Below are 56,827 nucleotides of genomic sequence, written 5' to 3'. Positions count from 1 at the left end.
CCGTCCTCGGCATCGGTCAGCACGATCTCGAAGTCCCAGTTACCGCCCGGGTCGATCCGGTTGTGGATGTCGCCGGCCAGCCGGTCCGGGGTGGAGGTGATCTCAACCGAGCGGAAGTGCGGCATGTGGTCGCCGAACTGGACCAGGTAGGTTCGCTCGGCGGTGTCCGGCTCGGCCGTACCGACGCCGGGGCCGGTGATCGTGGTCTCGATCGGTCCGCCCTGCCACACGATCCGGACCACGCCCGCCGCCAGGTCGACGTCCACCGAGAGGTGCGCGTACCCGAACTCGGTCAGCTCGGCGTGGACCACCATGGCGATCTCGTCGGCGGTGTGCGGGGCGGGGATCGTCAGCTCACGCTCGGTGGCGTAGGCGAACGCGCCGGGGATGGCGACGGTGTAGTGCTCCGGCTCGGCCGGCGCGGTGGTCGGGGTACTCTGCGGGTGCATCGGGACTCCTCGTTTTGTCCGTTGCGTGGGGCCCCTGCCGTGGCTGCGGCGGGGGCTCTGTCGTGTCAGGGGCGGGGCGGGCCGGGCTGGATCGGCGCGGGCACGTGCGGCCCCGGGTGCGGCGACGTGGGCTGGGTCATGACGGACTCCTCAGTGGGTTGGGTGGGGTCAGGCCGCGTGCTGCTGGGCGGCTTCGCGCCGCCAGATGGCGACCTGGATTTCGGCGAGGACCTCGGAGAGCGCCTCGGCGGCGGCTCGGCCGCCGGGGCTGTCCGGGTCGATCGGTGCGACCTTCGGCACCCGGGGGCCGGATGGCGGGGTCGGGGTGTGCGGGCCGGAGGGCGGGTGCGTCATGAGGTCACCTCGAACAGCTCGTCGACGGTGGTGCCGCACACGGCGGCCATCCGCATCGCCACGTCGAGGGTCGGCGTGACGCGCCCCCGGCGGATGCGCCAGAGGGTGGCGCGGTCCATGCCGAGCAGCTGCGCTCGGTCCTGCTCGGTCTCCGCGAGGGAGGCGAGGAGCTGGTCGAAGCGGTCGGTCCGCAGCCGGATCGGCGACGGTGTTGCACTGTCGCATCGGGTCGGTGCTGCACTCATGCAACAGACCGTACGCCGCCCGGGGGTGATGTTGCAAGCGTGCAACACATCGGCCGTTCGGCTGATTTGAGAAGGGCCCGTTCGACACCTAACGTTGCACGCATGCAACGTGGAGAAAGTGACGTCCGTCTACTCCGGCGGCGGCGGCAACGACTGCGGCACGAACGCCACACCACCCACCCAGACCCCCCGCGACCTGCGGATATCCACGGCGGATTGCTCTACGGTGTGCACGTGGGCACCAATCCAGCACCCCAACGCGGCGCATGGGCCGCATACGTGCGGGCAACTCGCGAGCACGTCGGGATGAACAAGGCCGAGCTGGCCCGCCGCCTCGGAGTAGACCGCGGCACCATCGGCCGCTGGGAGGCCGGCGAAAGCCGCCCCGAGAAAGCCCCCGTCGTCGAGGCGTTCGCGGAGCTGTTCGGGCTCAACGCTGATGAGGCGCTCGTCGCGGCCGGGCTACGCACCAGCACTACGACACCGACCCGCTCTGCGCGCGACGTGCCCCTAGACCCCGACCTGAAAATCATCATGCGGCGCCTCACCAACCCCGACGTCAGCGAGGCCGAGAAGGCCAGCATCCGGGCCACACTGCGATACCTCGCCCAGGTGGCCGAGCAGCAGGAGCGCGCCGCCAGCTGATGGCCCGCCGCCGCGCCCTCGCCGCCGTACCCGACCGCCCCACCCGGGTGGTCCTGTACGTCAGGGTCAGCTCCCTCATGGGACGCGGCGGCGAGGACTTCCACTCGCCCGACGTCCAGACGGCAGCGATGCGCCGCGCCACCCACGGCATGACCGAGGTCGCCGTGATCGACGACATCGACGTCTCCGGCACCCACTTCTCCCGCGACGGCATCGACCGTGTTCGGACGCTCGCCCGCTCCGGCCAGCTCGACGCACTCGCCGTCTACGACGTCTCCCGCTTCGGCCGTGACGTGCTGGAGAGCCTGCTCTTCCTCCGTGAACTAGCGGACGCTGGCGTACGGATCATCTCCGCCACCGAGCACATCGACACGTCCACGCCGGCCGGCGAGATGATGCTGATCAACATGCTGAACGTGGCGCAGTACCGCGCCCGGGAGATCGGCCGGGGCTGGTCGGCCGCCATTGCCCGCCGGGCCGAACTGGGCCACCACCACGGCCGACCGCTCGGCTATATCAAGCAGGGCAAGCAGCTCGTCCCGGACCCGACGATCGGCCCGGCCGTGACCGAGGCGTTCCGCCGATACGCGGCCGGCGAACCGGCCGGTGAGGTCACCGCCTACCTGGCCGGGGTGCGCGGCATCGCCATGCACACCCCGAACGTCAAGGCACTGTTGCGCCGGCCCGTGTACCTCGGGCTCGTCGTCACCGATGACCAGGTCCTGCCCGGCGAGCACGACGCCCTAACCGATCCCGACACCTGGATACGAGTGCAGCGTCGGCTCGCCAGTGAGGCGGGCACCCCACCGCGAGCCCTGGCGCACACCTGGGCGCTCGTCGGCCTCGTTGATTGCCCCCAGGGCCACCGCCTCCAGCGGCAGGGCGACCGGCTCGTCTGCGGGCTTGGTCGAGGGGATGTGAAGGGCGGCGACTGCCCAGGTGTCGGCCGGCCGCTGCTCGCCCGGGTAGAGGACGAGGTGCTCACCCAGGTTGCCGACTACGCGCGGAAGCTGCGCACCGACGCCGGAGCACGGGCGGCCCGCAAGGCACGGGCGACTGCCGGCCGGGCGGACCGGGGCCGGCTGGAGCGCGAGTTGGCCGAGACCCGGGCCGCCATGGTCAAGCTCGCCACCCGCAACGCGCTCGACCAACTACCCGACGTCGTCTACCAGGAAGCACTGGCGGGGCTACGGCGCACCGAGCAGACTGCCGCCGCCGAGCTGGCCCGGCTGGCCCCGGCGGTGGAGGTGCCTGACCTGGAGCAGGAAGCGGCGACGGTGGAGACCCTGCTCGGTTTGTGGCCACGCATGACGATGGACGAGCGCGGCAGGGCGTTACGCGTGGTAGTTGACCGTGTGGAGGTGCGACCGGCTGAGCGGTGGCGGCAGCCTGAAAGCGACCGCGTGACGGTGCATTTCCGCTGGTAGGCGTCTTCACACTTTGTGATGCCCCACGATTGTCGGCAACGTGCTGACCGCGCCGGAGTGGCGTCGTACGGCACAGAGCAACACCCTGGTCGCCAACTTCAAGGTGGCCTCGACCGCCCGCCGCCTCAACCGCGACAGCGGCCGGTGGGTGGACGGCAACAGTCTGCGCGTCCGGGTCAACTGCTGGCGCAAGCTGGCCGAGGGGGTGGCCGCGTCGGTCATGGTCGGCGACCCGGTGGTGGTCGCGGGACGGCTCTACACCCGCGACTGGACCGACGACGCCGGCAACCACCGGGTGCTCTACGAGTTGGAGGCGGTCGCGGTCGGGCACGACCTGTCCCGGGGCCGGTCCCGGTTCCAACGCAACCGGCCGAGCATGGCCACCAGCACCGTGGAGGACACGGCGACCGCCCAGCGGGTGCACGGCGAGCCGACCGAGCCGGTGCCGGCCGACCAGGTCCCCGCCGGGCCGGACGACCGCCCGCTCGACGACGACTTCGACCTGTCCGGCTTCGGTCTCCCGCGCGCCGGCCACGACCTGTCCGGCAGCGGGTACGTCCCGCCGGCCGACCCGTTCGACGACGAACCCGACGACCTGCCCCCGCTGCCCGACGACGAACCGGCGGCGCAGTCGGGCGGTGGGGCGCAGTCGGGCGGCGGAGACCGGTCGGGCGACGAGGGCGGTCCGGGCGGCGGGAACCGGCCGGAGGAGAAGAACGGCGGGGGCGGCGACGGGCCGGCCGGTGCGGAGGGGGCGGTCGTCCCGACTCCGGGCGAGGTGGCGCTCGGTCCGGCGGGCCGGGGGCGGCGTGGCCGGGGGCGGGTACCGGTGCCGGCCTGAGATCGCCCGACGGCTGCCCGAGCCGGGTGTGAGCGCGCTCCGGAACCCGTGCCGGGGAAGGGACACGGGTGCCGGTTCGTACGGACGGGGGCGGGGTGGCGACGACGACGTGGTCACCCCGCCGTACGACTAGGCTGGCCGGCCGGAGGTGGTGACGGGTGGGGCGACGCACAGCGACGGCGGACACGGTCGGGCTGCTGGCCGGGTACGCGCTGGACAGCCTGCTCGGCGATCCTCGGCGCTGGCATCCGGTGGCCGGCTTCGGCCGGGCCGCCGGTGCCCTGGAACGGCGGGTCTACCGCGCCGACCGCCGGGCGGGAACGGTCTTCACCGCCGTCGCGGTGGGCGGGCCGGTGCTGCTCGGGGTGGCGGTCAGCCGGGCCACCCGGCGACACCCGGTGGCCCGGGCCCTGGCCGTGGCCGCCGGCACCTGGACGGTGCTCGGCGGGCGGACCCTGCGCCACGAGGCGACCGTGATGGGCGCGGCGCTGCGCGCCGGTGACCTGCCGGCGGCCCGGCACCGCCTCGGGCACCTCTGCGGTCGGGACCCGTCCCGACTCGACGAGGGCGAGTTGGCCCGCGCCACAGTCGAGTCGGTGGCCGAGAACACCTCCGACGCGGTCGTCGCGCCGCTGGTCTGGGGTGCTCTCGCCGGGCTGCCCGGCCTGCTCGGCTACCGGGCGGCCAACACCCTCGACGCGATGGTCGGCCACCGCTCACCGCGCTACGCCCGGTTCGGCACCCCGGCCGCCCGGCTCGACGACCTGCTCAACCTGCTGCCGGCCCGACTGACCGGGCTGCTCACCGTGGCCGCCGCGCCCACCGTGCACGGCGACCGGGCACGGGCCTGGCAGGTCTGGCGTCGGGACCGCAACGACCATCCCAGCCCCAACGCCGGGCAGTGCGAGGCGGCCATGGCCGGTGCGCTGGGCGTGCGGCTCGGCGGCCGGAACGTCTACTTCGGGCGGTCGGAGGTGCGGCCGTTCCTCGGCGACGGCCCACGCCCCGAGGCGCGGCACCTCAAGCGGGCCGCCCGGCTCTCCGGCACGGTCGGCCTGGCCGCCCTCGCGCTGGCCGCGGCCTGGCCGACGACCGGGGGTCGGCTGGTCGCCGCCGCCGGTAACGCGCTGTGGGGTCGCCCGCTGCGGCGGCTCACCGGTTGGTCGGCAGGGGTGGCCGGGCGCGGTCGAGCCGCCGGGGTGCGGCGGCCCGCGCGGGCGTCCGAACCCGCCGGGGCCGTCCAGGTACCGGCTGTGGCCGGGGCCGGTGACCGGGGGCGGGGTCGGTGAGCGGCGGGCTGCTCGTCGCGGGCACCACCTCCGACGCGGGCAAGAGCGTGCTCACCGCCGGCATCTGCCGTTGGCTGCACCGGGCCGGCGTCGCCGTGGCCCCGTTCAAGGCGCAGAACATGTCCAACAACTCCGCCGTCGTGGTCGGCCCGGACGGGCGGGGCGGCGAGATCGGGCGGGCCCAGGCGATGCAGGCCGCCGCCTGCGGGCTCGTCCCCGACCTGCGGTTCAACCCGGTGCTGCTCAAGCCCGGCAGCGATCTGGCCAGTCAGGTGGTGCTGCTCGGCGAGGCCGTCGACACGGTCACCGCCGGCAATTTCCGGGCCCTGCGTCCGAAGCTCGCCGAGACGGCGTACGCGGCCCTGGCCGAGCTGCGGGCGACGTACGACGTGGTGATCTGCGAGGGCGCGGGCAGCCCCGCCGAGATCAACCTGCGGGCCGGCGACTACGTCAACATGGGACTCGCCCGGCACTCCGGTCTCCCCACGATCGTGGTCGGCGACATCGACAGGGGTGGCGTGTTCGCCTCCATGTTCGGCACGGTGGCACTGCTCGACCCCGCCGACCAGGCGCTGATCGCCGGCTTCGTGATCAACAAGTTCCGGGGTGATCTCGGGCTGCTCCGCCCCGGGCTCGACATGCTGCACCGGGTGACCGGCCGGCCCACCTACGGAGTGCTGCCCTGGCACCTCGACCTGTGGCTCGACGCGGAGGACTCGCTCGCCTACGGCCGGGTGCTCGGCTGGCCCGCCGCCCCGCACGGCACCGACTGGCTCGACATCGCCGTGGTCCGGCTGCCCCGGATCAGCAACGCCACCGACGTGGAGGCCCTCGCCACCGAACCGGGGGTCCGGGTCCGGCTCACCGTCGAGCCCGCCGAACTGGCCGCCGCCGACCTGGTCGTCCTGCCCGGCTCGAAGTCCACCGTCGCCGACCTGGCCTGGCTGCGGGAGACCGGGCTCGCCGAGGCCGTCACCGCGCACGCCGCCGCCGGCCGGCCGCTGCTGGGCATCTGCGGCGGCTTCCAGATGCTGGCCACGGCCATCCACGATCCGGTGGAGAGCCGCCGGGGCAGCGTCCCCGGCCTGGGGCTGCTTCCCATCGAGATCACCTTCGATCCGGTCAAGACCGTCCGCCACGCCGTCGGCACCGCCGCGCCCGACGTCCCGGTACGCGGCTACGAGATCCACCACGGGTACGTCTCCACCGCCGACGCGGACCTGCCGCCGCTGCTGCACCACGCCGACGGCCGGCCGGAGGGCGCGCGGCTCGGCGCGGTGTACGGCACCCACTGGCACGGCGCGTTCGAGTCCGACGAGTTCCGCCGCCGGTTCCTGACCGAGGTGGCCCGGTCGGCCGGTCGGCACGGCTTCACCGTCGCGCCGGGCACCAGTTTCGACGCCGTCCGCGAACGCTCCCTCGATCTGCTCGGCGACCTGGTCGAGGAACACCTCGACACCGCCGCGCTGTGGCGGCTCATCGAGACCGGCACCCCCGCCGACCTGCCGTTCATCCCGCCCGGCGCACCGCCCACGACCTGACCACCCTGCCCGCCCGGGGTCGGGCGGTCGGGCCGTCGACGTGCCGGTCGTCAGCGGCGCACGTCGGCGGGCTGGTCGGACAGCGGCAACCCGGCCTCCAGCCACCCCTGCACGCCGCCGGTCATGTCGGTGGCGTTGCGCAGGCCCAACGCCTGCAGGCTCGCCGCCGCCAGACTGGAGCTGTAACCGTGCCGGCAGGCCACCACGATCTCCCGGTCGTAGCCGGTCGCCTCGGGGATACGCCACTCGCTGGCCGGGTCCAGCCGCCACTCCAGCACCGTCCGGTCGATGACGATCGCGCCGGGCAGTTCCCCCTGCTCCCGGCGTTGCCCCTCGGTACGCGTGTCGACCAGCAGCGCACCCGCCCGTACCGCCTCGACCGTCTGGTGAGGACTCAACCGTCGCAGCCCGGCCCGGGCCTGTTCCAGCAGGGCGTCCACGCCGGGACTCATCACGTCATTGAGCACGTCCAGATCATGCCCCGGCACCCACGGCCCCGCCCGACGAACCGCACTCCCCACGGCGGAACCAGGCTCACGGGGGACACCCACTAGCGTCACCGGTGTGACGGTGGCCCTGGTCGAGGCGTACGCGACGCTGGCCCGGCGGGTGCTCGCCGGGCCGGCGCGGTTGGGGCGTACCCGACTGGTGGCCGTCGACGGGCCCAGCGGCGCGGGCAAGAGCGTCTTCACCGCGCGCCTCGCGGACGCCCTGGCCGGCCTGCCCGACGGCGGAAGGCCACCGGTGGTGCACACCGACGACCTGCTCGACGGCTGGGACGACCAGTTCACCTTCTGGACCCGGCTGGAGGAACGGGTGCTCACCCCGCTGCGGGCCGGGCGACCGGGGTCCTACCGGCGGTACAGCTGGGTGCGCCGGGCGTTCCTGCCCCGCGAGGTGCCGGTGCCGGTCGCGCCGGTGCTGCTGCTGGAGGGGGTGAGCGCGGCGCGGGCGGCGATCCGCCCGGAGCTGACCCTGTCGGTGCAGGTCACCGCCCCGGACCCGGTGCGGTTGCGCCGCGCGCTGGACCGCGACGGTGCGCACCTGCTGGCGGAACTGCGGCGCTGGCACGCGGGTGAGGCGGCCCACTTCGCCACCGACCGGACCGCCGACGCGGTCGACCTGGTGGTCGACGGGGCGCCCACCCTGCCGCACGACCCGGACCACTACTACGTCCGCCGTCCGCCGCCCCGGCCTGACACCGGACCGGCCGCTGGAGCCGGTGGCGTTCCCGGTGCCGGTCACGGCTCGCCGGGTGGCTCGCGGTAAGGCCGGCATACGATGCCGGTCATGACCTCACCGATCATGTCCGAGTCCGAGGTACGGGCCGCCGTCGCGCGGGAACTGCCCGGGGTCCGTGCCGACCTGGAACGTCTCGTCCGCATCCCCGGTATCGCGTTCGAGGGGTTCGACCACTCGCACGTCGAGCGCTCCGCCGAGGCGGTCGCCGAGTTGCTGCGCGGCTGCGGCCTCGACGTGCGGATCGTGCGGTCGGGCGGTCAGCCCGCCGTGATCGGGACGAAGGCCGCCCCGCCCGGCGCGCCCACCGTGCTCATGTACGCCCACCACGACGTCCAGCCCGTCGGCGACCTGTCGCTGTGGGAGTCCGAGCCGTTCGAGCCGGTCGAGCGGGGCGGCCGTCTCTACGGGCGCGGCGCGGCCGACGACAAGGCCGGCATCATGGCGCACGTCGCCGCCCTGCGCGCCTTCGGCGACCGGCTCCCGGTCGGCGTGGTGCTGTTCATCGAGGGCGAGGAGGAGTACGGCTCGGACTCGCTGGAGCGGCTGCTCACCGAGCACCGGGAGGAGATCGCCTCGGACGTCATCGTGATCGCCGACTCCACCAACTGGGACGTGGGCGTGCCGGCCCTGACCACCTCGCTGCGCGGCGTGGTCAACCTGTTCGTCGAACTGCGCACCCTGGACCACGCGGTGCACAGCGGCATGTTCGGCGGTGCCGTGCCGGACGCGTTGACCGCGCTGGTCCGCCTGCTGGCGACCCTGCACGACGACGCCGGGGACGTGGCCGTCGAGGGCCTGACCGGCCGGGCTGGGGCCGCCGTCGACTACCCGGAGGACCGGTTCCGGGCCGAGGCCGGGCTGGTCGAGGGGGTCGCGCTGATCGGCACCGGCCGGATCACCGAGCGGCTCTGGACCCGACCGGCGGTGGCGGTGCTCGGCATCGACGCCCCGGCCACCGGCGAGGCGCCCAACGCGCTGGTCCCGGCGGCGAAGGCCAAGCTGAGCGTACGGCTGGCGCCGGGCGACGACCCCGGGCGGGCGTACGACGCGGTGCGTACCCACCTGGAGCGACACGCGCCGTGGGGTGCCCGGGTGACGGTGACCCTGGAGCACGACGGCGCCCCCTGTGTCATCGACGCGTCGGGGCCGGTGTTCGACGCCGCCCGCGCCGCCTTCCGGGCCGCCTGGGACGGCACCGAGCCGGTGGACGTCGGCGTCGGGGGGTCGATCCCGTTCATCGCCACCTTCCAGGAGATGTTCCCGCAGGCGGCGATCCTGGTGACCGGGGTGGAGGACCCGCACGCGCGGGCGCACGGCCCCAACGAGAGCCTGCACCTCGGCGAGTTCGCCCGGGTCTGCCTGGCCGAGGCGTTGCTGCTGGCGAACGTGGCCGGGCAGGGTCGACGCGACGGTTAGGTCGCGGAACCATAACGGCGGGGTCGCCGGCGGGGTTTGCGGCGTGTCGGACGGGTTCCTGGTATAGCCTTCGAACATGCGTACGAACGACGTGATGACGCGGCTGGAAGCCGCCGTGAGCGCTCTGGGGGACGTCGACGTCTCCGCGTGGCCCGAGGACACGCTCAAGGAACAGCTCGGCGAGCTCTCGGCCGTGCTGGTCGCCCTGGACGGCGTGCTGTCCCGGGTCGCCGACGGCGTCCGCGCCCGTGGGCTGCGCATCGAGGAGCCCGTCTCGGTCTGAGCCGTGGTCCGGGTGGTCACACCCGGCGCCGCCGGGGAGGACGGCCGGATCGGGACGGCCCGGGTACGGCAATACCCGGGTGATGTCGGGGGTGGCTGGCAGGATGAGGTGCGTGCGGTTCCTCGACCTGGCAGCCACCTCCGCGGCCGTCGCGGCCACCACCGGCCGGCGGGCCAAGGTGGAGTTGCTGGCCGACGCGCTGCGGGCGCTCGACGCGTCCGAGGTGTCGGTCGGCTCCGGCTACCTCGCCGGTGAGCTGCGCCAGCGGCAGACCGGCGTGGGCTGGGCCAGCCTGCGTGACCTGCCGCCGCCGGCCGCCGAGCCGACCCTGACCGTGACCGCCGTCGACGCGGCGATCGACGAGATCGCCGCCGTGCACGGGCCGGGTTCCCAGGCCCGCCGCCGGCACCTGCTCGCCGCCCTCTTCGGTGCCGCCACCGCCGACGAGCAGCGGCTGCTGGTCGACCTCTTCCGGGGCGAACTGCGCCAGGGCGCCCAGGCGGGCCTGCTCGCCGACGCCGTCGCCAAGGCCGCCGAGGTCCCGGTGACGGCGGTACGCCGCGCCCTGCTGCTCGCCGGTGACCTACGGGCCGTCGCGCTGGCCGCCCGCACCGGCGGGGCCGCCGCGCTGGCCGGGTTCGGGCTCCAGGTGGGCCGCCCGCTCGCGCCGATGCTGGCCCAGAGCGCGCCCTCGGTCGACGCCGCGCTCCAGGCCACCGGGGTCCCGGCCGTGGTCGACGTCAAACTCGACGGCATCCGCATCCAGGTGCACCGCTCCGGCGACGACGTCGCCGTCTTCACCCGCAGCCTCGACGAGATCACCGCCCGGCTGCCCGGGGTGGTCGCCGCCGTACGTGCCCTGCCGGTCCGCGACGTGGTGCTCGACGGCGAGGCGATCGGGCTGGACACCGCCGGCCGTCCGCTGCCGTTCCCGCAGACCTCCAGCCGGGCGGCCCGGCGGGCCAGCGCCGCCGCGACCGGGGTCACCTCCGCCGTCGGTGCGACCGCCGCGGCCGACGTGGCACCGCTGGCCGAGGCGACCGCGCTCACGCCGTACTTCTTCGACCTGCTGCACCTCGACGGCGACGACCTGATCGATCTGCCGGGCCGGGAGCGGTGGGCCCGGCTCGCCGACGTCGTCGACGGGTCGCTGCTGGTCGGCCGGGCCGAGGTGGAGGACCCCGAGCAGGCCGGTGCGGTGTTCGCCGCCGCGATCGACGCCGGCCAGGAGGGGGTGGTGGTCAAGTCGCCTGACGCACCCTACGACGCCGGTCGACGGGGCACCGCCTGGGTCAAGGTCAAGCCCCGACACACCCTCGACCTGGTCGTGCTGGCGGTCGAGTGGGGCAGCGGCCGGCGGGAGGGATGGCTGTCCAACCTCCACCTCGGCGCCCGGGACCCGCGTACCGGCGAGTTCGTCATGCTCGGCAAGACCTTCAAGGGCCTCACCGACGACCTGCTGCGCTGGCAGACCGAACGCTTCCTCGGGCTGGCCGTGGAGCGCGGCGACTGGGTGGTGCGGGTCCGCCCCGAGCAGGTGGTCGAGATCGCCTTCGACGGGGTGCTCGCCAGCACCCGCTACCCGGGCGGCGTGGCGCTCCGGTTCGCCCGGGTGCTGCGCTACCGCGACGACAAGTCGGCCGCCGAGGCGGACACCATCGACACCGTCCGGGCGCTGCACGCCGGGCGGCCCACCGACTGAGCCGTACCCGGCGGGACGTCCGGTCAGACCGTGGACAGCGACCGGGCGTAGTTGACCTGGTTGTTGATCTGCTGCACCTGCCCCTGGTCGACGACCGGGATACGGGCCACGTACTGGTGGCCGCCGCTGGTCACCGTCACCTGCACCGTGCCGTGGTACCGGGTCTCCTTGATCAGCAGGAAGAGCAGGCTGAAGATGGTGAGGCAGAAGAAGCCGAGGATGGCGCAGACGATCGCCCAACTGGCGATCTTCTCCTCCCGCTGCCAGTGGTCGGTCACGTACCAGGTGGCGCCGGCCAGGGGCATCACCCCGGCCGGGGTACGGATCACCGGCGGACTCACCATGATCTCGCCGATCTGCACCGCCGCCGGCTGCTGACCACCCGCAGCCCCCGGAAGCTGCGGGGTGAACTGCGGCGGGTACGGCCCCGGCTGGCCCACCGGCGCGGCGTACGGGTCGACCCCGGTCGGTGCCGGGAAGGGTGCCGGCGGTGCGGAGAACTGGGCCGGCGGTGCGGAGAACTGCGCGGGCGGTGCGGAGAACTGGGCCGGTGGGGCCGAGTACGGGGCTGTGGGAGGCGTCTGCTGCGCCGGGGCCGCCGGGAAGGCCGGCCCGGGCGCGGGGAACGCCGCCGGGGCCTGGGGCACGTCCGGTGACGGTGCCCACGGGTCGGAGGCGGGGCTCGCCTGCGTGGGCGGATCGGACGGGCCGGGCGGATCGGATGGGCCGGGCGGATCGGATGGGGTGGGCGGATCGGACGGGTACGACGGGGCGGGGTCGGAGGTCACCGCGACACCTCACGCGCGTTGGACATCCTGCGGACCATACAGCGTCGGCCGTCGTCCCGCGTCCCGGCGTGGTTCCGACCCGGGGCACGGCGGCCCGGCGAGGTGGCGGTCAGGCGGACGTGGCCGGTTCGGCGGCCCGGTCGACGGGGGGCTTCGGCGCGTCCAGGCCGGCGGCCCGTCGGGCCTCCCGCCGGGCCACCCAGCCGTAGCCGAAGAGCGTCATCGCGGCGAACAACCACCACTGGACGACGTAGCCGAAGTTCTGCCAGTTGTTCGTGTGCCCGATCGGCACCGCCCGGAACGCCGGGTCGTTCGCCGGGGTCTGCTCGTCGAGCAGCAGGTATGCCCCGTGCAGCGGGTACGGAAGTTCCCGGGCCAGCTTGTCCACGGTGACCCGACGGGTCTCCAACCGGCCGTCGCGCCGGTCCACGCCGTTGCCGCCGCCCTCGGTGGGGTGCACCCGGCCGACGACGGTCACCTGACCGGTCGGCAGCGCCGGCACCTCGGGCATGGCCAGCGCGCCGCCGGGCGCCGGTGGGATCCATCCCCGGTCGACCAGCACGGCCGTCCCGTCGTCGAGCACCAGCGGGGCGAGCACCTCGAAGCCGACCCGGCTCTCCACCGTCCGGCCCCGGATCAGGATGATGTTCGTGGCGTCGTACCGGCCGGTGGCGGTGACCCGGCTCCACTCGGCCTGTGCGGCGGGGGCCGCGCCTACGGTGCCCGCGCCCCCGGTGGGGGCCGGCAGCGTCGACCGCAGCGGCGCGGGGGTGCCGGCGGTGCCGGCGTCGATGCGCTCGTTGACGGCGGTGCGTCCCCGGTAGCGGTCCAGCTGCCAGTTGCCGAGCAGCACCATGACGGCGGCGGCGACCAGGGTCAGCGCGAGGATGCCCAGCCAGCGTGGGGTCAGCAGGAACCGGTACACAGCATGAGGCTACCCGTATGACCGACGCCACCCTGCGCGACGGCCCGGGCACCGGCCCGTACGGCGTCGGATCGGCGGTCTCCGCCTGTCGCCGGGGGCGGGTATGGTCACGCCTGCGGATCACCGCCGGTGTTCCTCCCGGCCGTCCGCGAGCCACCGCCCGTCGCCACCGAGGAGTCGATGATGACCGCCGTGCCGCGCCTCGTGTTCAGCGCGCCGTCCTCCGGTCACGGCACCAACGCGCTGTCGGTCGGTCTGCTCGCCGCCCTCGCCGACCGGGGTCTCGACGTCGCCGGTTTCAAGGTCGGCCCGGACCACGTCGACGCCGCCTACCTCGGCCTGGCCGCAGGCCGTCCCGGCCGCACCCTCGACCCCCGGCTGATCGGCGGCGACCGGCTCGGGCCCCTCTTCGCGTACGGCGCGCAGGGTGCCGCGTTGGCCCTGGTCCAGGGCACCATGGGGCTGTACGACTCGGTCGCGGGCCGCCCCGAGGCGGAGTCCACTGCCGCCGTGGCGACCGCGCTGCGCAGCCCCGTCGTGCTGGTGATCGACGTGGCGGCGATGGGGCAGTCGGTGGCCGCCCTGGTGCACGGCTTCCGGTCGTACGACGAGCAGCTCTGGTTGGGTGGGGTGATCCTCACCCAGGTCGCCTCCGGCCGGCACGAGGCCATGCTCCGGGAGGCCCTCGACGACGTCGGGATGCCGATCTACGGCGCGCTGCGCCGGCACGAGCTGCCCCCGGTGCTGCCCGCCCGCCGGCACGGTGTGGTGCCGGTCCTCGGCCGCGACGCCGAGGCGTCCCGCGCGGTGCGCCGGCTCGGTGAGGCGGTCGCCGGGACGGTCGACCTGGAACGGCTGCTCGGGCTGGCCCGCTCGGCCCCGGCGCTCTCCGTCCCGTCCTGGTCACCGGTGTCCGGAACCCCGGTGGTGGACGCGCCGGTGGTGGCGCTCGCCGGCGGCCCCGGCGGCAGCTACAGCCACCCGGAGACCGCCGAGCTGCTGCGGGGCGTCGGGGCCCAGGTGGTCACCGTCGACCCGCTGCGCGACGAGGCGTTGCCCGCCGGCACCCGCGCGTTGGTCGTCGGGGGCGCGCTGCCCGAGTCGTACGCACGGGACCTGTCGGCCAACCGGCGGCTGTGCATCGCGGTGGCCGAGTTGGCCCGCACCGGCCGGCCGGTGATCGCCGAGGGCACCGGCCTGCTGTGGCTGGCCCGGGAGCTGGACGGGCTGCCGATGTGCGGGGTGCTGGACGCGATCGGCGCGAGCCGGGACGGGCTGGTGGTCGGTTACCGGGAGGCGACCGCCCTGTCCGACAGCGCGGTCGCCCGTACCGGTGCGACGGTGGTGGGCTACAAGCAGCACGGCGCGGTGCTCACCCCCCGGGCCGGGCAGCGGGCCGCCTGGAGTTGGGAGGGCGGCACGCCCGAGGGCTTCGTCTGGCGGGGGGTGCACGCCTCCCAGCTCGGCCTGCACTGGGCGGCGTACCCCGAGATCGCGACCCGGTTGGTGACGGCGGCGGCGCTGCCCTCGCCGGTGGAGGGCGTCGCCGCACCGGCCTGACCGCACCGGCCTGACCGCACCGGCCCGGCCTCGGCCGGCCGCCTCACCCGACGATGGCGTCCGACGGTGGGGTGAACTGGCGGGTCGGGGTGCCCTTGAGGCCGTCGCGCAGGGTCTGGGCGACCGCGTTGACCGGGACCTGGGACTGCCCGTCACCGACGGCGTTGAACGGGTTGTCCGGGTCGGCGATGAAGCTCGCCGCCGCCAGTTCCGGGGTGTAGCCGACGAACCAGGCCGACCGGGTGCTGTCCGTAGTGCCGGTCTTGCCCGCCACCGGGCGGCCCACCGTGCCCCGGACGCTGTCCGCCGTCGACCAGCCGCCGCAGCTGCCCTTGGCCGGGGTGTCGCCGGTGGGGCAGCGCGCCGCGTCGGTGGCGGCACGGGCGGCGTCGGCGTTGACCACCTGCCGGCAGCGGGGCTTGGCGACCTCCCGTTCGATGCCACCGGCGGTCTTGTAGGTGGCCGGGGTCCCGTCCCGGTTGGTGATCGAGTTGACAGGCATCGCCTCGCAGTAGCGCCCGTCGGCGGCGATCGCGGCGTAGGCGTTGGCCATCTCCAGCGGGGTGGCGTCGGAGACGCCCAGGGTGAACGCGCCCCACTTCTTGGCCTTGGCGGGTGACGCCTGCTCCTTGTCGACGTCGGTACGCCAGCGCAGGCCGAGCTGCTCGGCCAGATGCACCCCCCGGTCCGCGCCGATCTTCTCCTCCAGTTGGACGAAGTAGGTGTTCACCGACTTGCCGAACCCGGACCACATGGTCTGCCGGCCGGTCATCGCCCCGCTGGCGTTGGACGGGGACCACCCGTCGTAGACGGCCGACCGGTAGCGGTACGGCGAGTCGAACGCGGTGGACAGCGGCATCCCGGCGTCCAGGGCGGCCAGCATCGGGAACATCTTGAACGTCGAGCCGGCCTGGTATCCCGGGAGGGTGCCGCCGCCGAGCAGCGGGGCGACCGTGTTCGGGTAGTTCGCCTTCGCCTTCGGGTCGGCCTCGGGGTTCGAGCTGGGTCCGTTGTCGCCGACGTCGAGGGAGTAGGTGCGGTTCACCGCCATCGCCTTGATCCGGCCGGTGCCCGGTTCGGCGACCACGATCCCGTTGGCGAAGGGACTGTCGACGCGGTCCTTCGCGCCGACGTTCTTCTCGGCGGCGGCCTGGACCTTGGGGTCGAGGCTCAGCACGATCCGGTAGCCGCCCCGGCGCAGCTTGTCCATGCGTTCCAGCCGGTTCTCCCCGAACGCTGGCTGCGCGCTCCACCAGTTCTTCACGTAGTCGCAGGCGAAGCCCCAGGCGTTGTACGTGTCGGGGATCGCGGCGCAGTCGTTGGCCGGGGTGGTGGGCCGGGTCCGGATGGGTTCGCTCTTGGCGACCGCGGCGGCGTCCGGGGACAGGTAGCCGAGCTGGGACATCTTGTCGAGGACGTAGTTGCGCCGGCCGGTGGCCTCCTTCTGGTCCGAGCTGAGCGGGTCGTACTCGGAGGGGGACTTGACCAGGCCGGCGAGGGTGGCCGCCTCGACCGGGGTGAGCGTGGCCGGGGTCTTGGAGAAGAAGATCTGCGCCGCGGCGTAGATGCCGTACGCCCGGTGGCCGAAGTACGCCGAGTTGAGGTAGCGCTCCAGGATCTGCTCCTTGGGCAGCTCCTTCTCGATGTCCAGCGCCATCCGCATCTCCTTGACCTTGCGCAGGCTGGTCTGCTGGGTAGCCTCTTGGACCTCCTGCGGCGTCTGCGCACTGTCCCGCAGCGCCATCCGGACGTACTGCATGGTCAGGGTGGAGGCGCCCTGGGAGACGCCGCTGGATCGGGCGTTGGCCACGAAGGCGCGGGCGACGCCCTTGGGGTCGACGCCCCGGTGCTTGTAGAAGCGGTTGTCTTCGGCGGCGACGATGGCCTGCTGGATGTTCGGCGACATGTCCGACAACTTGGTGTACTGCCGGTACTCCTCGTAGAACATCGTCAGGATCGTCGTGCCGTCTGGCGCGTAGAGGTAGGACGTCTCGGCGGGCAGGGCGGTGCGCAGGATGTTCGTCTTCTGCTCCACGGCGTGCGCGGTGGCCTTGGCACCGAGGCCGGTCACGGCGGCCAGCGGGTACGCGACGGCGGCGAGCACGATGCCGGCGATCAGCCCGGCACGCAGGAGAGGAACGGAACGACCAGCGGCAGCAAGGGGTCGATTGCTCACCTGGTCAAGTTATGACATTTCCGATTCGTCCATGAGAAGAATTCATGAACGCCCGGGCGTTCCCGACCCGGACGGCGGCCGTGGGGGAAGCGTCCGGCATGCCCGTGATGTGGACCACCCCGGGATCGGCTGTCCCCTGCGCCGGCTTCCCGGCAGGATCGCGGACATGCATGGGCAACTGACCGGCGGCACGCCGTCGACCGGTCCGGACGTCGGCGGTGCCGTGCCGGCGACGGTGCGCGGGACGACCGCCAACTCCGGCCCGGATCTTGCCCACCACGGGGACGCCGAGGCCACCCCCGGACTGGTCGACCTGGCCGTCAACGTCCGCCGGGACCCGATGCCGGACTGGCTGGCCGGCCCGGTCACCGCCGCCCTCGCCGACCTGGCCGGCTACCCCGACCCCCGGCCGGCCCGCGCCGCCGTCGCCGCCCGGCACGGCCGCCCACCGGCGGAGGTGCTGCTCACCGCCGGTGCCGCCGAGGGCTTCGTGTTGCTCGCCCGCGCCCTGGCCGGGGTACGCCGCCCGGTGGTGGTGCACCCGCAGTTCACCGAGCCGGAGGCCGCGTTGCGGGCCGCCGGCCACCGGGTCGAACGGCTCCTGCTCGACCCGGGCGACGACTTCCGACTCGACCCGGCACGGGTGCCGGCCGACGCCGACCTGGTGATGATCGGCAACCCGACCAATCCGACCTCGGTGCTGCACCCCGCCGTCGACCTGGCCGCACTGGCCCGGCCCGGCCGGGTGCTCGTCGTCGACGAGGCGTTCGCCGACACCACCGACGCCCCCGGCGTCGACGGCGAACCCGAGTCCCTCGCCGCCCGCCGGGACCTGCCCGGCCTGGTGGTGGTGCGCAGCCTCACCAAGACCTGGGGACTGGCCGGGCTGCGGATCGGCTACCTGCTCGGCGAGGCCGCCCTGGTGGACCGGCTGGCCGCCGTCCAGCCGCTGTGGGCCGTGTCCACCCCGGCGCTGGCCGCCGCCACCGCCGTCGCGTCACCGACCGGCGTCGCCGCCGAGCGCGCCATCGCCGCCCGGCTCGCCGCCGACCGCGACCACCTGGTGCGCCGCCTCTCGACCCTGCCCGGGGTACGCGTCGCGGGCCGCCCGGCCAGCGCCTTCGTCCTGGTCCACCGCCCCGACGCCGACCGGGTACGCCTGGCGTTGCGCGACCGGGGCTGGGCCGTACGCCGTGGCGACACCTTCCCCGGCCTGGGGCCGGACTGGCTGCGGATAGCCGTCCGCGACCCGGCCACCACGGACGCGTTCATCGAGGTACTGGCGGAGATCCTGGAGGCATGATGCTGGAGACGACGATCGCGGAGATCGGTCCGCCCGACGGGGTGGCGATGACCGCCGCCCGGGACCTCCAGGCCCGGCTGACCAAGCCGGCCGGCTCGCTCGGCGCGTTGGAGGACCTGTCCGTACGCCTGGCCGGCCTGGCCGGGGTCTGCCCGCCGCCGCTGCCCGAACCGGCGGCGGTGGCGATCTTCGCCGGTGACCACGGCGTGCACGCCCAGCGGGTCACCCCGTGGCCGCAGGAGGTCACCGCCCAGATGATCGGGAACTTCCTGGCCGGCGGGGCGGTCGTCAACGCGTTCGCCCGGCAGGCCGGCGCCTCGGTCACCGTGGTCGACGTCGGCGTGGCCACTCCGCTGCCGTTCCCGTCCGCCGACGCCGCGCCCGTCCCGACCGGCACCACCCTGGCTCCGCCGCGCCTGCTCGACGCGAACGTGCGACGCGGCACCCGGGACATGACGGTCACCGCCGCGCTCACCCGGGACGAGACGCGGGCGGCGGTCGAGACCGGCATCCGGGTCGCCGGCGAACTGCTCGACGCCGGGGCGGGGGTGCTGCTCACCGGCGACATGGGGATCGCCAACACCACGCCGGCCGCCGCGCTGGTCGCCGCGTTCACCGGGGCCGACCCGGAGGCGGCCACCGGCCGGGGCACCGGGGTGGACGACGCGACGTACCGGCGCAAGGTCGACGTGGTGCGGGCGGCGCTGGAGCGGCACCGGCCCGACCCGGCCGACCCGCTGGGTGTGCTGGCCGCCGTCGGTGGCCTGGAGCACGCGGCCCTGGCCGGGCTGATCCTCGGCGCGGCGGCCCGCCGGGTGCCGGTGCTGCTCGACGGGGTGATCGCGGTCAGCGCCGCGCTGGCCGCCGCCGCCCTCGCCCCCGACGCGGTAGGTGCGATGGTCGCCGGGCACCGCTCCGCCGAGCCGGGCGCCACCGTGGCGCTGCGCCACCTCGGCCTCGACCCGCTTGTCGACCTCGGCCTTCGCCTCGGCGAGGGCACCGGCGCGCTGCTGGCCCTGCCGGTGGTCACCGGCGCGGTCCGGGTGCTGCACGAGGTGGCCACCTTCGACGCGGCGGGGGTCTCCGAGAAGTGAGCACCAACCCGTACCCCCTCGGCCTGCGGCTCGCCGGGCGGCGGGTGGTCGTGGTGGGCGGCGGCGCCGTGGCCAGCCGGCGGGTGCCCGCCCTGCTGGACGCCGGAGCCGACGTGCTGCTGGTCACCCCCGAGGTCACCCCCGCGTTACGCGCGCACGTCGACGCCGGACGGCTGCACTGGCGACCCCGCCGGTTCGCCCCCGACGACCTCGACGGGGCGTGGCTGGTCCAGGTCGCGGTGGACGATCCGATCGCCGCCGCCTCGGTCAGCGCCGCCGCGGCCGAACGGCGGATCTTCTGCGTCCGGGCCGACGACCGGACGGCGGCCACCGCGTGGACCCCGGCGGTGACCCGGCACGGGCCGGTGACGGTGGCCGTGCTGGGCGGGGGAGACCCGCACCGGGCGATGGGTGTCCGGGACGCCGTCCGGGAACTGCTCACCGCCCGGACGGGCCTGCTCGTCGACCCGGGGGTACCGGTGGCGGACGCGCCCGGCGGCGGCCCGCCGGAGCCGACGCCCGCCGCATCCGGCGACGCCGCGACCCGTACCGGTGGCCCGGTCGGTCGAGTGTCGCTGGTCGGCGCGGGGCCCGGTGACCCGGAGCTGATCACGGTGAAGGGGTGGCGGCTGCTCACCGAGGCGGACGTGGTGGTCGCCGACCGGCTGGTGCCCGGACTGCTCCTGGACGAACTGCGTCCCGACGTCGAACTGGTCGACGCCGCGAAGATCCCCTACGGGCCGTCCCGCGCCCAGGAGGAGATCAACCGCATCCTGGTCGACCGGGCGCTCGCCGGCAAGGTCGTGGTACGCCTCAAGGGCGGCGACCCGTACGTCTTCGGGCGCGGCGGGGAGGAACTGCTGGCCTGCGCGGCGGCCGGCGTGCCGGTGACGGTGGTGCCCGGGGTGACCAGCGCCGTGGCCGTGCCGGCGGTGGCCGGCGTCCCGGTCACCCACCGGGCGGTGGCGCACGAGTTCACGGTGGTCTCCGGACACGTCGCCCCGGATTCGCCGGTCTCCCTGGTGCGCTGGGAGGCCCTCGCCGGCCTGCGGGGCACCCTCGTGGTGCTGATGGGGCTCAAGAACCTGGCCGCCATCGCCGACACCCTGACCCGGCACGGCCGGGACGCGGGCACCCCGGTGGCGGTGATCCAGGAGGGCACCACGGGCGGGCAGCGCAGCCTGCGGTCGACGCTCGGCGCGGTGGCGGCCGACGTGGTCGCGGCGGGCCTGCGGCCCCCGGCCATCGTGGTGATCGGCGACGTGGTCGACGCCCTCCCCGCCTGAGCCAGCCCGCCGGGCCGCCGGGGGGTTCGGCGATGTAGCGGTGTCCCCGCCCGGGGACACCGCTACATCGGCCCACATGAGTCGATCGTGCGGGGCGACTACTGCTTGAGCATGTTGTCCAGCAGCAGGGCGCAGCGGATCAGTCCGAGGTGGCTGTACGCCTGCGGGTGGTTGCCCAGGCCGCGCTCGGCCAGCGGGTCGTACTGCTCGGGGAGCAGCCCGGTCGGGCCGGCGGTGTCGACCATCTGGGCGAACAGTTCCTCGGCGTCGGTACGCCGACCGGTGCGCAGGTACGCCTCGATCAGCCACGCCGTGCAGATGTGGAAGCCACCCTCCCGGCCCGGCAGCCCGTCGTCCCAGTGGTAGCGGTAGACGACCGGGCCGCTGCGCAGATCTGCCTCGATCTTGAGCACGGTGGAGAGGAAGCGCGGGTCGTCCCCCGGGAGCAGGCCGGACAGCCCGATCCAGAGCGAGGAGGCGTCCATGTCCTCGTCGCCGTACGCGACGCTGTACGCCTCGACCTCCTCGTGCCAGCCGTTCTCCAGCACGTTGGCGCCGATCCGGTCGCGCAGCTCCACCCACTCCGGCCGGTCCTCGCCGTCGTGCTGGCGCACCACGTGCAGGGCCCGGTCGACGGTCATCCAGCACATCACCTTGGAGAAGATGTGGTGCCGGGGTGGGAGGCGGGCCTCCCAGATGCCGTGGTCGGGCTCGTGCCAGCGGCGGCGGACCGCCTCGACCATGTTGTCCAGCACCCGCCACTCGTCGTCGCGGACCGAACCCCGGGCGTCGGCGACGGCCGCGATCAGGTCGGCGATCGGGCCGAAGACGTCAAGTTGGAGCTGGTGGTTGGCGAGGTTGCCGACCCGTACCGGCCGGGAGCCGGCGTACCCGGGCAGGGTGTCGATGACCGCCTCGGCACCCAACTCGTAGCCGTCGACGGTGTAGAGCGGGTGCAGCCGCTCGGGGTGCCCGCCGGTGCGCTCGATGCAGCCGTCCACCCAGCGCAGCAGCGCCTCGGCCTCCTCGATCGAGCCGAGGTCGACCAGGGCCCGCGCCGTCATCGCCGCGTCCCGCAGCCAGCAGTACCGGTAGTCCCAGTTGCGGACGCCGCCCAGTTCCTCGGGCAGCGAGGTGGTCGCCGCCGCCAGGATCGAGCCGGTCGCCTCGTGGCAGAGGCCGCGCAGGGTGAGCGCGCTGCGGGCGACCAGGTCGCGGGCGGTCGCGGGCAGCCGCAGCGAGGCCACCCAGTCCTTCCAGGGCTGCTCGGCCCGGGCCTGCCGTTCGTGGATGCCGACCGCGTGGTCCTCCAGGCTGTGCGTGCCGAAGCGCAGCTCCAGCACCACCTCGCCGCCGGCGGCGGAGAGGTCGACCACGGCGTGCGCGGTCTCGTAGCCGCCGTCGTTGCGGACCTGCCAGGTCACCCCGGGGGAGTAGAGCGCGACGGGCTCGTTGGAGCCGAGCACCAGCAGGCCGTCGTCCATCGGCTGGAGTTGGGTGGCGACCTGCCCGAACTCGGGACGCGGGGCGAACTCGACCCGGGCCCGCCCGGAGCCGGTGAGCACCCGGACCAGGGTGGAGTCGCCGGTGATGATCGCCGGGCCGTCCGGGGTGGTCTCCCGGGCCGGCAGGTCCAGCCAGTCGGTGACGGTGAGCCCCGACCACCGGGTCTCCACGGTCATCGTGCCGTTGCGGTAGCGCTGGCCGAGCGGGATGCCGCCCCGCTCCGGCCCGACCGTGAAGTGCCCGGCCGGGCTGCCGCCGACCAGGTCGGCGAAGATCGCCGCCGAGTCGGGCTTGGGGTGGCAGAGCCAGCTCACCTTTGCCTCGGGGGTGAGCAGCGCGACGGTACGGCCGTTGGCCAGCATCGAGTGCCGCTCGATCGGCACCGCCCGCTCGCCGAACAGCCAGTGCCGGCGGGTCTCCAGCAGCAGGCCCAGCGCGCGGGCCGCCTCGATCGGCTCGGCCACCCGGTAGTGCGCCTGGGTGTCCCCGGGGCCGATCTTGATGCCCAGGTCGGGGCCGCGCAGGGTGCCGAAGGCGTTCTCGTCGGTGACGTCGTCGCCGATGAACAGCACCGCGCTGGCCGAGAGCTGGGTGCGGAGCTGGTCGACCGCGGTGCCCTTGTGGGTGGCGACCACCGACAGCTCGATGACCTCCTTGCCCTGGGTGACGGTGACGTCGTCCCACTTCGCGGGCCCGTTGCGGACGGCCTCGACGGCGGCGGCGGCGACCTGTGGGTCGACTCCGCGGGTGTGCACCGCGACGCTGGCCGGCTTGCGTTCCAGCCGCACCCCCGGGTGGGCCAGGGCGATCTCGCGTAGCGCGTCGCGCAGCCGGGTGCGCACGGCGACCAGTTCGGGGGAGAGCCGCTCGACGAAGCCGATGTCGAACTCGGAGCCGTGGCTGCCGACGAGGTGGATCTCGTTGGGCAGCCGGGACAGCGCGGCCAGGTCGCGCAGCGCCCGCCCGGAGACCACCGCGACGGTGGTCTGCGGCAGCGAGGCCAGCGCCCGGACGGCGGCGACCGACTCGGGCAGCGGCACGGCCTTGCTCGGGTCCGCCACGATCGGCGCGAGGGTGCCGTCGTAGTCGCAGGCGACCAGGAGCTGCGGTACGCGGGCGATGCGTCCGATCGCGGCGAGCAGTTCCGGGTCCATCGTCCCGGCGGCGGGGGTGATGATCTCGGCGGTGGGGGCGTTCACTCGGCCTCCGTCCCCGGTGCGCCCAATTCGGTCAGAAAGGACTTCGCCCAGTGCCCCACATCGTGGGTGCGCAGGTGACGTTGCATGATCCGCATGCGTCGACGGGCCTCCGGCTTCTCTACGTGTACAGCCCGCAGGAGAGCGTCCTTGACGGCGTCGGGGTCGTGCGGATTGCACAGGAACGCCTGACGCAGCTCGGTGGCGGCGCCGGCGAACTCGCTGAGCACGAGCGCACCGCCCTGGTCGGCGCGCGATGCGACGTACTCCTTGGCCACCAGGTTCATTCCGTCTCGCAGCGGGGTCACCATCATCACGTCGGCCGCGACGTACATCGCGGCCAGTTCGCTGCGACTGTACGACTGATGCAGATAATGCACCGCCGGCACGCCGACCCTGCCGAATTCGCCGTTAATCCGACCAACCTCGCGTTCCACCTTGACCCGAAGTGCCTGGTAGTGCTCCACGCGCTCCCGGCTGGGGGTGGCTACCTGCACCATAACCGCGTCCGGAACTGTCAACTTTCCGTCAGCAAGGAGTTCCCGGAAAGCCTTGAGTCGGAGTTCGATGCCCTTCGTGTAGTCGAGCCGGTCGACGCCCAGGATGATGGTCTTCGGGTTGCCCAGTTCCTCGCGGATCTGCTTGGCGCGGGCCTGGATGGCCGGGTCCTCGGCCAGTCGCTCCATCTCCTTGGTCTCGATGGAGATCGGGAACGCGCCGGCCTTCACCTGCCGCCCGTCGACCTGGATCATCTGCCCCTCGTAGCGCAGCCCGAGCAGGTGCCGGGCCAGCCGGACGAAGTTCTGCGCGGCCAGCCGCTGCTGGAAGCCGACCAGGTCGCTGCCGAGCAGACCGCGCAGGATCTCGGTGCGGAACGGCATCTGCATGAACAGCTCGATCGGCGGGAACGGGATGTGCAGGAAGAAACCGATCTTCAGATCCGGCCGCAGCTCGCGCAGCATCGCCGGGACGAGCTGGAGCTGGTAGTCCTGCACCCAGACCGTCGCGCCCTCGGCCGCGACGTCCGCCGCCGCCTCCGCGAACCGGGCGTTGACCAGCCGGTACGCCTCCCGCCAGCGGCGCTTGTAGGCGGGTGTCTCGACCGCGTCGTGATAGAGCGGCCAGATGGTCGCGTTGGACTGGCCCTCGTAGTAGCGTTCCAACTCCTCGGCGCTTAACGGCACCGGGTGCAGCCTGATTCCCTCCAGGTCGAACGGCTCCGGGGCGGCGCCGGTGCCACCGGCCCAACCGACCCAGGTGCCCCGGTGCTCGGCGAGTACGGGGTGCAGCGCGGTGACCAGCCCGCCGGGGCTGCGCCGCCACTGTCGTCCCTCGGGTGTGCTCACCTCGTCGACCGGCAGTCGGTTGGCCACAACGACAAAGGAGCTACGGACGGTCACGATCGGCCACCTCCGGGTGCTGACGGGTCCACCGCGATGAGCGTACTGAGCGTAGCTGCGGCGTCTGGGACCCCGTGCCGGACTTACCTACCCGTCCCACGGCCACTGAACCCGTATCGTGATCTTGTCAACATCGCCAGCTCAGCGGTGGCGGACCGGGCGCGGACCGGACCGGGCGGGGTGATGTGGGCGCGGCCGGCCGTACCTGTCAGGATTGACGACGGCGTGTGCGTGGCCGGCCCCTGGCCGGCGGCGGGTGGAGGTCGGAGCCCGCGCCGGCGCACCCGCGAGCCCGCGACAGTAACCGACGGAGGTACCCCGCACCGTGGCCCAGTTCATCTACGTCCTGGAAAAGGCGCGCAAGGCGCACGGCGACAAGGTCGTGCTCGACAACGTGACGCTGAACTTCCTGCCGGGGGCCAAGATCGGTGTGGTCGGCCCGAACGGCGCCGGTAAGTCCAGCCTCCTCAAGATCATGGCAGGGCTGGACAAGCCGAGCAACGGCGAGGCCCGGCTGATGCCCGGCTACACCGTCGGGATGCTCGCCCAGGAGCCCCCGCTCAACGACAGCAAGACCGTGCTCGGCAACGTCGAGGAGGCGGTCGCCGAGACCAAGGCCAAGCTGGACCGGTTCAACGCCATCGCCGAACAGATGGCCACCGACTACTCCGACGAACTGATGGAGGAGATGGGCCGGCTCCAGGAGGAGCTGGACCACCTCGACGCCTGGGACATCGACTCCAAGCTCGAACTGGCCATGGACGCGCTGCGCTGCCCGCCGCCGGACGCCGACGTCACCCAGCTCTCCGGCGGGGAGCGCCGCCGGGTCGCGCTGTGCAAGCTGCTGCTGGAGGCGCCCGACCTGCTGCTGCTCGACGAGCCCACCAACCACCTCGACGCGGAGAGCGTCTCCTGGCTGGAGCAGCACCTGGCCAAGTACGCCGGCACCGTCATGGCGATCACCCACGACCGGTACTTCCTCGACAACGTGGCCAACTGGATCCTGGAGCTGGACCGGGGCCGGACGTACCCGTACGAGGGCAACTACTCCACCTACCTGGAGAAGAAGGCCGCCCGGCTGGCCGTCGAGGGTCGCCGTGACGCCAAGATGAAGAAGCGGCTCACCGAGGAACTGGAGTGGGTCCGCTCCAACGCCAAGGCCCGCCAGACCAAGTCCAAGGCCCGGCTGGACCGCTACGACGAGATGGCCGCCGAGGCGGAGAAGACCCGCAAGCTGGACTTCGAGGAGATCCAGATTCCGCCGGGCCCGCGCCTGGGCAACACCGTCATCGAGGCCAACCACCTCAGCAAGGGCTTCGGCGACCGGCTGCTCATCGACGACCTGTCGTTCTCGCTGCCGCGCAACGGCATCGTCGGCATCATCGGCCCGAACGGCGTCGGCAAGACCACCCTGTTCAAGACCATCGTCGGGCTGGAGCAGCCGACCGACGGCCAGGTCCGGGTCGGCGAGACCGTCTCCCTGTCGTACGTCGACCAGAACCGGGAGGGCCTCAACGGCGACAAGACGGTCTGGGAGGTCGTCTCCGACGGGCTGGACCACCTCATGGTCGGCAAGGTCGAGATGCCGTCCCGGGCGTACATCGCCGCGTTCGGCTTCAAGGGGCCCGACCAGCAGAAGCCGACCAAGGTGCTCTCCGGTGGCGAGCGCAACCGGCTCAACCTGGCGCTGACCCTCAAGATCGGCGGCAACGTGATCCTGCTCGACGAGCCCACCAACGACCTCGACGTCGAGACGCTGTCCAGCCTGGAGAACGCCCTGCTGGAGTTCCCCGGCTGCGCCGTGGTCATCTCGCACGACCGGATGTTCCTCGACCGGGTCGCCACCCACATCCTGGCCTGGGAGGGCGACGAGGAGAACCCGGCGAAGTGGTTCTGGTTCGAGGGCAACTTCGAGGCGTACGAGAAGAACAAGGTCGACCGGCTCGGGGCGGAGGCGGCCCGGCCGCACCGGGTGACCTACCGCAAGCTGACCCGCGACTGAGCATGGCGGACCGTTTCGTCTACCACTGCACCCTGCGCTGGTCCGACCTGGACGCGTACGGCCATGTCAACAACTCGCGCTTCCTCACCCTGTACGAGGAGGCGCGGGTGGCGTTGATGTTCGCCGGGGGCAAGGCGTGGGGGGTCGGCTCGTTCGCCGACGGGGTCGTCATCCGCCGCCACGAGGTCGACTACCTGCGTCCGGTCGACTACGCGCTCGGCCGGGCCACCGCCCAGGCCGCGCCGACCGTCCGGATCGAACTGTGGGTGGAGCGCATCCGGGCCGCCTCGTTCACCGTCGCCTACGAGCTGTACGACGGTGACGTGCTGGCCAGCACCGCCCGCTCGGTGCTGGTCCCGTTCGACCTGGTCGAGAAGCGGCCCCGGCGGATCAGCGACGACGAACGGGCCTTCCTGGAGTCGTGGGCCCTGACCGACGGGGCGGCGTGAACGGCGGCGCCACCGTCCGGCCGGAGCACGGGTTGGCCGGGGCGGACGACGCGGGGCCCTTCCTGGCCCGGCTGGTCCGCCTCGACCCGGCCGCGGTGGTCCGGCTACGCCCGCTGGCCGGCGTCGGCCGTACCGCCCTCTGGGCCCGGCTACCGTGGGACGTGCTGGTGGTCCGGACGGTGGTCGGGAGCGCCCCGGCCGACGTCACCGTGGACGCGGCCGAACTGCTGGCCCGGTTGGCCGACGCCGACACCGCGCTGCCGCCGGGCCGCGACGAGCGGTGGCGGTGGCCGCTGCCCCCGGTGGTGAGCCGCCCGGTCGAGGTGCTGCCCGCCGCCGAGCTGCGGCGCATCGCCGAGGCCGCGGCGGGCACCCTGCGCACCGCCGCCAGCGAGGGGGTGCACGGGCGCGCGGTGGGGCAGCGGATGCTGCGGGAGGCGCTGCTCGACCACGTGGCGGTGACCGTCACTCCCGACGCCGATCCGGCCGACCCGGTGGAGATCACCCAACGGCTGGTGCAGGGGTTGGTCCGGATGGGTTTCCTCGGCCCGGCCGAGGTCACCACGGCGGGGGAGGTCCAGGTCCGGGTGGCCGGCCGGTGGGTCGGTCTGGTGGGACCATACGGAGCCGTCTGGTCGCGGAAAGTTTCGGATCTCGCAATTCGTCCGGCGCGGGATCAGCCGAAAGTATGACCCTGGCTCATTCTTCCGGGCTGGGGCTGCCGTTGGGGGGGTGTCTCAACCCGGCTGTCCGGGTACCGTCCATCCTCGGATCCAACGCACCGTAGGCGATTGGATCCGCTGGGGAGTGAGGTGCGCGAGCGATGCCGTGGTGGTCATGGCGCCCTGGTCCCGCCGCTGGCGGCGACCCGGAAACTCGAAGCGGAGTCTCGGTGGACAGCATCCGGGTGGGGCCACCGCCGCCCCGGCAGCCGGCGGAGGACTGCCCCGGCACCGAGCGGCCCGTCGTGACCGACCGGCCGGCCTCAGTGGCACCGGTCACCCTGGCCCGGGTGTGCGACGCGCTCGACCTGCTCGACGTGCGTTACCTGGCCGACGGTGACGGCAACCTGCTGGCCATGTGGGAACGGCACGCGGTGCTGGTGACCCTCGAAGGCCCCGAGGACGAGATCCTGGTGATGCGGGCCCGCCCGCACGCCACCGTCCCGCCGGACTGGGCCGACCGGGCCTACCGGGTGGTCAACGAGTGGAACCACACCCGCCGGTTCTGCAAGGCGTACATCGGCGACCCGACCGAGCGCGGCCAGTTGCCCATCTACGCCGAGTTGCAGGTGCCGCTCGGCGCCGGGGCGCACGACGCGCTGCTGGTGGAGATGCTCGACTGCGGCGCGGCCGTGGCGACCACCTTCGTCGACTGGCTGCACGACGAGGGCGCCCTGCTCTGAGCCGGCCCGACGCCCGCCCGCGCCGTCGTGGCCGCCGGGTCAGCCGGCGGCCGGGTCCTCCATCACGTTGACCATGAAGTAGGCCGACCGCTCCAGGTAGTCCCAGAGGGTGGCGGCGAGTTCCGGCGGCAGGTCCAGTTCGTCCACCGCCCGGCGCATGTGGCGCAGCCAGGCGTCCCGCTCGGCCGGGCCGATCCGGAACGGCGCGTGCCGCATCCGCAGCCGGGGATGCCCCCGCTGGGCCGAGTAGGTGTTCGGGCCGCCCCAGTACTGCATCAGGAACAGCGTCATCCGCTCGGTGGCCGGCCCGAGGTCGTCCTCCGGGTACATCGGGCGCAGCAGCGGATCGGCGGCGATGCCGGCGTAGAACCGGTCGACCAGCCGCCGGAAGGTGGGCTCACCACCGACCGCGTCGAAGAAGGTCGTCGACGGAACGGGCCGGGGGTCGCCTGCGGAATCCACCGTTCCATCCTGCCAGGTACGGCGACGCCACGACCGCCGGCCTTGGGCCGATCACGTCACAGCGTGCCGCCGACGAGCCCGCTCCCCGGGGCGGGTCGCCGACCCGGGCCGGTCGCCCGCCGGTGGCCCGGTGTCGGCGTTGGCCAGGTCGGCGGCCTTCACGGCGGCGTCGACGGTTGCCCGGTCCGGCCAGCGCAGCGCGGTGACCAGCATCAGCAGCACCCCGGCGGCGCTCCACACCCCGACCACGACCGGCACCGAGAAGCGGTCGGCGAGCAGGCCGGTGACCAGCACCGCACCGCCCTGGATCACCTGGATGCCGGTGGCCATCACGCCGAAGGCGCGGGCCCGGTAGCCGTTGGGCAGGGCCCGGACGAACAGACCGTTCGCCGTCGGGATCAGGCCGGCGACCGCGAAGCCGCAGGCCGCCGCGAGCAGGGCCACCACCACCGGGGGCGGGTTCAGCAGCGCCGGCACCAGGGCCAGCGGGGCGAGCACCGCCAGCGGTCGCATCAGGGTGAGCCGGCCGGCGGGCGACACCAGCCGGCCGACCAGCAGGCCGCCGATGATGTACCCGACCGGGTTGGCCGCCATGATGACGGCCTGGGCGGCGCCCGAGTCCAGGCCGTTGCCGGAGCGTTCGCCGGCCCACGCGGCGGCCAGTCCCTCCGGGACGATCGAGAAGAGCATGGCGCTGAACACCAGCAGGCTGATCGCCCGCAGGACGGGCGTGCCGAAGACGATCCGGAACCCCTCGCCGGTCTCCCGCAGCAGGTGGGTCCGGTGTGCCGCGCTCAGCGTCGGCTCCCGGTCGTGCACGCCGAGCCGGACCAGCAGGGCGGACAGGCCGAAGGTGGCCGCGTTGAGCAGCAGCGCCGCCGTCGGGCTGACCGCGGCGACCGCCGCGCCGGCCAGGTAGCCGACCACCTGCGCGGCCTGGCTGGCGCTGGCGTTGAGCGACAGCCCGAGCACCAGCCGGTCGCCGGTGAGGATCGCCGGCAGCAACGCCGAGCGGGCCGCCTGGCTCGGCGGGTTGGCCAGGGTGGCGGCGAAGAGCAACGCGAGGATCGCCCAGACCGGCAGGCCGGGCAGCACGATCAGGACGGTCAGCAGCATCCGGATCACGTCGCAGGTCACCATCACCCGCCGGTGCCGGTACCGCTCGGCGAGCGCGGCGAGCAGCGGACCGCCGACCAGCCACGGCAGGTAGCTGACCGCGAACGCGGCGGCGGACAGGGCGACGGAGCGGCTCTCCTGGTAGACCAGCACGGTGACGGCGGCCTTGGCGACGTAGTCGCCGACCCAGGACAGGACACTGGCGGCGAAGACCGCCCGGAACTCCCCCTGCCCGAACACCTCGCGGAAGGTGGCCGGCCGGTCCGGGGCGGGTCGCTCGTCGGACACCGTCGCCTCCATCGTGCCCCGACACCGGCCACTTGTGATGGCCCGGCGGGGCCCCGTCGTCAGATTCGCGGATCAGCGATGACGTGATCACGCTCCCGGGAACGCGTGCACCGGATTCTGCCCGATCGTCTGACAACTGACTAGGGCGAACGGATTGATCGTCGCATCCCCGACTGAACGAACGGACGATACCCGAGGGGCCGGCCGGCGCGCGAGCCCGACCATCGGGCCGGGGTGGACGGGTGGTGAGCTGCGGTTTCAGCTACCCCCGGCCCGCCCGGTGCCCGTGCTGCCGGTGCCCGCCGTGCTGCTGCCGCCGCCCGTCGGGGCGCCCGGAGCCGTCGGATCGGTCGTGCCCGTCGGGGCAGCCGGGCCGGTCGGGCCGGAGGCGGCGGGGGTGCCGGCGGGCGTCGGGGCGGCCGGGTCCGACGGGCCGGCGGCGGGGGTGCCGGCGACCGCCGGCCCGGCGGTGCCGGTGGACATGGGCAGGCCGACCGGCGACAGCCCCGGATAGAGCCGGGCCGCCGCGATCCGCGCGGTGATGCCCGAGTTCTCCAACGCCTCGGCGAGCCGGCGGCGCAGCTCCCGGCCGACCGCGAACTGGCCGTCCGCCGTGGTCTTGACCACCGTACGGATCACCGCGCCGTCGACGGTCATCTGCTCCACCCCGAGCACCTCGGGCGGCTCGACGATGTCGGGGGACAGCTCCGGGTCCACCGCCACCGAGGCGGCGGCCGTCCGCAGCACCGCGTTGGCCTCCTCGGTGCCGGCGAACCCGATCGGCAGGTCGATCACGACCAGCGCCCAGCCCTGGCTCTTGTTGCCCACCCGGATGATCTCGCCGTTGCGGATGTACCAGAGCACCCCGCGACCGTCGCGGACCGTGGTGACCCGCAACCCCACCGACTCGACCACCCCGGTCGCCTCGCCCAGGTCGACCGTGTCACCGACGCCGTACTGGTCCTCGATCAGCATGAACAGCCCGGCGATCAGGTCCTTCACCAGACTCTGCGCGCCGAAACCGAGCGCCACTCCGGCGATGCCGGCGCTGGCCAGCAGCGGGGCCAGGTCGAAGCTGAACTCGCGCAGGATCATCAACAGCGCGATGCCGAAGACGAAGGCGGTGACCATGCTGCGCAGCACCGAGCCGATCGCCTCGGCGCGTTGGCGACGCCGCTCGGGGACGAACTCGGTGGGGTCGAGCGCGGCGGTGGGCACCCGCTCACGCAGCGGACGCAGCAGGGTGGGCACCGCACCGTCGGTGGTGGTACGGACCAGCCGGTTGATCGTCCGGTGCAGCGCCCAACGGGCCACGAACGCCAGCAGCAGGATCAGCACCACCCGCAGCGGCTTGAGCAGGATCCAGTAGCTGCCCTCGGCGAACCAGGCCGACCCGGTCACCCGGTACAGGTACTCGCAGGAGGTGCTGCCCAGACAGTCGGCACCCGAACCGCCCCCGGAACCGGGGCTGCCGCTCGGGGCCGGGCTCGGGGCGGCGGACAGGACGACGGACGACAGGCTGACGACGCTCACTCTGTCTTCGTACCGCAGGGGGCCGGACGGCCGACGGCCGACCCACCACGCCCGCCCGGGCCCGGGATCGTACGCCGCCGAACCGGACATCCTCCTACACCGCGCGGAGGGTTCTGCGGGTGCCCCGGATTAGTACGTGCATTACGGGGTCCGATCAGGGACGATTGGCGTCAACGGACGACGGTGATCCCGCCGGAGTCGGTCGTGGCCCGCCGCTGCCCGGGGGCCGACCGGCGCTGCCAGCGGTGGGAGCGGCTGGACCGGGAGGGTGAGCACGATGCCTGACATACGACCCACGGTGGGCTCCGGCGCGCTGGTCCTCAACGCCACCTACGAGCCGCTGTGTGTCGTGTCCGTGCGTCGCGCCGCGATCCTGGTGCTCTCCGCCAAGGCCGTCTGTGTCGCCGACGGCGACGGCATCCTGCACAGCGCCCACGACGCGCTCCCCGTCCCCTCGGTGGTGCGGCTGACCCGGTTCGTCCGGGTGCCCTACCGCACCCACGTCGGGCTCTCCCGCCGGGCGATCTTCGCCCGTGACGGCAACCGGTGCGCCTACTGCCGGGGCCCCGCCGAGACCATCGACCACGTCTTCCCGCGCAGCCGTGGGGGCCGGCACGCCTGGGAGAACGTGGTCGCGGCGTGCGCCCGGTGCAACCACACCAAGGGCGACAAGACCCCGGCCGAGCTGGGCTGGCGGCTGCACTGCCTGCCGGCGGCCCCGAAGGGCACCGCCTGGCGGGTGCTCGGCCACCGCGCGCCCGACCCCCGCTGGGCGGACTGGCTCGACCTGCGGGAACCGCTGCGCGAGGCCGAGGCCGCCTGACCGCTGCGCGAAGCGGAAGCCGCCTGACCGCTGCGCGGGTCAGCGGGCCCGGACCAGGGTGGCGTACACCACGACGTTGTCGGCGTAGCCGGTGCCGCCGCCGACCCAACGCCCGCCACAGGTGATCAGCCGCAGGTTGGGGCGGCTGAAGTCGCCGAAGATCTCGTCGACAGGCAACCGTTCCTTGCCGTACCGCCGCACCTCGTCGACGGTGAAGACGGCGACCCTACGATCGGCGCGGGTCACCTCGATCTCGTCGCCGTCGCGCAGTTCCCGCAGCCCGTGGAAGACCGCCGGCCCGGTGGTGGTGTCCACGTGCCCGACGATCACCGCCGGGCCGTACTGGCCGGGGGTGGGGCCCTGGTCGTACCAGCCGGCCTCCTGGGCGCGGGCGGCGGCCGGGACGTCGATGCTGCCGTCCGGGGCGATGCCGACCTGGTGCACCGGGGCCCGCACGTCGATCCGGGAGATGGCGATCTGGGTCGGCGGGCTGCCCGACAGCACCGGGAACCGCTTCGGCGGCGGGCGCAGGCCGGCGACGAACCGGTCCGGCAGGACGCTGAGCCCGGTGACCCGCTCCACCCCGAGCATCGCCACGATCAGCAGCATCACCGCGGCGATCGCCAGCACCGGCAGGCCCGGCCCGGACCCGGCGAACCGGCCGCCGAACGCCGGTCCCCGGGGCACCGGGCGTACCGGACGGGCCCGGGTGACCGGGTCGGCGGTGGTCACGCTGGCGGAGAACGCCTGGCCGGCGACCCGGCGGAAACGCCAGGCGGCGCGGCGGGTGCGGGCGGCGATCCGGTGGGCGGCACGCCGGCTGCCGGCGGCGACCCGGACGGTGCGCCGGGCCGCCGCCCGCAACCGGTGGCCGGCCGGCCGTGAACGGGTGCGGGCCATGACGGCAGGTGGTCAGGCACCCGGCCGGGTCCGTCGGCGGTTGCCGCCGAAGACGCCGAGCCCGGCCGCCACGGCCACCACGGCCAGGCCACCGACCAGCAGCAGCGAACCGCTACCCCGGTCGCCCGCCGTCCCGCCGCCGCCGGTCGCCGGGCCCTTGCTCGGCTGGGCCATGTTCAGCACGGTCAGCATGGTGGAGGCGGTGTTGCCGTTGGCGCACCGCAGGTCCACCGGATAGTCCCCGGGCTGCTTGTTGCCCGGGATGGTGACCGCGCCGGTGAGGAAGCCGTTGTCGGGCCGCAGCACCACCCGCCCGAAGGCGTCCGAGTGCACGGTGGCCTGCTGGTTGTTGGCGTTGTCGCAACTCGCCCGGACGGTGACCCGGGTGCCGGCCTGCGCGGTGTTCGGCGTGACCTCGACGAAGGTGTTCTCCCCGGCGCGCGCCGGGATGGCCGCCGCCAGGACGAACACCCCGACCAGGGTGAGCATCGCCAGCACGGCGTGGACGGCACTACGGTGCAGAGTGAGCCCCCGCATGATTCCCCCCTCCCGGCGACGGTTCGCCGGAATCCTGCGACGGGTGTGCGGGGCTGCATTCCCGCTGGCCCGGGGGCAAACCCGGACTCAGGCCCGCCCGGGGTCCGTGGCGGGCGGCAGGGGGGTGACCGGGTGCCACTCCAACGGGCTGGAGAGCACCATCGTGCTGGACGGCTGCCCGTACGGTGCGAGTCGGTCGATCACCGCCTCGAACTGCCCGATCGAGCCGGTGGCGACCTTGAGCATGCTGCACGCGTCCCCGGTGATCCGGTGGATCTCCTGGATCTCCGGCCAGTCGACGACGTTCGGGTCGTGCAGGATGCACCGTGGGCCGTAACAGGACATCCGGATCAGCGCCACCACCCCCCGGCCGGCGCGGGCCAGGTCGACGTGCGCGTGGTACCCGGTGACCACCCCGGACTCCTCCAGCCGGCGGACCCGTTCGGCGACCGCCGGTGGGGACAGGTGCACCCGCCGGGACAGCTCGCTGTACGACAGCCGCGCGTCGGCCTGCAACTCCCGCAGCAGGGCCCAGTCCATCTCGTCCACGCACCGACCTTATCTTCGGCAGGTCATGCCGCCGAAGTGCCTTCCGTTCGTGAAGTCAGAGCCGGTCAGCGCCATCGAAGCGGCATTCCGTCAGGGGCGCGTACCGGGAGATCATGTCGGGGACGGCCGAACCGGAGGAGGCGAGACGGTGGAACAGACGGACCTGCGGGCGCACGCCTCGAACCCGGCGGTGCGCCCGGCCACCCCGCAGCAGCGCCGGGCCCGCGCCGCCCGCAACGGCGGTGAGCCCACCCTGGAGTTCGCCGACCGGACGCCCTACGACGCGTACGTGCACGCCAGCACCCTGCACACCCTCCAGCAGCCGCTGAGCACCGACCCGGGCGAGATGTCCTTCCTGATGGTCAGCCAGATCATGGAGCTGTACTTCGGGCTGACCTGCCACGAGCTGCGCCAGGCCCAGCGTGACCTGCGGGCCGACCGGGTCTGGGCGGCGCTCGCCCCGCTGCGCCGGGCCGCCCTGCACCTGGAGGGGCTCAACGCCGCCTGGCGCGGGTTGCGCTGGATGACCCCGGCCGACTTCAACAGGTTCCGCGACCTGCTCGGCGAGGGCTCCGGTTTCCAGTCCGCGATGTACCGCCAACTGGAGTTCCTGCTCGGGCTGCGCGACCCGGCGCTGATCCGCCCCTTCCGCCGCCAACCCCGGGTGTACGACGACCTGCGCGCCGCGCTGGCCGCGCCGAGCCTCTGGGACGACGTGATCGCCCTGCTCGGCCGGCACGGGCACGAACTGCCCGCCGAGTTGCTCACCCGGGACGTCGCCGACGAGCACCTGCCGCATCCCCGGGTCGAGGCGGCCTGGGTGGCGGTCTACGACGACGACGGGCCGGACAACCACCTGCGACAGCTCGGCGACGCGCTGGCCGACGTGGCCGAGCAGTTCGGCGACTGGCGCTGGAACCACGTCAAGGCCGTGCAGCGCACCATGGGCGCCAAGGTGGGCAGCGGCGGGTCGGCCGGGCTGGCCTGGTTGCAGCGCAGCATGTCCCGGGTGGTCTTCCCCGAACTGTGGTCGGCCCGCACCGCGATGTGACCCCGGCGGCTCGCGGGTGACGCCCCGACGCGCCGTCCGGACCACGGACCGGTCCCGTCGCCCCGCAGGGCGAGGGACCGACCGGTACGTGGTCAGGAGTGCCACGGGTCCCGGCACCGGGACTGGCAATCCCGGCCGGGTCATGTCAGCGGAACATGGGGCGGACGCCACACCCGAGCCGGTCGTGTCGCCCCGACGCGATCCGGTGCCGAACCGGCAGGATGGGACCGGGTGACCCGACTCGTCGCCGCCGTGGGGCCGCTGGAACACTGGAGTGACAGGTGGGATCGGCACCCCGCAGGCTCGCGGGACGTCGGCTCCGCTAACGTGAATGGCAGCGGAGTCGGGAGCCGGTGTCACGATCGTCCACCCGACCCGGAAGCTCTGGTCTCTCTTACCGCCTGGGGGCGTTGGGATTGTCTGTCACTGACACGTTGCTGATCTTCGTCGGCATCCCGGCGGCGGTGGTGCTGGTGATCGTCGGGCTGGTCTTCGCCGCCAACCACGGCAGCGGCGGCGGCGCCAAGCGCTACCGGCCGGGCCGACGCTTCGACTTCACGCCGGTCTGGTTCCTGGGTCGCCCCGAGCAGTTGGCCGACTCGGCCGGCACCACCCTGGCCGCCGGTGCCCAGGCGCCGGCGCTGACCAGCCACAAGCAGCAGCAGGCCGGCATCGAGGCGCCGGCCGGTGGAACCGGAGGCGCAAGTGACCGTTGGTGAGCAGGTCGACCAGGCCGGTACGGGCACCCCGCCCGAGGTGCTGGACGGGCCGTTCTCGACCCGGCAGCTGCTGCGCATCGACGAGGCGCTGCGCCTGGCCGACCAGGGCAGCGGCCTGATCTTCTCGGTCTACGTCGGCGGCCTCGACGAGCCCGTCCGGGAGCACGCCGAGCGGCTGCACCGCCAGCTCGCCGAGCCGGACAGGTCGGTGCTGATCGCCGTGTCGCCCAACCAGCGCCAGCTGGAGGTCGTCACCGGCCGGTACGCCCGCAAGCGCATCCCCGACACGTACGTCAAGCTGGCCGCGCTGTCCATGGTGGCGTCCTTCGGCGGCGGGGACCTGGCCGGCGGCATCATCCAGGGCCTCGACCAGCTCGCCAGCCACGCCGGCCGGGCCTGAGCCCGCCGCCCGTCCCGACCCGACCGGAGCCCGGCCCGCACCACGCGGACCGGGCTCCGTCGCGTCCACAGGTTTCCGTCACGGGTGGCGTGCACCGGCACCGCCCACGCCTGGCCGGCACCGCAGAGCGGCCCGGGGCCGGCGTGGGCTCGCACCCGCGCCGGCCCCGGGCCGTGCCACCTCGACGTCAGCCGCTGCGGGCGTCCCGCGCGCGGGCCTTCAGCGCCCGGACCACCCCGTCGCGTCCCTCCGCCACCAGGCGGCGCAGCGACGCCGGGTGGCCGTCGCCGGCCAGCCACGCGTCGGTGGCCGCCACCGTCTCCTCCTCGACCAGGTACGCCGGGTACGCCAGCTGCACGAACTCCTGCGCCGGCTCGCTGTCGCGCTGCGCCCACACCTGCGCCACCGTGGCGAAGTACCGCTCCCGGTACGGCGCGGTCAGCGCGACCTGCGTCGGGTGGGTCAGGCCCTGCAACAGCGCCCGGTTACGCCAGTTCGGCAGCGCGTCCGGCCCGGTCAGCAGGGACCACACCGTCGCCTTGTTCTCCGCGGTCGGCACCAGCGCGTGCGCGTAGGCGGCCTCCCGCTCGCCGGAGGCCGTCCGGTCGCCGGCCAGCTCCGCCTCGATCTCGGCGGGGCCGGCCGCCCCGTTGGCCACCAGCGACTGCAACACCGTCCACCGCAGCTCGGTGTCGATGGTCAGGCCCGCCGGCACGTCGGTGCCGGCCAGCCACCCGCGCAGCGTCGCCAGGTCGTCGTCGGCGCGGGCCGCCGAGGCGTACGCCCGGGCCCAGGCGAGCTGGAAGCCGCTGCCCGGCTCGGCCGCCGCCAGCGTCTCCCGGGCGGTGCGGGACAGCCCGGCCCAGCCGGTCGACGCCCAGGCCGGGTCGGCGTAGAAGACCAGCGCGGTGCTGGCCTGCCGCAGGGTGGCGGTGACCAGGTTGATGTCGGTCTCGGCGGGCAGCCCGGCCAGCACCAGCGCCACGTAGTCGCGGGCCGAGAGTTCGGCGTCGCGGACCATGTCCCAGGCGGCCGTCCAGCACAGCGCCCGGGCCAGCGACGAGTCGAAGCCGGCGATGTGCTGCACCACTGTCGCCATCGACCGCTCGTCGAGCCGCAGCTTGGTGTAGGTCAGGTCGTCGTCGTTGAGCAGCAGCACGTCGGCGGCCGGCCGCCCGTGCAGCACCGACAGCTCGGTCACCTCGCCGGTGACGTCCACCTCGACGCGTTCCCGGCGGACCAGCCGGCCGTCGGTCAGGTCGTACAGGCCGACGCCGATCCGGTGGGTACGCAGCGTCGGGTGACCGGCCGGGGCCTCCTGCCGGACCAGCACCCGCTCGTAGCCGCCGTCGGGGCCGATGGTCACCTCGGGGCGCAGGGTGTTGACCTGGGCGGTCTCCAGCCACTGGGCGGCGAACTTGCGCAGTTCCCGGCCGGAGGCCGTCTCCAGCTCCGACAGCAGGTCGTCGAAGGTGGCGTTGCCCCACGCGTGCTTGCCGAAGTACGCCCGCAGCCCGGCCAGGAACGGCTCCTCACCGACGTACGCCACGAGCTGCTTGAGCACGCTGGCGCCCTTGGCGTACGTGATGCCGTCGAAGTTGACCTCGACCGCCTCCAGGTCCGGCATCTCGCAGTAGACCGGGTGGGTGGAGGAGAGCTGGTCCTGCCGGTAGCCCCAGTTCTTGCGGATCGACAGGAAGGTCGTCCACGCCTCGGAGAACCGGGTGGCGTGGGTGTTGCACCAGTGGCTCGCCCACTCGGCGAACGACTCGTTGAGCCACAGGTCGTTCCACCAGCGCATGGTGACCAGGTCGCCGAACCACATGTGGGCCAGCTCGTGCAGGATCGTGTTGGCCCGCTGCTCGTACTCGAAGTCGGTGACCTGCGAGCGGAACAGATAGTGCGACTCGGCGTGGGTGACGCAGCCGAAGTTCTCCATCGCGCCGGCGTTGAAGTCGGGCACCCAGAGCTGGTCGTACTTGGGCAGCGGGTACCGCACCCCGAACTGCTCGTGGAAGAAGTCGAAGCCCTGCTTGGTGATCAGGAACAGGTCGTCGGAGTCCAGGTGGGGGGCCATCGACGCCCGGCAGAAGACGCCCAGGTCGATGCCGTCGTGACTGTCCCGCACCTCGTGGTACGGCCCGGCGCACAGCGCGGTGATGTAGGTGCTCATCTGCGCCGAGGTGGTGAAGTGGACGGTCTTGAGCCCCTCGCCTGCCGGTTCCTCCCGCTCGACGGGCATGTTGGACACCACCCGCCAGTGCGCCGGGACGGTGGCGTGCCAGGTGTAGACGCTCTTCAGGTCGGGCTGGTCGAAGCAGGCGAAGACCTTCTGCGCGTCGGCCGTCTCGAACTGGCTGTAGAGGTACGTCTCACCGTCGACCGGGTCGACGGTGCGGTGCAGGCCCTGCCCGCTGTTGGAGTAGCCGAAGTCGGCGTCCACCACGAGCACGTTGTCGACGGCCAGCCCGGTCAGCGCCAGGCCCTTCTCGGCCGACCAGCCGGTGAGGTCCACCGGCTCACCGTTGAGCGTCGCCGTGCGCACCGACTCGGCGGCCGTCTCGATGAAGGTGCCGGCACCGGGTTCGGCACAGCGGAACCTGACCTCGGTCACCGACCGGAACGTGCGGCCCTCGGCCTGCACCGCGGTTGACAGGTCGAGGTTGATGTCGTACCCGGTGACCTCCAGCAGGCGGGCCCGCTCGGTGGCCTCGACCTGGGTCAGGTTGCGCACTCCTGGCACTTTCGTCTCCATCCCACTCTCGCCGCCTTCCGGCTGCGCCAGCCCCTGCCGGCCGCTCGTGGCGGCGACCCGAGCCGAGTCTTCCATGCACCGACCCCGCGGTGGTCGACGTCACGCTCTCATTCCGCTACCGATCGATGCCGTTCGGGGTGAGGATCGACGGGTAACCGCGCCGGGGCCGCCGGCGTGCCTGACGTCACGAAGGGATTCCACCGTGACCGAACGTGTCGCCGTCGACATGTGGTTCGACCCGCTGTGCCCGTGGGCCTGGATCACCTCCCGTTGGCTCCTGGAGGTCGAGCAGGTCCGGGATGTGGACATCAGCTACCACGTGATGAGCCTCTCCGTCCTCAACGAGGGCCGGGAGCTGCCCGAGCAGTACCAGGAGATGATGAAGCTGGGCTGGGGACCGGTACGGGTCTGCATCGCCGTGGAGCAGGCGCACGGCGGTGCCACGCTGGCGCAGCTCTACACCGCCATGGGCACCCGCATCCACCTCGGCAAGGAGCCGCTGGGCCGGGAGATGATCACCGCGGCGCTGGCCGACGTCGGGCTGGACCCGTCGTTCGCCGACGCCGCCGACTCCACCGAGTACGACGAGGCGCTGCGGGCCAGCCACGAGGCCGGGATGCGGCCGGTCGGCACCGACGTCGGCACCCCCGTGGTGCACGCCCCCGGCCCGGACGGCGAGAAGATCGCCTTCTTCGGCCCGGTCATCACCCCGTCGCCCAAGGGTGAGGCCGCCGGCCGGCTCTGGGACGGCGTCCTGCTGGTCGCCGGCACCCCCGGCTTCTACGAGCTGAAGCGGTCCCGCGAGCTGGGCCCGATCTTCGACTGACCCCGACCCCGGCGGGGCCCGGCCGACCGGGCCCCGCCGGGCGACGGTTCATCTGGTGGACCCGGCGCGGGGTCGGCGTCGCGCAGGCCGTCGTCGCCGGTAGCGTCAACCCCCATGACGGTCGTGCATCCGATCGCCCGGGCCTGGATCACCACTGGCGGCACCGGCGCGCAGAACTACGACGAGTTCGCCGACGACGCGGAGATCACCGCGATCATCGAGGCGAACCCGCACAGTGCCCTCGGCATCGAGATGCCCCACCGGGCGCCGGAGAGCCTGGGGAAGTCCTTCTCCGACGCGCTCGGCGACGCGGTGGCCCGGCTCACCGAGGCCAAGGCCGACGGCAGCTACACCCCCGCCGAGCAGGTGGTGGTCCTCTACCGGATCAGCGCGCCGGGGGAGGAGCCGGCGTACGGGCTGTTCGCCATGGTCGACACCGACCAGATCTCCACCAGCGCCGACGAGCCCGGCCTGGTGATCCGCAACGAGGACGTCTTCATCGCCAAGGTGCGGGAGCGGGTCGCCCTGGCCGAGGCGCTCGGTCACCTGCTCTCCCCCGTACTCCTGCTCCAGACCGGGCGCGGTGACGAGCTGCACGCCGCGCTCGCGACGGCGACCGACACGGCGGGCGTGCCGGCCGCCACCGACACCGACCAGGCCGGCCGTACGCACGCCATCTGGCTGCTCGGCCCCGGCCCCGAGCAGGACGCGCTGACCGCGCTGGCCGGCGGCGGCGAACTGGTGGTCGCCGACGGCAACCACCGCAGCCTGGCCGCGCAGACCGGCGGCTTCCCGCGCTTCCTCGCGGTGGTCACCACCCCGGCGTCGGTGGCCATCCAGCCCTACAACCGGCTGGTCAGCGAGCTGCCCTGCACCCCCGAGGAGCTGCTCGACCGGCTGCGCGCCGCCGGCGCGCAGATCAGCCCGGTCGACGGCCCGGTCGAGGTCCCGGCGGCCGGCGGCACCGTGCACCTCCGGCTCGCCGGCCAGGGGTACGCGGTGACCCTGCCGCACGACGCGGCCGCCGCCCGGCTGGAGAAACTCGACCACGCCCTGGTGGAGCGGCTGCTGCTGCGTGACGCGCTCGGCCTCGACCCGGGCGACAAGCGGATCACCTACGTCGGCGGCGACTACCCGGCGAGCTGGCTCACCGGTGAGGTCGACGCCGGCCGGGCGGAGCTTGCCGTCCTGATCGCCCCGGTGACCGTGGACGACTTCGTCGCGGTGAACCTGGCCCGGGAGAAGATGCCCCGCAAGAGCACCTGGTTCACCCCGAAGGCGCGCGGCGGCCTGGTCGTCGCCGAGCTGCCCCGCTGAATCCTGTGACGAATCCGCCCCGGCACGCCGCCCCCACGGCGGGCCGGGGCGCGGCCCTGACAGACTGCCCGGTATGCGCGTCTACCTGGGATCCGATCACGCCGGTTTCGAGTTGAAGGTGCACCTGGCCAATCACCTGGCCAAGCAGGGCTACGAGTTGGTCGACGTGGGCCCGCACGCCTTCGACCCCGACGACGACTACCCGACCTTCTGCCTGCACACCGGCGACCGGGTGGTGGCCGACCCGGGCAGCCTGGGCGTGGTCATCGGCGGCTCCGGCAACGGCGAGCAGATCGCCGCCAACAAGGTCGCCGGTGTCCGGGCGGCGCTGGCCTGGAGCGTCGAGACCGCCCAGCTCGGCCGGCAGCACAACGACGCCAACGTGGTGGCCGTCGGCGCCCGCCAGCACACCCTCGACGAGGCCGCCGCCATCGTCGAGGCGTTCCTCACCACCCCGTTCTCCGGCAACGAGCGGCACGCCCGCCGGATCGCCCAGGTGGCCGAGTACGAACGCACCCGCGAGCTGCCCGAGCTGCCCGCCCCCGCCGACCTGTCCTGACCGCCGCCCGCCCCGATCCGTCGACCGGGCCGGTCACCGGCCGGCCCGGTCAGCGGCCCGAGCGGGGCAGATCCTCCCGGGGCACCCAGTTCCGCCTGATGATCACCAAGCGTTCCTCGGCCTCGGCCAGGTCCTGCTCGGTGGGACGGGCCGCGTCCCGGGCCCGTAGCGCGGCCTGCACGCTGACCTGCGACGAGCCGGAGCCGACCAGTCCGCGCAGACCCCGCTCGCCGTCCTCGCCACCGGGGACCCGCCGGGCCCGTGGCGGTGGGGTCCCGTCGTGCACCTCGGCCGTGGCCGCCGTCGGCGGCTCACCGCCCCCGTCCGCCGGCTCCGGCTGGTGCCGTAGCCGGCGTCGCCGCCGCTCCGCATCCACCATCTCCCGACCGTACCGTCCGGCGGCACCCGTCGGGCCGGGCCGGGCGCGGCAGTTTGTCCGCTCGCTACCCTCGAAGACGGTGGACCGGTCGACGGCCGGCACCGGTCATGGGGAGGAAACAAGATGGCAGACCAGACACAGCCGTGGGCCGAGCGGACCGTCGAGGTGCCGCCCCAGCCCGGTGTCGGGGTGCCGCCGCAGCGGGAACCGTTCCGCCGGGGCGTCGCCTCGGTGGGGCAGCCCCGGGCTCCGCGCACCGAGCCGTTCCCGGTGGTCGAGCACGACCAGACCGGCTGGTCCGAGCCCGCCGCCCCGCGCCGGCCGATGAGCTGGCACGTGGAGCAGCTGCGCCGGGGTGGCGAGTGGAGCGCGGCCGGCGCCCTCTTCGCCTTCGTCTGCTGGGGCATCTGGGCCATCTCCGGCCGGGGCGACCTGGGCACCCCGCTGCTGACCTTCCTGCTCAGCCTGCTGGTGGCGGCCGGCCTGTTCGCGCTGTCCCGGCTGCTCGGCCGGGTGATCCTCGAACGCCAGCTCGGCCGGGTACGCCGCAGCGCCCGGGGCGCGCACCTGGTGACCGGGGTCTTCCTGGCCGGGGTGGGCATCGCCTACCTCCAGCAGACCCAGTGGGTGATGGACGCCTGGAACTTCGTCACCGGCAACTGAGCCACCCGACGCCCCGACGTCCGGTACGGCGGGCGGGCCGGGTGGTGACCCGGTCCGCCCGCGTCCGGTCGCGGGGTTGCCCGCGACACCGGTCGACACTCCTCCAGGCCGGGCGCTGGCATACCCCGCCGCCCCGGCTTCATCCCCGCCCGGCCGGGTGATCCCGCGCGCCGCCCCGATCCGCCTGCCGCGATCGTATGACCCCAACAGGATGTTGATGCACATCGATTGATCGATCTAGGCTCCCGCCATCGAACCGGCGCCCCCACAAGGCGCGCCGCCGAGGGTTGGAGGCCCTGTGAACCGTTGGCGCAGTCTCATCGGCCGGATGGCCGCCACGATGGTGGCCATCACCGCCGGGTCGCTCGTCCTGACCGCCCCGGCCACCGCCGCGCCCACCCCCGACGCGGCCCCGTCCGTCGTCGGCGGCACCCGGGCGGCGCAGGGCGAGTTCCCGTTCATGGTCCGGCTCTCCATGGGCTGCGGCGGGGCGCTCTACAGCCCCCGGCTCGTGCTCACCGCTGCCCACTGCGTGAACCGGACCGGCACGAACACCAGCATCACCGCGACCCTCGGCGCGGTCGACCTCCAGTCGAGCAGCCGCATCCAGGTCAAGTCCAACTACGTCTACCAGGCCCCCGGCTACAACGGCAGCGGCAAGGACTGGGCGCTCATCCGACTCGCCACCCCGGTCACCTCGCAGGCCACCCTGCCCATCGCCACCACCACCGCCTACGACAACGGCACCTTCACCGTCGCCGGCTGGGGTGCCGCCCGGGAAGGCGGTGCGCAGCAGCGGTACCTGCTCAAGGCCACCGTGCCGTTCGTCAGCGACGCCAGCTGCTCGTCCTCCTACCCCGGCGAGCTGATCGCCGCCGAGGAGATCTGCGCCGGCTACGCAAGCGGTGGCACCGACACCTGCCAGGGTGACTCCGGCGGCCCGATGTTCCGCCGCGACGCCGCCAACGCCTGGATCCAGGTCGGCATCGTGAGCTGGGGCGACGGCTGCGCCCGGCCCAACGCCCCCGGCGTCTACACCCAGGTCAGCTCGTTCGCCGCGTCGATCGCCTCGGCTGCCGCCAGCCTCGGCGGCTGACCCACCGACCGCCCCCCCGGGCCGCTGCGCCACCGACCGCCCCCGCGGCAGCCGGTGGCGCAGTGGTGTCCGGCCACTCAGCGTCCCCGGCGGATCAGCCGTCCCCGGCGAACCGGTACAGCACGAAGTCCCGCTCCGCCCCGCAGACGATCACCGACGTGTTCCACGCGCACGACTCGCTGCGGACGCCTTGGAGCTGCCCCATCTCGGTCAGCCCGCCGGACTTCGACACCCCGGCCAGGCTCCGGTCGTCCTCGACGCTGCTCGGCGTCTCGGCGAAGACCAGCAGGTTGCCGGCGTCGACCCGGGCCGCCGTGCCCTTGCGGTCGGTCAGCACCGCCTTCCCCGCCGGGTCGAACAGGCTCACCGTGTTCTTCGGCGACTCCCGCCGGACGAGCAGGTGCTCGCCCACCGGCACCAGGTCGACGCCGCCCGGCGCCGCCCAGCGACGGCTGCCCTTGCCCTCGGTGGCGGCGACCACCTCGGTCCGGTCGGCGTCGCCCTCCGGCACCTCCAGCAGGCAGGCCCGGTGCTCGCCGCAGGCCACCAGCCCGGTGACCCGCCGCTGCCCACCAGCGCTGTAGAGCACCGTCGGCTCGGCGAAGCTGCCCAGGTCGTAGCCGAGCAGCTTGTATCCCCGGTCCTCCGCCACCACGTACAACCGGTCGCCGTGGGCGACCATCCGGTCGCTGACGTCGGCGACCCCGTCGCGGCGGCGCAGCACCTCACCGCTGTCCATGTCGACCAGCCGGACCGACCGGTCGGCCCCCACCTGCACCAGCCGGTCGGCGTCGCCGGGGCCGGGAGCGTCGTCGAAGCCGGTGGGGCCGACCGCGCCCTGCTCGGTGCCGACCGGCAGCACCGTGGTGCGGGTGTCGTCGTACTCGCTGCGGGGGTTGTCCAGGGCCCATTCCTGCCTGCCGTCGCGCAGCCGCAGCCCGACCAGGCGGCTGCCGGCACGGTCCACCCGGACCAGCGTCTCCCGGGTGACGTGCACCGCATCGTCGCCGTGCACCGGCAACCGCCACCGTTCCCTGCCACTGCCGGCGTCGAGCACCACCACGTCCCGGGGCGTGCTGTCACCTGCCTCGTCCGCGACGGCCAGCACCGCCCCCGGCACCGCCCGGACGCCCTTCCACCGCCCGCCACCCGCTGCGATCGTGTTCCGCCAGGCCTGCTTCCCGGTGCCGGCGTCGACCGCCACCACCGTCAGCCGGTCGTCGGGAAGCTGGTAGGCCAGGTAGGCGCGGTCATCGAGCACGGCGGTGAACATCGCCGTCGGCCGGTCCCCGTCGGCGGCGGGCCGGGCCACCTCGGTGAGGGTGTGGAACTCCAACGCCGGGTAGCGGTCCCGGGTGAACCAGAGCGCCGCAGCGCCGAGCACGCCGAGCAGCGCCAGTCCCGCACCGAGCCCGATCAACAGCCGGCGAGGCCCGCGCCGCGCCGGCGTCGTCGGGCCGGCACCGGTTCCCGGCGGCGACACCTGTGGTACGCCCGGCCAGCCCGCCGGATACCCGGCCTGGGTCGGCACGCCGCCCGGCACGGTCCCGTCCGGCGGCATCCCGCCCGGGGGCGGCACCGGCGTTCCGCCCGGTCCGGCCACCGGTGTCCCATGAAGCGGGGCCACCAGCGTCGCGCCGGGCCCCGCCGGCAGGGTGGCGCCCGGTCCGGGCAGGAGGGTGTGGCTCGTGCCGGCGGCCGGCGCTGCGCCCGCCGGCAGGGTGGCGGGTGGGCCGTCACCGGACCCGACCGGGGTGGACGAGGCGGCGGGTGCCTCCGGCGCGGCGTCGTGCGCCGCAGTGGACGACGGTTGCGCCGGGGCGGGCGAGGGCTGCGTCGCAGTGGACGACGGTTGCGCCGGGGCGGGCGAGGCTTGCACCGCAGCGGGTGACGGCTGCGCCGGGGCGGGGCCGGCCGGCCCGGGACGCCGGCCCGGCCGGGGCAGCGGCAGGTCGGTGAGCGCCCCCTCCGCCACCGGCAGCTCGGGCTGCTCCAGCACGGTCGGCGCGACCCCCAGCTCGGCGTGCAGCAGCCGGGCCACCAGCGGCACCCGGGACGAACCCCCGACGAGGAACAACCCGGCGAGCCGGTCCGGGGTGAGCCCCGCCTCGGCGACCACCTCCCGGGTCCGGTCGACCGCCCGGGTCAGCAGGGGAGTGGCGAGCTGTTCCAGCTCCGCGCGGGTGAGCGGGACGGCGGTCTCCAGGCCGGGCACCGCGACCGGGGCCACGGCGACCCGGGACAGCATCTCCTTCGCCCCACGAACGTTGTCCCAGAGCTGCTGCCGGTCCCGCCACTGCCCGGTCGTCTCCGGCTGGGTCAGCCGGGCCCAGAGCACCGCCTGATCGTCGCCGACCACCTCACCGACCCGGGTGAGCAGGGCCGCGTCGAGGTCCAGCCCGCCGAGGTCGGCCATCCCGCCGGTGGCGATCACCGTGAAACCCGAGTCGCCCCACGGGTCGGCACCCTCGTTACGGACGACCGCCACGTCCAGGGTGCCGCCGCCGAAGTCGAACACCGCGACCGACTCGCCCACCGGCACCGGCCGCCGCAGCACCTCCGTGTAGTAGCGGGCCGCCGCCACCGGTTCCCGCAGCAGCCGGGTGCCCACCGGCACCGGGCCGGACATGGTGTGCTCGGCGGCCGGCGGCCAACCGGCCAGCGCCAACGCGTCGTGCAGCACCTGCCGCCGGGGCGCCTCCCAGGCGGCGGGACAGGTGAGCACCGCCGGGGGCAGGAACCCCACCGTCGCCACCGCCTGCTCGGCGACCGCCCACAGGGTCGCGGCGAGCAGTTCCGCCGGGGCGTACGACCTGTCGCCGAGGAGGACCGTCGGCTCGTCCACCAGGCGTTTCGGGTTCGGCTCGTACCGGGCCGGGTCCGCCTGGGCCAGCCGCTGGGCGTCCCGGCCGACGTGCAACCGGCCCTCGGTGTCGGCGTAGACGCCGGACGGGAGGATCGGCTGCCCGTCGACGAGTAGCGGTCGGGTCCGCCCGTCCGGCCAGCGCAGCACGGCCACCGTGTTGGACGTGCCCAGGTCGACGCCGAGGGCGTATCCGTCCTGCTGGCCTGCCATCCGTCGCTACCTCCACCGGACGAGGGGATGCCCGGTCCCGCATGGTACGCAGCCCCCGCCGCCCCCGGCCGGTCCGGACGCTCGGCCCCGGCCGTCCGGCCGTCCGGCCGACCCCGTCGCCCCCGGCCCGGCGGCCGTCAGCCCCGGCGGCCCGGCTCGGGTGGGGGGATCCGGTCGGCGTACGCGCCGGGCGGCCCCGAGTAGCGCCTGCCGTCCCGGTACGGCGAGGCGTTGGCGGTGCACCCGTGCAGGCCCAGCGTCTGCTGCTGCATCACCGGGGCCGGCCGCCCCCGCCCCGGGCACCGCTCGTGGCCGTGGCCGAGCCGGTGCCCGACCTCGTGGTTGACCACGTACCGCCGGTAGACGGCCAGCTCCGCGCCGTACCCCGGCGCGCCCTTCACCCAACGGGCCACGTTGATCACCACCCGGTCGCCGTTGCGGCACGAGGTGTAGCCGTCCGCCGCGTCCCCGCACAGCTCGTCGCGGGTGCCCGGGGTGGCCAGGTGGACGGTGAAGTCGGCGGGCCCGCCGGGGCCGACCCGCCACAGCCGCAGCGTCCCGCCCGTGGTCCACCCCTGCGGGGCGGTCAACGTCGCGCTGACCTCGGCCGCGAACTCCGCCGCCGGCAGCCCCCGGATGTCACGTTCCACCGCCACCCGGTACCGCAGCAACCGGCCGGGCCCTTGGGGGGCCGCCGGTTCACCGGAGGCGACCTGCCAGCGGTTGGCCCCGTCCCCCGGATAGCTGACCGGGGCGGGCCCGGACCGGCCGGGCGTCACGGCGGCCGATCCGCCCGGCCGGGCGGACCCTGCCGGCTGTCCTGGCCCGCCCGCCCGGTCGGGCACCGCCGCCGCGGCCGGTGGGGGCGGCGTCGCCGCAGTTCGCCCCGCCGCCGGCAGCCCGCAGCCGGTCAGCCAGGCCGCCATCAGCAGCACCGTCACCGACCGTCCGCGCGGGCCGCCGCCGCAGCGGGGGCTAACCTTCGTCGCCATGGTGCCTCCTCCGCCCACCGCCGGGCGGCGTCGGGCAGCGGGAAGGACGGGCGGCCCACCGGAACAGTTGATCCCGCCGGGACTCAACCTTTCGGTGTCCCCGCCCGTCCTGTCCGGCGTGGCAAACGGGAAGAGCGGGCATGGCCCGGGGTGACGCGGAGTTCGTCGAGTTCGCCCGGTCCGCCTCCGGGCGGCTCCGACACGCCGCGTTCCTGATGACCGGCAACCACCACCAGGCCGAGGACGCCGCGCAGACCGCCCTGGTCCGCACGTACGCCTCCTGGTCCCGGATCCGCGACGAGGACGCCTACGGGTACGCCCGCACGGTGCTGGTCAACCACCTCGTCGACGGGTGGCGGCGGCCGATCCGGGAGTACCCCACCGACGACCTGCCCGAGCAGCGGCGCGGTGACGTCGCCGACGACGTGGCCACCCGCCGCTGGCTGCTCGACATCCTCGGCGCGCTCAGTGCCCGCGAGCGGGCCATCGTGGTGCTCCGCTACTACTTCGACCTACCGGAGGCACAGGTGGCCCGCGAACTGGGCGTATCGCTCGGCACGGTGAAGAGCACCGGTTCCCGGGCGTTGCAGAAGCTGCGCGCCACCGGGACCCCGGCGACCCAGGGGACCGGACGATGACCGAGCTGGAGCAGCTCCGCCGGGCCATGCGGGCGACCGAACGGCCGTACCACGAGGATCTCGACCTGACCGTGATCATGCGCGACGGCCGGCGGCTGCGCCGCCGACGCCGACTCGTCGGCGCGGGCGCGACGGCGCTGGTCACCGTGCTGGTGGCCGGTGGTGTCGGGCTCGGCGTGCAGTGGGCCCGGCCGCCGGCGGCGGACCGCCCACCCGCCCGCGCCGCCACCGTGCCCGGCGCGACGCCCCCGGCGACGTCGCCGCCGAACCCCGGACCCACCCGGTGGAGGCCCCCCCAGCAGCCGATCGGCGAGGTGATCGACACCGGCATCCGGTACGGCGTCGACCAGCGGGTGTACTACCTGGTGGCGGTCGACGTGCCCGAGGGGCCCAGGGTGCGGGTCGGGTTGATGGCCGGCCGCCGAACCCCCGCCGGCGAGCTGACCAACGACATCGTCATCAACGACGTGCAGGGCAGCGACCGGCGACCGGGCTTCCACGAGATCGGGTACGACGACGCGACCCCCTCGGACGCCCGCCCGCCGGTGCCGACCTTCGGATACTTCGTCGGGCCGGCGACCCGGATCGTCGGCACCGTCGGGGGTCGGCAGGTCGACGCCCGGCTGGCCCGCTGGAGCACCGACCCGGAACTGGTCGTCTTCTGGTTCGACCCGGTCGACCTCACCCCCGGCGTACGACTCGACGGCATCGTCGCCCGCGACCGGTCCGGTCGCCTGCTCTGACCCGGCGAGACCCGACTGCCATCGACGGGCTCCGCTGCCCCTTCTGCCGTGCTTGTATCGTGCCGGGCGTGACGCGCTCCGACTGGACAGACATCCGTGGACGGCTCGCGCGGCTGGCCGCGACGCCCGACGCAGGCGCGGTGTTCGGTGCCGGTGACCACGGGTGGGAGCTCGAACCACCACTGACCGCCGACGAGATGACCGAGCTGGAGGAGCAACTCCGGGTGGAGCTGCCCGCCGAGTACCGGTCGTTCCTGCGGGAGGCGGGTCGGGGCGGCGCGGGGCCGGCCTACGGGCTGTTCCCGGTGCGTCGGCGCGACGGACGGTGGCAGTGGGAGGGCGACGGCGCCGACCTCACCACGCTGGCGGCGCTCGGACGTCCCTTCGCCCACGTCGAGGCGTTCAACCCGGCCGACGGCCTACCCCCCGAACCCGACGAGGACGACTACGACTCGGAGGAGGCGTTCACCGCCGCGCAGGACGCCCACTGGGAGCGGTACGAGAAGGTCGTCTACACGCCGGAGAACGCGGTCGGTCTGCTGTACCTGTGCCATCTCGGCTGCGCGTTGCGGGAGGCGCTCGTCGTCAGCGGTCCGGCGCGGGGGCACATGTGGGCGGACGACATCGCCGAGGGCGGTGGTTTCCGGCCGCTGCATGACGACGACGGGACGCCGCTCGGCTTCGCCCGTTGGTACCGGCGCTGGCTGGCGGCAGCCGAGCACGAGGCGGCAGCCGGCTAGCTCTCTGGGGTGGGACGGGAGGAACGGGGCCGACCCGTGACCTGGGTCGAGAGGGTGTGGAGCGGGCGACGGGAATCGAACCCGCACCGTCAGTTTGGAAGACTGAAGCTCTGCCATTGAGCTACGCCCGCGTACGCCCGGAAACAGGACGCGCCGCAAGCCTACCCCCACCCCCACACCCCGGCATTCCCTCCCCCCGCCCCGTTTCCCCGGTGATCAAGAGGTATCCGTCACCCTCGACGCTCCCTCTGACGCAAACCTCTTGATCACCGAGGCCATGACAGGCGCGGCGCCGGGGCCACGCCGGGGGTGGCACCGAGGCCATGCCGAGCGCCCGCCGGGGCCATGCCGAACGTGAGTGGGGGACAGGCCGGTGGGGGACGCCCCGGCATCCCGGGCGGGGCGCGACGGCATACACTTCTTGCGCCACGGGGTGTGGCGCAGCTTGGTAGCGCACTCGCTTTGGGAGCGAGGGGCCGTGGGTTCAAATCCCGCCACCCCGACTGCGTGCGCCTCCCGGGATCACCCCCGGGAGGCGACGCCGATCCGTGCGGTTCGCCGGGCGCTGCCGGAGCAGCGTCCCGGCTCGCCTACACTCGATGCGCGCAATCACGCCCAGACCCAGACCCACCACTGAGATCCGTCAAGGAGTACGCCTGTGAAGAGCACCGTCGAGACTCTGAGCCCGACGCGCGTGCGGCTCGCCATCGAGGTGCCGTTCGTCGAGCTCGAGCCGAGCCTCAAGAAGGCGTACCGGGAGATCGGCCAGCAGGTCCAGGTTCCCGGCTTCCGTCGGGGCAAGATCCCGGCCGCCGTGATCGACCAGCGGGTGGGCCGGGGCACCGTGCTCAACGAGGCGGTGCAGGAGGCCATCCCGCAGAACATCCTCGCCGCGGTGCGCGAGCACGACCTCAAGACGCTCGGCCGCCCGGAGGTCGAGATCACCGAGTTCAACGACGGTGACTCGCTCAACTTCACCGCCGAGGTCGACGTCCGGCCCGAGCTGACCCTGCCGGACCCGGCCACCGTCGAGGTGACCGTCGACGAGCTGCAGATCGACGAGAGCGAGATCGACGAGCAGGTCAAGAACCTGCGCGAGCGGTTCGCCACGCTCAAGACCGTCGAGCGGGCCGCCGCCGAGGGCGACTACGTGCAGATCGACCTGAACGCGACAGTCGACGGCGAGGACGTGCCGGGCGGCTCGGCGAGCAACATCTCGCACGAGGTCGGCAGCAAGCAGCTCCTGCCGGGCCTGGACGAGGCCCTGGTCGGTCTCGCCGCCGGCGACGACACCACCTTCACCACCCAGCTCGTGGGTGGCGACTTCGCCGGCCGGGACGCCGAGGTGGCGGTGACCGTCCGCACGGTCAAGGAGAAGGAGCTGCCGGAGCTGGACGACGACTTCGCCCAGATGGCCAGCGAGTTCGACACCATCGACGAGCTGCGCGCCGACCTGCGGGAGAAGGTCACCCGGGGCAAGCGGGTCGAGCAGATCTACGCCGCCCGGGACAAGGCCCTGGAGCAGCTGGTGGCCGCCGCCGAGGTGCCGGCACCGGAGGGTGTCGTACGCGAGGAGGTCGAGAGCCGCAAGCAGGCGATGGTCGACCAGCTGGAGCGGATCGGCGCCTCGATGGAGGAGTACCTCGCCGCCGAGGAGAAGACCGAGGAGCAGATCGACGCCGAGCTGACCGAGGCGGCGACCGAGGGCGTCAAGATCCAGCTGCTGCTGGACACCCTGGCCGACGCCGAGGACACCCAGGTCTCCGACGACGAGTTCGGCCACGAGATCGTCCACCGGGCGCAGCGCGCCGGGATGGCCCCGCAGCAGTACTACGACCAGCTGGTCCGCTCCGGTGCCGCCGCCGCCGTCTTCGGTGACGTGCGGCGCGGCAAGGCGCTCGCCTCCGTGATGGAGAAGATCAAGATCAAGGACTCGGCCGGCAACGAGGTCACCCTCGACGCGCTGCGGGCCGAGAGCGAGCAGGCGCACGACCACGACCACGAGCACTGATCCGACCCGGTAGGCCGCCGTCCGCCCGTTGCGGCGCACGGCGGCCGAACCCCTTTCCGGGTACGTCCCGAGCCTGCTGCGCTGAGAGCGAACAGTGCCGCGAGCGGGAGTCGATCACCCGGTGGAGCGGTTAATGTCGGGTACGACGGTACGGAGAGCGAAGGGCTGCCATGACCGACATGCACATCCCAGCGAAGCCGCTCCGGGCGATCGAAGCCCGAGGTGGCGACACCATTGGCAACCTCGACGACTCGGTCTACAACCGGTTGCTCAAGGAGCGCATCATCTTCCTCGGCAGCGAGGTGAACGACCAGGTCGCCAACCGCATCTGCGCCCAGCTGCTGCTGCTCGCGGCGGAGGACCCGGACCGCGACATCTTCCTCTGGATCAACTCGCCGGGTGGCTCGGTCTACTCCGGCATGGCGATCTACGACACCATGCAGTACATCGACAACGACGTGTCGACCGTGGCGATGGGCATGGCCGCCTCGATGGGTCAGCTGCTGCTCTGCGCGGGCACCAAGGGCAAGCGGTACGCCCTGCCGCACGCGCGGATCATGATGCACCAGCCGTCCGGTGGCCTCGGCGGCACCGCGTCGGACATCGCGATCCAGGCCGAGCAGATGCTCTACACCAAGCGGATGTTCCAGGAGCGGGTCGCCCACCATACCGGGCAGAGCCAGGCGCAGATCGAGGCCGACTCGGACCGCGACCGCTGGTTCACCGCCCAGGAGGCCATGGACTACGGCTTCATCGACAAGGTGATCATCGGAGCCACCCAGGTTCCGGATGGCGCCGGGACCCTGAGCTGAGGAGCTGACGATGACCGATCTGAGCCTGCCGCCCCAGTTCGCGGCCGTGCACAACCGTTACGTCCTGCCGTCGTTCGTCGAGCGCACCTCGTACGGGGTCAAGGAGTCCAACCCGTACAACAAGCTCTTCGAGGACCGGATCATCTTCCTCGGCGTCCAGGTGGACGACGCGTCGGCCAACGACGTGATGGCGCAGCTGCTGACGCTTGAGGGCACCGACCCGGACCGCGACATCATCATGTACATCAACTCGCCAGGTGGTTCGTTCACCGCCATGACGGCGATCTACGACACCATGCAGTACGTCCGGCCGGACATCTCCACCGTCTGCCTGGGCCAGGCGGCCAGCGCGGCGGCGGTGCTGCTGTCGGCGGGCACCCCGGGCAAGCGGATGGCGCTGCCGAACTCGCGGATCATCATCCACCAGCCGGCCACCGAGGGTGGCTACGGGCAGGGCTCGGACATCGAGATCCAGGCCCGGGAGATCCTGCGGATGCGCACCCAGCTGGAGGACATGCTCTCCCGGCACTGCAACCGGCCGATCGAGCAGGTTCGCAAGGACATCGACCGCGACAAGATCATGACGGCCGAGGAGTCCAAGGAGTACGGGCTGGTCGACACGATCCTGACCAGCCGCAAGAAGGGCCTGCTGGCCGCCAACGCGGCCCGCTGAGCGCCACCGGTCGGAGGTCGGTCGGGTGAGCAGTTCCCGGCCGGCCTCTGACACACCCGTTTTGGGGGTCGGAGAAACCCTCGCCAGCGGGTAACGTCGGGTCCGTACGGCGTGGCCGGGTCGGACCGGCGGAACGGATTTCACCACGGACGGGCGCCCCGGCGTCCGCGGTTCAGGGCCGGTCTCCGGTCGACGAGTGCAGGGAGAACGTAGGTGGCACGGATCGGTGACGGCGGCGACCTACTGAAGTGCTCGTTCTGCGGCAAGTCGCAGAAGCAGGTCAAGAAACTCATCGCGGGTCCAGGTGTCTACATCTGCGACGAGTGCATCGACCTCTGTAACGAGATCATCGAGGAGGAGCTGGCCGAGTCCGGCGAGGTGAAGTGGGAAGAGCTTCCCAAGCCGATGGAGATCTGCCAGTTCCTCGACAACTACGTCGTCGGCCAGGACCAGGCCAAGAAGGCGCTCGCGGTGGCGGTCTACAACCACTACAAGCGCATCCAGGCCGAGGCCGCGAACGCCCCCGGTTCCGGCAGCGACGCCGTCGAGCTGGCCAAGTCCAACATCCTGCTGCTCGGCCCGACCGGGTGCGGCAAGACGCACCTCGCGCAGACCCTGGCCCGGATGCTCAACGTGCCCTTCGCGATCGCGGACGCCACCGCGCTGACCGAGGCGGGCTACGTCGGCGAGGACGTGGAGAACATCCTCCTCAAGCTGATCCAGGCCGCCGACTACGACATCAAGCGCGCCGAGACGGGCATCATCTACATCGACGAGGTCGACAAGATCGCCCGTAAGTCGGAGAACCCGTCGATCACCCGGGACGTCTCCGGCGAGGGGGTGCAGCAGGCCCTGCTCAAGATGCTCGAGGGCACGGTGTCGAACGTGCCGCCGCAGGGCGGGCGCAAACACCCCCACCAGGAGTTCATCCAGATCGACACCACCAACGTGCTCTTCATCTGCGGTGGTGCCTTCGCCGGCCTCGACCAGATCATCGAGGCCCGCACCGGCTCCGGCGGCACCGGCTTCGGTGCCCGGCTCCGGTCGGTCTCCGAGCGTTCCACCGACGACATCTTCAGCCAGGTGATGCCGGAGGACATGCTCAAGTTCGGGCTGATCCCCGAGTTCATCGGCCGGCTTCCGGTGATCACCAACGTGCGCAGCCTGGACCGTTCCGCCCTGGTACGCATCCTCACCGAGCCGCGCAACGCCCTGGTCCGGCAGTACCAGCGGCTCTTCGAGCTGGACGGCGTCGAGCTGGAGTTCGAGCCGGCGGCGCTGGAGGCGATCGCCGACCAGGCGATGCTCCGGGGCACCGGTGCCCGTGGTCTGCGCGCCATCATGGAAGAGGTCCTCCTCTCCGTCATGTACGAGGTGCCGAGCAACCCGGACGCCGCCCGGGTGCTGATCACCCGCGAAGCCGTGCTGGAGAACGTCAACCCGACCATCGTGCCGCGTGAGTTCACCGGTCGCCGGGCCCGGCGCGACCGCGAGGAGAAGTCGGCCTGACCGACACCCCGACCACAGTCGGAAGCACGGCCCCCGCCCCGGGCCGTGCTTCCGCACGTACGGGCACTTCGCCCCTGACCGCCGCCTGACCGGTAGTCCACCCCGATCCCGCACGCTCGGCTCGCCGTCGCCCCTCCGTGGCGCTCCGGGCCGTCCGCGCGGGCCCCTGTGGTCGACCGTGGGGTGTCCGAGCGTCCGTCCCGGGCGGCGCCCCCCGGTCGGTGTCCACGTTCCGGCCTCGCCGGGTCGCGGGCTGTCCCGGGGCCGCCGTCCGCCCGTACCCTGAGCGGCATGCGCGTCGCCGTCTGCCAGCTCAACGCCCGCGACGACCGGTCGGCCAACCTGGCCGCCGCCGAGGCCCTGCTCGTGCGGGCTGCGGCGGCCGGTGCCGACCTGGCGGTCCTCCCGGAGTACGTCGACTATCTCGGCCCGGCGGAGGGGATGCCGCCGGCCGAGGGCGTGGACGGCACGGTGGGGACCTTCTTCGCCGGGGTGGCCCGCCGGTTGGGGATCTGGCTGGTCGCCGGCTCCTTCCACGAGGTCGGGCCGGACCCGGCGCACACCTGGAACACCTCGCTGGTCTTCGACCGTTCCGGCACCCTCGCCGCCAGCTACCGGAAGATCCACCTGTACGACGTGGAGATCCCCGGTCGGGTGTCCTACCGCGAGTCCGCCACGGTCTCCCCCGGAGCGGAACCCGTGGTGGTCGACGTGGAGGGTCTGCGGGTCGGGCTGACCATCTGCTACGACCTGCGCTTCCCGGAGCTGTACCGTCAGCTCGCCACGGACGGGGGAGCGCACCTGCTCGTCGTGCCGGCGGCGTTCATGATGCACACCGGCCGGGACCACTGGGAGGTCCTGCTACGGGCCCGGGCGATCGAGAACCAGTGTTTCGTGGCCGCCGCCGGACAGACCGGTGACCACGACCCGGGCCGGACGTGCTTCGGCCGCAGCATGGTGATCGACCCATGGGGTACGGTGCTCGGTCAGGTATCGGACGGACCGGGTCTCACCGTGGTCGACCTCGATCTGGACCGGCTGCGGACGATCCGGGCCGAGCTGCCCAGCCTGGCCAACCGCCGCCTCTGAGGGCGCCGCGGGGCGGGCCGGGCGTCGGTCAGCTCAGCAGCACCCCC

At 73.5% G+C, this 56,827-nt stretch carries 52 protein-coding genes, 2 tRNA genes and 2 pseudogenes (2 of these 56 only partly in view); 35 read left to right on the top strand and 21 right to left on the bottom strand.

Features of this window, described 5'->3' with window-relative positions:
* The 3 genes from Q2K16_RS13575 to Q2K16_RS13565 all read right to left on the bottom strand — a co-directional run.
* Positions 1-449 carry the 5' portion of a hypothetical protein gene (locus tag Q2K16_RS13575; protein ID WP_302745787.1) on the bottom strand. The gene continues 457 nt to the left of window position 1, outside the view, so 449 of the gene's 906 nt are visible here — the first part of the coding sequence; it begins with the start codon at positions 447-449; its stop codon lies beyond the left edge, outside the window.
* Between the two features lie 168 nt (positions 450-617).
* Positions 618-803 (bottom strand): hypothetical protein, encoded by a 186-nt coding sequence (locus tag Q2K16_RS13570; RefSeq protein WP_302745785.1) that lies wholly within the window; start codon positions 801-803, stop codon positions 618-620.
* Positions 800-1,048, bottom strand: a complete 249-nt coding sequence (locus Q2K16_RS13565; protein ID WP_302745784.1) for a helix-turn-helix transcriptional regulator — start codon at positions 1,046-1,048, stop codon at positions 800-802. Before Q2K16_RS13565 ends, Q2K16_RS13570 begins: the two co-directional genes overlap by 4 nt.
* 234 nt (positions 1,049-1,282) lie before the next feature.
* Here Q2K16_RS13565 and Q2K16_RS13560 point away from each other — a divergent pair, with 234 nt between their 5' ends.
* The 5 genes from Q2K16_RS13560 to Q2K16_RS13540 all read left to right on the top strand — a co-directional run bounded on the left by Q2K16_RS13560 (position 1,283) and on the right by Q2K16_RS13540 (position 6,791).
* Complete coding sequence (locus tag Q2K16_RS13560; RefSeq protein ID WP_302745782.1) at positions 1,283-1,693, top strand: helix-turn-helix transcriptional regulator; 411 nt, start codon at positions 1,283-1,285, stop codon at positions 1,691-1,693.
* On the top strand, positions 1,693-3,120 hold the full coding sequence (locus Q2K16_RS13555; RefSeq protein WP_302745780.1) for a recombinase family protein: 1,428 nt from the start codon (positions 1,693-1,695) through the stop codon (positions 3,118-3,120). The genes Q2K16_RS13560 and Q2K16_RS13555 overlap by 1 nt, the downstream gene beginning before the upstream one ends.
* Positions 3,121-3,148: 28 nt before the next feature.
* On the top strand, positions 3,149-3,961 hold the full coding sequence (locus tag Q2K16_RS13550; protein ID WP_302746475.1) for a single-stranded DNA-binding protein: 813 nt from the start codon (positions 3,149-3,151) through the stop codon (positions 3,959-3,961).
* A 158-nt stretch (positions 3,962-4,119) separates the two neighbouring features.
* On the top strand, positions 4,120-5,250 hold the full coding sequence (locus Q2K16_RS13545; protein WP_302745778.1) for a cobalamin biosynthesis protein: 1,131 nt from the start codon (positions 4,120-4,122) through the stop codon (positions 5,248-5,250).
* Complete coding sequence (locus tag Q2K16_RS13540; protein WP_302745777.1) at positions 5,247-6,791, top strand: cobyric acid synthase; 1,545 nt, start codon at positions 5,247-5,249, stop codon at positions 6,789-6,791. Before Q2K16_RS13545 ends, Q2K16_RS13540 begins: the two co-directional genes overlap by 4 nt.
* A gap of 50 nt (positions 6,792-6,841) precedes the next feature.
* Here Q2K16_RS13540 and Q2K16_RS13535 read toward each other — a convergent pair whose 3' ends face one another.
* Positions 6,842-7,243, bottom strand: a complete 402-nt coding sequence (locus Q2K16_RS13535) for a rhodanese-like domain-containing protein (RefSeq protein ID WP_088646576.1) — start codon at positions 7,241-7,243, stop codon at positions 6,842-6,844.
* Here Q2K16_RS13535 and Q2K16_RS13530 point away from each other — a divergent pair.
* From Q2K16_RS13530 to Q2K16_RS13515, 4 genes and pseudogenes are all read left to right on the top strand, one after another.
* A pseudogene (locus Q2K16_RS13530) lies at positions 7,178-8,104 on the top strand (uridine kinase family protein); the annotation flags it as partial. The gene Q2K16_RS13535 and the pseudogene Q2K16_RS13530 sit on opposite strands and share 66 nt — an antisense overlap.
* Positions 8,097-9,449, top strand: coding sequence for a dipeptidase (locus Q2K16_RS13525; RefSeq protein WP_302746474.1), 1,353 nt, complete (start codon positions 8,097-8,099; stop codon positions 9,447-9,449). The pseudogene Q2K16_RS13530 and the gene Q2K16_RS13525, both read left to right, overlap by 8 nt.
* A gap of 76 nt (positions 9,450-9,525) precedes the next feature.
* Positions 9,526-9,732 (top strand): hypothetical protein, encoded by a 207-nt coding sequence (locus Q2K16_RS13520; RefSeq protein WP_088646578.1) that lies wholly within the window; start codon positions 9,526-9,528, stop codon positions 9,730-9,732.
* Positions 9,733-9,835: 103 nt separating this feature from the next.
* On the top strand, positions 9,836-11,434 hold the full coding sequence (locus Q2K16_RS13515; RefSeq protein WP_302745775.1) for an ATP-dependent DNA ligase: 1,599 nt from the start codon (positions 9,836-9,838) through the stop codon (positions 11,432-11,434).
* Positions 11,435-11,457: 23 nt separating this feature from the next.
* On the opposite strand, the gene Q2K16_RS13510 is transcribed toward Q2K16_RS13515, so the two are convergent.
* Together Q2K16_RS13510 and Q2K16_RS13505 are read right to left on the bottom strand one after the other, a co-directional pair.
* On the bottom strand, positions 11,458-12,081 hold the full coding sequence (locus Q2K16_RS13510; protein ID WP_302745773.1) for a hypothetical protein: 624 nt from the start codon (positions 12,079-12,081) through the stop codon (positions 11,458-11,460).
* A 250-nt stretch (positions 12,082-12,331) separates the two neighbouring features.
* Positions 12,332-13,147, bottom strand: coding sequence for an SURF1 family cytochrome oxidase biogenesis protein (locus tag Q2K16_RS13505; RefSeq protein WP_302745771.1), 816 nt, complete (start codon positions 13,145-13,147; stop codon positions 12,332-12,334).
* A gap of 129 nt (positions 13,148-13,276) precedes the next feature.
* On the opposite strand from Q2K16_RS13505, the gene Q2K16_RS13500 reads away from it, so the two are divergent.
* On the top strand, positions 13,277-14,707 hold the full coding sequence (locus Q2K16_RS13500; protein ID WP_489671883.1) for a cobyrinic acid a,c-diamide synthase CobB: 1,431 nt from the start codon (positions 13,277-13,279) through the stop codon (positions 14,705-14,707).
* A gap of 43 nt (positions 14,708-14,750) precedes the next feature.
* Here Q2K16_RS13500 and Q2K16_RS13495 read toward each other — a convergent pair whose 3' ends face one another.
* Entirely contained in the window at positions 14,751-16,883 is a 2,133-nt protein-coding gene (locus tag Q2K16_RS13495; RefSeq protein ID WP_302745769.1) for a transglycosylase domain-containing protein, read from the bottom strand.
* Between the two features lie 166 nt (positions 16,884-17,049).
* On the opposite strand from Q2K16_RS13495, the gene cobC reads away from it, so the two are divergent.
* The 3 genes from cobC to cobA are packed head-to-tail and all read left to right on the top strand — an operon-like array spanning position 17,050 to position 20,566.
* Positions 17,050-18,186 carry an Rv2231c family histidinol phosphate aminotransferase CobC gene (gene cobC, locus Q2K16_RS13490; RefSeq protein WP_302745767.1) on the top strand — a complete coding sequence of 379 codons (1,137 nt, stop codon included), beginning with the start codon at positions 17,050-17,052 and terminating at the stop codon, positions 18,184-18,186.
* Positions 18,186-19,280, top strand: coding sequence for a nicotinate-nucleotide--dimethylbenzimidazole phosphoribosyltransferase (cobT, locus tag Q2K16_RS13485; RefSeq protein ID WP_302746472.1), 1,095 nt, complete (start codon positions 18,186-18,188; stop codon positions 19,278-19,280). The genes cobC and cobT overlap by 1 nt, the downstream gene beginning before the upstream one ends.
* Positions 19,277-20,566, top strand: a complete 1,290-nt coding sequence (cobA, locus tag Q2K16_RS13480) for a uroporphyrinogen-III C-methyltransferase (RefSeq protein WP_302745765.1) — start codon at positions 19,277-19,279, stop codon at positions 20,564-20,566. The genes cobT and cobA overlap by 4 nt, the downstream gene beginning before the upstream one ends.
* 98 nt (positions 20,567-20,664) lie before the next feature.
* On the opposite strand, the gene otsB is transcribed toward cobA, so the two are convergent.
* Both otsB and Q2K16_RS13470 read right to left on the bottom strand, forming a co-directional pair.
* Entirely contained in the window at positions 20,665-23,226 is a 2,562-nt protein-coding gene (gene otsB / locus Q2K16_RS13475; RefSeq protein ID WP_302746471.1) for a trehalose-phosphatase, read from the bottom strand.
* A 41-nt stretch (positions 23,227-23,267) separates the two neighbouring features.
* Positions 23,268-24,668, bottom strand: a complete 1,401-nt coding sequence (locus Q2K16_RS13470) for an alpha,alpha-trehalose-phosphate synthase (UDP-forming) (protein ID WP_088646585.1) — start codon at positions 24,666-24,668, stop codon at positions 23,268-23,270.
* A 325-nt stretch (positions 24,669-24,993) separates the two neighbouring features.
* On the opposite strand from Q2K16_RS13470, the gene ettA reads away from it, so the two are divergent.
* The 4 genes from ettA to Q2K16_RS13450 all read left to right on the top strand — a co-directional run bounded on the left by ettA (position 24,994) and on the right by Q2K16_RS13450 (position 28,524).
* Positions 24,994-26,670, top strand: a complete 1,677-nt coding sequence (ettA, locus tag Q2K16_RS13465) for an energy-dependent translational throttle protein EttA (RefSeq protein WP_302745762.1) — start codon at positions 24,994-24,996, stop codon at positions 26,668-26,670.
* Between the two features lie 2 nt (positions 26,671-26,672).
* Entirely contained in the window at positions 26,673-27,119 is a 447-nt protein-coding gene (locus Q2K16_RS13460) for an acyl-CoA thioesterase (protein WP_088646587.1), read from the top strand.
* Positions 27,092-27,811, top strand: a complete 720-nt coding sequence (locus Q2K16_RS13455) for a DUF8185 domain-containing protein (protein WP_302745759.1) — start codon at positions 27,092-27,094, stop codon at positions 27,809-27,811. Before Q2K16_RS13460 ends, Q2K16_RS13455 begins: the two co-directional genes overlap by 28 nt.
* A 131-nt stretch (positions 27,812-27,942) precedes the next feature.
* Positions 27,943-28,524, top strand: a complete 582-nt coding sequence (locus Q2K16_RS13450; protein WP_302745756.1) for a type III secretion system chaperone family protein — start codon at positions 27,943-27,945, stop codon at positions 28,522-28,524.
* 39 nt (positions 28,525-28,563) lie between these two features.
* On the opposite strand, the gene Q2K16_RS13445 is transcribed toward Q2K16_RS13450, so the two are convergent.
* The 3 genes and pseudogenes from Q2K16_RS13445 to Q2K16_RS13435 all read right to left on the bottom strand — a co-directional run.
* A complete protein-coding gene (locus Q2K16_RS13445) occupies positions 28,564-28,986 on the bottom strand; it encodes a globin (RefSeq protein ID WP_302745754.1) in 423 nt (140 codons plus the stop codon).
* Between the two features lie 51 nt (positions 28,987-29,037).
* Positions 29,038-30,402, bottom strand: coding sequence for an MFS transporter (locus Q2K16_RS13440; protein WP_302745752.1), 1,365 nt, complete (start codon positions 30,400-30,402; stop codon positions 29,038-29,040).
* Positions 30,403-30,831: 429 nt separating this feature from the next.
* Positions 30,832-31,893, bottom strand: a pseudogene (locus tag Q2K16_RS13435) (mechanosensitive ion channel family protein); the annotation flags it as partial.
* Positions 31,894-32,200: 307 nt separating this feature from the next.
* Here Q2K16_RS13435 and Q2K16_RS13430 point away from each other — a divergent pair.
* A complete protein-coding gene (locus Q2K16_RS13430; protein WP_088646592.1) occupies positions 32,201-32,746 on the top strand; it encodes an HNH endonuclease in 546 nt (181 codons plus the stop codon).
* 39 nt (positions 32,747-32,785) lie between these two features.
* On the opposite strand, the gene Q2K16_RS13425 is transcribed toward Q2K16_RS13430, so the two are convergent.
* The 3 genes from Q2K16_RS13425 to Q2K16_RS13415 form a co-directional block, all read right to left on the bottom strand.
* The gene (locus tag Q2K16_RS13425) at positions 32,786-33,646 is read right to left on the bottom strand and encodes a class F sortase (protein WP_302745750.1); all 861 of its coding nucleotides are present in this window, start codon (positions 33,644-33,646) and stop codon (positions 32,786-32,788) included.
* Between the two features lie 12 nt (positions 33,647-33,658).
* The gene (locus Q2K16_RS13420) at positions 33,659-34,183 is read right to left on the bottom strand and encodes a hypothetical protein (protein ID WP_302745749.1); all 525 of its coding nucleotides are present in this window, start codon (positions 34,181-34,183) and stop codon (positions 33,659-33,661) included.
* Positions 34,184-34,270: 87 nt separating this feature from the next.
* Positions 34,271-34,732 carry an Lrp/AsnC family transcriptional regulator gene (locus tag Q2K16_RS13415; RefSeq protein ID WP_302745748.1) on the bottom strand — a complete coding sequence of 154 codons (462 nt, stop codon included), beginning with the start codon at positions 34,730-34,732 and terminating at the stop codon, positions 34,271-34,273.
* 148 nt (positions 34,733-34,880) lie between these two features.
* On the opposite strand from Q2K16_RS13415, the gene Q2K16_RS13410 reads away from it, so the two are divergent.
* From Q2K16_RS13410 to Q2K16_RS13400, 3 genes are all read left to right on the top strand, one after another.
* Entirely contained in the window at positions 34,881-35,783 is a 903-nt protein-coding gene (locus Q2K16_RS13410; protein ID WP_302745747.1) for a tryptophan 2,3-dioxygenase, read from the top strand.
* Positions 35,784-36,199: 416 nt separating this feature from the next.
* A complete protein-coding gene (gene ctaJ, locus Q2K16_RS13405; RefSeq protein ID WP_489671882.1) occupies positions 36,200-36,502 on the top strand; it encodes an aa3-type cytochrome oxidase subunit CtaJ in 303 nt (100 codons plus the stop codon).
* A complete protein-coding gene (locus Q2K16_RS13400; RefSeq protein ID WP_302745746.1) occupies positions 36,489-36,902 on the top strand; it encodes a DUF5130 family protein in 414 nt (137 codons plus the stop codon). Before ctaJ ends, Q2K16_RS13400 begins: the two co-directional genes overlap by 14 nt.
* 187 nt (positions 36,903-37,089) lie before the next feature.
* Here Q2K16_RS13400 and pepN read toward each other — a convergent pair whose 3' ends face one another.
* The gene (pepN, locus tag Q2K16_RS13395) at positions 37,090-39,636 is read right to left on the bottom strand and encodes an aminopeptidase N (RefSeq protein ID WP_302746469.1); all 2,547 of its coding nucleotides are present in this window, start codon (positions 39,634-39,636) and stop codon (positions 37,090-37,092) included.
* A gap of 223 nt (positions 39,637-39,859) precedes the next feature.
* Here pepN and Q2K16_RS13390 point away from each other — a divergent pair, with 223 nt between their 5' ends.
* The 3 genes from Q2K16_RS13390 (at position 39,860) to Q2K16_RS13380 (ending at position 42,359) form a co-directional block, all read left to right on the top strand.
* Positions 39,860-40,483, top strand: a complete 624-nt coding sequence (locus tag Q2K16_RS13390) for a mycothiol-dependent nitroreductase Rv2466c family protein (RefSeq protein WP_302745745.1) — start codon at positions 39,860-39,862, stop codon at positions 40,481-40,483.
* Between the two features lie 114 nt (positions 40,484-40,597).
* Positions 40,598-41,800, top strand: a complete 1,203-nt coding sequence (locus Q2K16_RS13385; RefSeq protein ID WP_302745744.1) for a DUF1015 family protein — start codon at positions 40,598-40,600, stop codon at positions 41,798-41,800.
* 73 nt (positions 41,801-41,873) lie between these two features.
* Positions 41,874-42,359, top strand: coding sequence for a ribose-5-phosphate isomerase (locus tag Q2K16_RS13380; protein WP_302745742.1), 486 nt, complete (start codon positions 41,874-41,876; stop codon positions 42,357-42,359).
* A 49-nt stretch (positions 42,360-42,408) separates the two neighbouring features.
* Here Q2K16_RS13380 and Q2K16_RS13375 read toward each other — a convergent pair whose 3' ends face one another.
* Positions 42,409-42,738, bottom strand: a complete 330-nt coding sequence (locus Q2K16_RS13375) for a hypothetical protein (RefSeq protein ID WP_302745741.1) — start codon at positions 42,736-42,738, stop codon at positions 42,409-42,411.
* A 123-nt stretch (positions 42,739-42,861) separates the two neighbouring features.
* On the opposite strand from Q2K16_RS13375, the gene Q2K16_RS13370 reads away from it, so the two are divergent.
* Together Q2K16_RS13370 and Q2K16_RS13365 are read left to right on the top strand one after the other, a co-directional pair.
* Positions 42,862-43,401: a hypothetical protein gene (locus tag Q2K16_RS13370; protein ID WP_302745740.1), complete on the top strand. Its 540-nt coding sequence runs from the start codon at positions 42,862-42,864 to the stop codon at positions 43,399-43,401.
* A 298-nt stretch (positions 43,402-43,699) separates the two neighbouring features.
* On the top strand, positions 43,700-44,497 hold the full coding sequence (locus tag Q2K16_RS13365; RefSeq protein ID WP_368052549.1) for a serine protease: 798 nt from the start codon (positions 43,700-43,702) through the stop codon (positions 44,495-44,497).
* 94 nt (positions 44,498-44,591) lie between these two features.
* Here Q2K16_RS13365 and Q2K16_RS13360 read toward each other — a convergent pair whose 3' ends face one another.
* Together Q2K16_RS13360 and Q2K16_RS13355 are read right to left on the bottom strand one after the other, a co-directional pair.
* A complete protein-coding gene (locus tag Q2K16_RS13360; protein WP_302745736.1) occupies positions 44,592-47,573 on the bottom strand; it encodes an Hsp70 family protein in 2,982 nt (993 codons plus the stop codon).
* A 137-nt stretch (positions 47,574-47,710) separates the two neighbouring features.
* Complete coding sequence (locus tag Q2K16_RS13355) at positions 47,711-48,565, bottom strand: DUF3152 domain-containing protein (protein ID WP_302745735.1); 855 nt, start codon at positions 48,563-48,565, stop codon at positions 47,711-47,713.
* Positions 48,566-48,705: 140 nt separating this feature from the next.
* Between Q2K16_RS13355 and Q2K16_RS13350 the strand changes: the two genes are divergently transcribed.
* The 3 genes from Q2K16_RS13350 (at position 48,706) to Q2K16_RS13340 (ending at position 50,686) form a co-directional block, all read left to right on the top strand.
* Positions 48,706-49,203 (top strand): SigE family RNA polymerase sigma factor, encoded by a 498-nt coding sequence (locus Q2K16_RS13350; protein WP_088647118.1) that lies wholly within the window; start codon positions 48,706-48,708, stop codon positions 49,201-49,203.
* Positions 49,200-49,946 (top strand): hypothetical protein, encoded by a 747-nt coding sequence (locus Q2K16_RS13345; protein WP_302745733.1) that lies wholly within the window; start codon positions 49,200-49,202, stop codon positions 49,944-49,946. The genes Q2K16_RS13350 and Q2K16_RS13345 overlap by 4 nt, the downstream gene beginning before the upstream one ends.
* A gap of 68 nt (positions 49,947-50,014) precedes the next feature.
* Complete coding sequence (locus Q2K16_RS13340) at positions 50,015-50,686, top strand: SMI1/KNR4 family protein (RefSeq protein ID WP_302745732.1); 672 nt, start codon at positions 50,015-50,017, stop codon at positions 50,684-50,686.
* 57 nt (positions 50,687-50,743) lie between these two features.
* Here the strand turns inward: Q2K16_RS13340 and Q2K16_RS13335 are convergent.
* Positions 50,744-50,817: transfer RNA gene (locus Q2K16_RS13335), tRNA-Gly, on the bottom strand.
* A gap of 298 nt (positions 50,818-51,115) precedes the next feature.
* Here Q2K16_RS13335 and Q2K16_RS13330 point away from each other — a divergent pair.
* From Q2K16_RS13330 to Q2K16_RS13305, 6 genes are all read left to right on the top strand, one after another.
* Positions 51,116-51,189, top strand: a tRNA-Pro gene (locus tag Q2K16_RS13330).
* Between the two features lie 155 nt (positions 51,190-51,344).
* The gene (tig, locus tag Q2K16_RS13325; RefSeq protein WP_302745731.1) at positions 51,345-52,697 is read left to right on the top strand and encodes a trigger factor; all 1,353 of its coding nucleotides are present in this window, start codon (positions 51,345-51,347) and stop codon (positions 52,695-52,697) included.
* 170 nt (positions 52,698-52,867) lie between these two features.
* Complete coding sequence (locus Q2K16_RS13320) at positions 52,868-53,509, top strand: ATP-dependent Clp protease proteolytic subunit (RefSeq protein WP_067310650.1); 642 nt, start codon at positions 52,868-52,870, stop codon at positions 53,507-53,509.
* Between the two features lie 10 nt (positions 53,510-53,519).
* Entirely contained in the window at positions 53,520-54,182 is a 663-nt protein-coding gene (locus tag Q2K16_RS13315; RefSeq protein ID WP_030333536.1) for an ATP-dependent Clp protease proteolytic subunit, read from the top strand.
* A gap of 213 nt (positions 54,183-54,395) precedes the next feature.
* Positions 54,396-55,691 carry an ATP-dependent Clp protease ATP-binding subunit ClpX gene (clpX, locus tag Q2K16_RS13310; protein ID WP_088647107.1) on the top strand — a complete coding sequence of 432 codons (1,296 nt, stop codon included), beginning with the start codon at positions 54,396-54,398 and terminating at the stop codon, positions 55,689-55,691.
* Between the two features lie 291 nt (positions 55,692-55,982).
* Positions 55,983-56,780, top strand: coding sequence for a carbon-nitrogen hydrolase family protein (locus Q2K16_RS13305; protein ID WP_302745727.1), 798 nt, complete (start codon positions 55,983-55,985; stop codon positions 56,778-56,780).
* Positions 56,781-56,808: 28 nt separating this feature from the next.
* On the opposite strand, the gene Q2K16_RS13300 is transcribed toward Q2K16_RS13305, so the two are convergent.
* Positions 56,809-56,827, bottom strand: partial view of a hypothetical protein gene (locus Q2K16_RS13300; RefSeq protein ID WP_302745726.1) — the end only. Its footprint extends 206 nt past the window's final position; only the last 19 of its 225 coding nucleotides appear in the window; its start codon lies off the right edge, out of view — the gene reads right to left on this strand; its stop codon occupies positions 56,809-56,811.

It is taken from the genome of Micromonospora cynarisoli (assembly GCF_030518815.1).
GTDB lineage: Bacteria > Actinomycetota > Actinomycetes > Mycobacteriales > Micromonosporaceae > Micromonospora > Micromonospora wenchangensis.
Note: the sequence above shows the minus strand (reverse complement) of the source record. Positions and strands in the feature narration are given on the sequence as shown.

Bases quoted from the DNA above. Each gene is read 5' to 3' on its own strand.
- Q2K16_RS13525 (WP_302746474.1), top strand. From the start codon at position 8,097: ATGTCCGAGTCCGAGGTACGGGCCGCCGTCGCGCGGGAACTGCCCGGG.
- Q2K16_RS13535 (WP_088646576.1), bottom strand. From the start codon at position 7,243: ATGAGTCCCGGCGTGGACGCCCTGCTGGAACAGGCCCGGGCCGGGCTG.
- Q2K16_RS13555 (WP_302745780.1), top strand. From the start codon at position 1,693: ATGGCCCGCCGCCGCGCCCTCGCCGCCGTACCCGACCGCCCCACCCGG.
- Q2K16_RS13355 (WP_302745735.1), bottom strand. From the start codon at position 48,565: ATGGCGACGAAGGTTAGCCCCCGCTGCGGCGGCGGCCCGCGCGGACGG.
- cobT (WP_302746472.1), top strand. From the start codon at position 18,186: ATGCTGGAGACGACGATCGCGGAGATCGGTCCGCCCGACGGGGTGGCG.
- Q2K16_RS13420 (WP_302745749.1), bottom strand. From the start codon at position 34,183: ATGCGGGGGCTCACTCTGCACCGTAGTGCCGTCCACGCCGTGCTGGCG.
- otsB (WP_302746471.1), bottom strand. From the start codon at position 23,226: ATGGACCCGGAACTGCTCGCCGCGATCGGACGCATCGCCCGCGTACCG.
- cobC (WP_302745767.1), top strand. From the start codon at position 17,050: ATGCATGGGCAACTGACCGGCGGCACGCCGTCGACCGGTCCGGACGTC.
- Q2K16_RS13345 (WP_302745733.1), top strand. From the start codon at position 49,200: ATGACCGAGCTGGAGCAGCTCCGCCGGGCCATGCGGGCGACCGAACGG.
- Q2K16_RS13460 (WP_088646587.1), top strand. From the start codon at position 26,673: ATGGCGGACCGTTTCGTCTACCACTGCACCCTGCGCTGGTCCGACCTG.
- Q2K16_RS13350 (WP_088647118.1), top strand. From the start codon at position 48,706: ATGGCCCGGGGTGACGCGGAGTTCGTCGAGTTCGCCCGGTCCGCCTCC.
- Q2K16_RS13425 (WP_302745750.1), bottom strand. From the start codon at position 33,646: ATGGCCCGCACCCGTTCACGGCCGGCCGGCCACCGGTTGCGGGCGGCG.
- Q2K16_RS13380 (WP_302745742.1), top strand. From the start codon at position 41,874: ATGCGCGTCTACCTGGGATCCGATCACGCCGGTTTCGAGTTGAAGGTG.
- Q2K16_RS13440 (WP_302745752.1), bottom strand. From the start codon at position 30,402: ATGGAGGCGACGGTGTCCGACGAGCGACCCGCCCCGGACCGGCCGGCC.
- Q2K16_RS13565 (WP_302745784.1), bottom strand. From the start codon at position 1,048: ATGAGTGCAGCACCGACCCGATGCGACAGTGCAACACCGTCGCCGATC.
- Q2K16_RS13385 (WP_302745744.1), top strand. From the start codon at position 40,598: ATGACGGTCGTGCATCCGATCGCCCGGGCCTGGATCACCACTGGCGGC.
- Q2K16_RS13360 (WP_302745736.1), bottom strand. From the start codon at position 47,573: ATGGCAGGCCAGCAGGACGGATACGCCCTCGGCGTCGACCTGGGCACG.
- Q2K16_RS13370 (WP_302745740.1), top strand. From the start codon at position 42,862: ATGGCAGACCAGACACAGCCGTGGGCCGAGCGGACCGTCGAGGTGCCG.
- Q2K16_RS13305 (WP_302745727.1), top strand. From the start codon at position 55,983: ATGCGCGTCGCCGTCTGCCAGCTCAACGCCCGCGACGACCGGTCGGCC.
- Q2K16_RS13450 (WP_302745756.1), top strand. From the start codon at position 27,943: ATGCCGTGGTGGTCATGGCGCCCTGGTCCCGCCGCTGGCGGCGACCCG.
- Q2K16_RS13315 (WP_030333536.1), top strand. From the start codon at position 53,520: ATGACCGATCTGAGCCTGCCGCCCCAGTTCGCGGCCGTGCACAACCGT.
- Q2K16_RS13570 (WP_302745785.1), bottom strand. From the start codon at position 803: ATGACGCACCCGCCCTCCGGCCCGCACACCCCGACCCCGCCATCCGGC.
- Q2K16_RS13430 (WP_088646592.1), top strand. From the start codon at position 32,201: ATGCCTGACATACGACCCACGGTGGGCTCCGGCGCGCTGGTCCTCAAC.
- Q2K16_RS13520 (WP_088646578.1), top strand. From the start codon at position 9,526: ATGCGTACGAACGACGTGATGACGCGGCTGGAAGCCGCCGTGAGCGCT.
- Q2K16_RS13375 (WP_302745741.1), bottom strand. From the start codon at position 42,738: ATGGTGGATGCGGAGCGGCGGCGACGCCGGCTACGGCACCAGCCGGAG.
- Q2K16_RS13320 (WP_067310650.1), top strand. From the start codon at position 52,868: ATGACCGACATGCACATCCCAGCGAAGCCGCTCCGGGCGATCGAAGCC.
- Q2K16_RS13515 (WP_302745775.1), top strand. From the start codon at position 9,836: ATGAGGTGCGTGCGGTTCCTCGACCTGGCAGCCACCTCCGCGGCCGTC.